Source organism: Herbidospora sp. NBRC 101105, from assembly GCF_030269205.1.
In the GTDB taxonomy this organism is placed as follows: domain Bacteria; phylum Actinomycetota; class Actinomycetes; order Streptosporangiales; family Streptosporangiaceae; genus Herbidospora; species Herbidospora solisilvae.
This window is the reverse complement of record NZ_BSSX01000002.1, coordinates 397615-455285: the sequence shown is the minus strand read 5'-3', so window position 1 is coordinate 455285 and position 57671 is coordinate 397615. Positions and strand designations below refer to the sequence as shown.

The window sequence follows — 57671 nt, the reverse complement described above, 5'->3', positions numbered from 1 at the left end:
AGGAGAACAACCCGAGGGTCCGGCCGCCGGCCGCCTCGACCAGCTCGACCATCTCCTGGATGTAGGCCTCGGGCAGGCCGTCGCGGCCCGGCTGGGGGAGGTGCTTGGCGACGTAGAGGATGCCGGAGCGCCCGTGGTCGAACGGGGAGCCGACGTCGAGGCCGCTCCAGTCGTCGTTCTTGCCCAGGCCCCATTGGGCGGCCATGCCGTCGAAGGTGCCACCGAGCGCCAGGGTGGCGGAGGTCAGCACGACGGTCCGGTCGCCGAACAGCTTGTCGCGGAGCATGCCGCCCACCGACAGGGGCGCGACCCGCAGCGTCGGGGGGACCCGGCCGGAACCCTCCTCCAGCCACACCACCTCGGCCCGGTCGACCTCGGAGTCGCCGCCGAACGCGTCGAGCATGCGCTGCGCGGTGTCGTGGACCTCGTCGAGCGCCGTGAACGCCGCCTTCTTCGCCCCCGAGCCCTCGGGGTCGTCCTTGTCGGCGGTGCGGGAGCCGAGGGCGGTGATGCAGGCGAAGGCGGCGTCGCGCACGAGCGCCAGGGTCAGCCCGAGCGACTGGGGCAGGTCGTCGACGCGGCCGGCGGGGGCGGCGGCGAGGAGGGAGCCGAGGTCTTCGGCCGCCTCCTGGAGCCGGTCGGCGAGGCCCTGCTCGATCAGCCGGCCGGCGCGGCGGGCCGCCAGCCCCACCGTGGACTCGGACAACTCGTCGGTGACCACGGACGTGACCCGGTCGACCAGCTCGTGGGCCTCGTCGACGACCACGACCCGGTGTTCGGGCAGGACCTGGAAGTCCTCCATCGCGTCGATGGCCAGCAGCGCGTGGTTGGTCACCACCACGTCGGACATCCCGGCCCGTTCGCGGGCCAGCTCGGCGAAGCACTCGGACCCGCTGGGGCAGCGCTGGGCGCCCAGGCACTCGCGCGCCGACACCGAGAACTGGCGCCAGGCGATCTCGCTCACACCCGGGACGAGCTCGTCGCGGTCGCCGGTCTCGGTCTCCTCGGCCCATTCCTGGATGCGCTGGACCATGCGGCCCGTGGCGCTCACTTCGCGGGGGTCGAAAAGCTGATCCTGTTCGTCTTCGGGCATGCCGACGGTTGACTTGTATCGGCACAGATAGTTGCGACGGCCCTTAAGAATGGCGAATTCCGGTCGATGCGGGAGTTCTTTTTCGAGGGCGTCGGCGAGCCTCGGAAGATCGCGGTCGACGAGCTGGCGCTGCAGCGCGATGGTCGCCGTGGAGACGACGACGGCGCTGTCGGAGATCGCCGCGTGCCGGATCGCGGGCACCAGATAGGCCAGCGACTTGCCGGTGCCGGTGCCCGCCTGAACTGCGAGATGGTCGCCCTTGTCGAGCGCCTTCTGGACCGCCGCGGCCATGGTGACCTGCCCGGGTCTCTCGGCGCCGCCGAGCTCCCTGACGGCGATCGTGAGCAGCTCTTCTACAGTTGGCAGGTCGGATTTCGGCACCCCGAAAGGCTAGCGCCCGCCACCGACAACGGCGTGCTGTTATCGGACCGTGACCGCCGGACCACATCCCGGAGTTCGGGGGTGCGAAGGGGAGTTCCCGTGGCACACTGGCCACACGGGGCGCTGGGTCAAAGACGATCTACCTCGGGCGGAAACGGGGTGACCCGACCAATCCGAGACGGGCGTTTCTGTAGGGTTTCTTGAGGTCGAGTGGACGGATAAGGGCAGGTAAAGGCACTATGTCTGTCATGTCGGAAGTCGTCCCGCTGCCATCCTTCGGCGAGGTTTTCTTTGACGCCCGAGGTCAGGACCGCGTTCTGCGGGTGACCTGGCACGAGGGCACCCTCGTTCTCAGTCTGTGGCGGGGCGAGATGTGCACCGCCAGTTTCCGCATGCCCATGGACGACGTCGGCCGCCTCCTGGAGACCCTCCAGATCGGCTACGCCGAGGCCACCGGGCAGACGGCGCCGGGCCCCGACCAGCCCGGCACGGGCCCCTTTCCGGCGCCCGACCTGGCCGACTACCCGGGTGAATATCCCGGCACGGGGCAATACTCGCGCCCGCCGGCCCCCGAGCAGCAGCAGCCCCAGCAGCCCATGGCGCCGCAGCAGCCGCCGTTCCCGCCCTTCCCGCAGGAACAGCAGCCCATGCCGGTCGGCTACGACCCGAACCCCTACCCCGAGGCCACCCCCGCCTACGGCCAGCCCGCCCCGGCCCCGGCCGCGCTCGGCCCCAACGACGTGCTGGTCGCCCGGGGCGCCCCCACGCGCGACCGCCTCGTCGCCGTCGACCAGCAGGCCCCGCCGCGTGAGCGGCCGCGCCGCCAGGCCCCGCAGCCCGACTTCCCGCCGTTCGACGGACAGGTCCCGGCCGAGCCGGTCTACCAGTTCCCCTCGCCCATCCCGGGACGCCCGGCCTACCAGTTCGACGCCGAGCCCGACGCCGAGGCGGCCCAGCACCAGCAGCAGCCCTTCCCCGGCGACGTCTACCAGGCCGACGCGACGGTCTACCAGACCGGCAGCTACCAGCCCCCGCAGGCCCAGCAGCCGCCGATGCCGCCGCAGATGCCCCAGCCGCAGATGCCCCCGCAGCAGATGCCGCCCCAGCAGCCCTACCAGCAGTTCCCGCCGGAGCAGCGCCCCCACCTGGTGCAGGCGGCCCCGCCGTTCCCGCCGGAGCCGTACGCCCCCGACCCCCAGGCCTACCCGCCGGGCTACGCCCAGGGGGCGGTCTACTCCACCGACCCGTCGTTCCAGGTCCCGCCGGGGCAGCAGCAGTATCCGCCGCAGCAGTACGCCGACCCCCGCTACCAGCAGCAGCAGCCGCCGCCGCAGCAGGGCGTCGACCCGAACGACCCGCTGGGCCTCGGCCCGGTCTCGCGGCCCTATGTCGAGGGGCAGCCGCCCATGTACTCCACGGGCGAGCGGGTCCGTCCCGAGGGCGCCGACGAGAGGCGTGACTGGAGCTAGTCGTTGAGGGACATACGATGACCGCTTGATGGAAGCGATCACAATTCTCCAGTTGCTGGCCCTCCCCGCCGGTGCGCTCGCGGTCTCCGCGCTGGCCCGGCGGATGGACTGGAATGTCCCTCTGCTTCTCGTACTCGCCGGGTTGATCGCGTCGATCCTCCCGTTCGTGCCGGAATACGAACTGAGCTCGGAGATCGTGCTCTTCGTGTTCCTGCCGCCGCTGCTCTACTCGGCCGCCCTCGACAGCTCCTACCTGCGGCTGCGCGACGTGAAGCGGCCGGTCATGCTGCTGTCGATCGGGCTGGTGCTGTTCAGCACCGCCGTGGTCGCCACGGTGACCTACCTGCTCGTGCCCGAGCTCACCATCCCGGCGGCGATCGCCTTCGGCGCGATCGTGGCGCCGCCCGACGCCGTCGCGGCCGTGGCCGTCGGACGCAAACTGGGCCTGCCGCGCCGGGTCATGACCGTCTTGATCGGCGAGAGCCTGTTCAACGACGCGACCGCGCTGACCGCCTACCGGGTCGCGGTCGGGGCCATCGCGGGCGGCAGCGTGAGCTTCCTGGCGGCGGGCGGGGAGTTCCTGTTCGCGGCGGGGGTCGGGCTGGCCATCGGGCTGGCCATCGCCTGGGTCGTCGGCCGCATCCTGACCCGCATCTCCGACGCCCTGGTGGCCAACTCGATCTCGCTGCTGGTGCCCTGGGGCGCCTACCTGGCGGCGGAGGTCGTGCACGCCTCGGGCGTGATCTCCGTGGTCGTGGTCGGCATCTACCTCGGCCACCAGATGAGCCGCACCTCCTACGGCACCCGCCTGTTGTCGGCCGCCGTGTGGCAGGTGATGGACTTCCTGCTGGAGGGCATCGTCTTCGCCCTGATCGGGCTCCAGCTGCTCCCGCTGATCGCCGGGCTGGAAGGTTACGAGCCCGCCACGGTCGGCATGTACGCCCTGGTGCTGTTCCTGGTGACGGTGCTGAGCCGGGTGGTCTGGATGGTGCCCAGCGCCTACCTGCCCAGGATCCTGTCCAAGAAGGTCCGGGCCAGGGAGCCCAAGGTGCCCTGGCAGAACGTGGCGACGCTGAGCTGGGCGGGAATGCGCGGCGTGGTGTCACTGGCGGCGGCGTTCGCGCTGCCCGCCGACGTGCCGCAGCGCGATCTGCTGCTGTTCCTGACCTTCGCCGTGGTGATCGGCACCCTGGTCGTCCAGGGGCTGTCGTTCCCGTGGCTGATCCGCAGGCTCGGCATCTCGAACGAGCGCGAGCGGTTCGAGGACGACCTGTCGGAGGCGGCCGCGCAGCAGGCCGCGGCGGCGGCGGCCACGAAACGGCTCGACGAGCTGGTGGCCGAAGGGGTGCTCGACATCCACGAGGAGGTCGTGCAGGGGCTTCGCGACCGCTCGGAGCGGGTGGCCCGGATGGCCTGGGAGCGGCTCGGCGGCGGCACCGGGCCCGAGGGCGAGGAGACGCCCGCGACCGTCTACCGGCGGTTGCGCCGGGAGATGCTCGCCGCCGAGCGGGCGGTCTTCATCAGGCTCCGCGACCAGCGCAGGATCGACGACGAGGTGCTGCGCCGGATCATGGCGGAACTCGACTTCGAAGAGGCCACCCTGGAGCGCGACTAACCCATCACGTTGTCGATGAAGCACCACTTCCACGCCTCACCCGGTTCGAACGACTGCATGACCGGGTGATCGGAGTTCTTGTAGTGGGCGGTGGCATGCCGGCGGGGCGAGGAGTCGCAGCAGCCGATATGCCCGCAGTCAAGACACTTACGCAGGTGGACCCACCGGGTGCCCTCGCGCAGGCACTCCTCGCACCCCTGCGGGGAGGTCGGCTTCGGGTCCCCGGCGACCTGCAGATGTTCGCACATTCCCATGCTTTTGATCGTACGACGCCGCGTCCGGCACAATCCGACCTGCCCCTTTGTGATGGGGCGCTTGGGGTAGGTTCGCGTGCATTAGGCTCCAGGCCATGCGACTCCTCCCTCTTGCCGCGGTCCCGCTTACGCTCGTGCTGCTCACCGGTTGCGGCGAGTTGAACGAGATCACCGGGGCGATCGACAAGACGCAGCAGTGTATCCAGGCCGCCGGAATCGTGACCGAGACCGTGCAGAAGGTGACCGGCCTCGCGAGCGACCCGCAGGCCGTCGAGACGGCTCTCGCCGACGGCGCGAACAAGCTGGAGAACCTGGCCAACGACGCGGCCAACACGACCCTCGCCGAGGCGGCCAACGACGTCGCCGCCAAGCTCAACTCCTTCGACATCCAGGATGCCAACGACGCCGTCGACGCCCTCCAGAAACTCGCCGCCGACTCCGTCCAGTGGGCCGAGACGCTCACCTCCGCCTGCGCCGGGGAGTAAGCAATTCCGGCAAGCCATGCCGGAATTGCGGTGAAATATCCTTTTCGGTATGGACGGTAAAGAACCGGACCCCCGGTTCACCCTGGCGAACGAACGCACCTATCTGACGTGGTTGAGCACCTCCCTCGCGCTGTGCGCCGGGGGAGTCGCCATGGCCGCCGTGCCGCCCGACCTCTTCGTCCCCTGGGTCCGCACCGCGCTCGCCGTCGTCCTCGTCCTGCTCTCGGCCCTGGCGGCGGCGTTCGCCTATCCGCGCTGGCGCAAGGTGCAGACGGCCCTGCGCCGCGCCGAACCCCTCCCGCCGCCGAGGCTGGCGCCCCTGTTCGGGTACGGCGTGGCGGGCGTCGCCGTGCTGGCGCTGGTGCTGATCCTTGTCGGCTGAGAGCTGGGACCCCGGCCTGCAGAGTGAACGCACCCGCCTGGCGTGGGTCCGCACCGCCACCGCGCTGGCGACCCTGGGGCTCGGCGGGGCGGGCGTGACGGCCCGGTCCTCGGGCCATCCCGTGGCGATCGTGTTCTTCGGGGTCGCGGCGCTGCTGGGGGCGGTCACGCTGCTCCGTACGGGACGGCGGTTCCGGCAGGTGCAGGAGGCGCTGCACCAGGAGCGCCCGTTCGAGCACGGCGGCGACGCGCTGACCCTGTGGTTCGGGGTGCTGGCGGCGGTGGTGGGAGGCTTGGTTTTCGTGGTCTTCTGACCCCTTTTGCCGGGTAGTGACCGTCGGCTCCATAGCCTGCTGGGTATGCGTGCCATCGCCACCAGCGGCGGGGGCCTCGTCGACGTCGAGGTGCCCGAGCCCACACTCCGCCCGCATGACCTGCTCGTTCGGGTCGAGGCCGTCTCGGTCAACCCGGCCGACGTGAAGATCGCCGCCGGCGCGGGGGACGAGCGGCGCATCCTGGGGTTCGACGCCGCCGGGACCGTCGTCCGGACCGGCCCGGAGGCCACCGGGTTCGAGCCCGGCGACGAGGTCTACTACGCGGGCGACGTCACCCGCCAGGGCGCCAACGCCGAGCTGCACGCCGTCGACGCGCGGATCGTCGGGCACCGGCCCCGGACCCTGTCCGTGGCGCAGTCGGCCGCCGTGCCGCTGACCACGATCACGGCCTGGGAGTCGCTCTTCACCCACCTCGGGGCGCACAAGGAGACCACGGGCACGCTGCTCGTCGTCGGGGCGCCCGGCGGGGTCGGCTCGATGCTCGTGCAGCTCGCCAAGCAGCTGACGTCACTGCGGGTGATCGGCACGGCCGCGCGCGGCGAGACCCACGACTGGGTGACCCGGCTGGGCGCGGACGCGACCGTCGACCGCCACACGCTCGTCGAATCGGTCAAGGCTCTGGCGCCCGACGGGGTCGAGGCGGTGTTCTCGCCGTTCTCCGAGGGCAACATCGAGGCCTACGCCGAGCTCGTCAAGCCGTTCGGGCACGTCGTGGCCATCGACGACCACCACCCCGACCTCTACCCGCTCAAGTCGAAGAGCATCGCCTGGCACTGGGAGTTCATGTTCACCCACGCCATGTACGAGACCCCCGACATGGGCTCCCAGGGACGTCTCCTGGACGAGGCCGCCGCCCACTTCGACGCGGGCCGCCTGCGCTCGACGCTGACCACCGAGATCGACGACTTCACCGCGGCCGGGCTGCGCCGGGCGCACGAACTGGTCGGCGCCGGGTCGTCGATCGGCAAGGTGGTCGTGCGGCGTTAGCCGGCCCGTGTCACTCGGCCGTGGCGGCGGCGATGGTCTCGGCGACCTCGACGGCGCGTTCGGCCTCCTCCTTGGCGAAGCGCTCGGCGTCGAGCCTCTCGGCGATCTCCTCGTCCTGGCGCATCAGGTCGTCGAGGTTCTGGCCCGCCATGTCGAGCACGCCCATGTCGACGTAGGCCTGCTGGAGCCGGGGGCTCCACAATCCGATGTCCTTCACGCACGGCACGATGCGGCTGAACAACAACGAGCGGAACAGCTGCAGGTAGCGCGACTGGTCGACCAGCTGGTGGGCCTCCTCGACCTCGGTCTTCGACAGGCCCAGGGCCTCCCACTGCTCCCGGCCGCGCAGCCGGTCGCGCATCAGCCAGCAGCCCTCGATCACGAAGTCCTCGCGCTCGCGGCGCTCGGCCTCGGACAGGCCGGCGTAGTAGTCGCGCAGCGCCATGCGGCCGAAGGCGACGTGGCGGGCCTCGTCCTGCATGACGTAGGCGAGGATCTGCTTGGGCAGGGGCTTGGTGGTGATGTCGCGCATGACGCCGAAGGCGGCCAGGGCCAGGCCCTCGATGAGGACCTGCATGCCCAGGTAGGGCATGTCCCAGCGGGAGTCGCTCAGGGTCGAGTCGAGCAGCGACTTCAGGTAGGGGTTGATCGGGTAGGCCAGGCCCACCTTCTCCTGGAGGAAACGGGCGTAGGTCTCGGCGTGGCGGGCCTCGTCCATGGTCTGGGTGGCCGCGTAGAACTTCGAGTCGAGGTCGGGCACCGACTCCACGATGCGCGCCGAGCAGATCATCGCGCCCTGCTCGCCGTGCAGGAACTGGGAGAACTGCCAGGCGGCCCCGTGGCGGCGGACCTCCTTGCGGGTCTGGTCGTCCATGCGGTGCCACAGCGGCGAGTCGTAGATCGCGATGGTCTCGTCGGGGATGCCGAGCACGTCGTAGGGGTCGACCTCCAGGCCCCAGTCGACACGCTTCACCGAGTCCCACTGCTTGTCCTTGCCCTTCTGGTAAAGGGCCAGCATGCGGTCGCGACCGTCGTCGTACTCCCAGGTGAACCGGGCCGATCCGGCCATCTGGACGTCCCAGGTCCGCATGTCCGCGGGGATGGTGTAGAGCTCGTGCGTGGACACGTGTGGGCCTCCCGTACGTACGCTGTACGTCTCGACAGTGACACGCAGCTTACCGCCGGTCAATACTGGTCGCGTGCCACCGTTGAACCGCACCCGGATCGTCGCCGCCGCCATCGACCTGATCGAGCGCGAGGGCGCCGACGCCGTCTCCATGCGGCGCATCGCCGCCGATCTGGAGGTCGGCGTGATGTCGCTCTACAACCACGTGCCGAACAAGTCGGCCCTGCTCGACGCGGTGTCCGAGACGATTCTGTCGGAGGTCGAGTTCACCGACGACCCCGCCGCGCCCTGGACCCACCGGGTCCGCATGCAGGCCCGCGCGTTCCGGCAGATCGCGCACAGCCATCCCCGCTCGACCATGGTCGTGGTGAGCCGCCAGCTCAAGTCGGCGGCGGGCATGCTGCCGGTGGAGCGCGCGTTGTCGACGCTGCGCGAGGCCGGGTTCGGCGAGCGCGAGGCCGTGCAGATCTTCCGGGTCTTCATCGCGTACGTCATCGGCTCCCTCCTGCGTGAGGTCGGGGTCACCCCCACCTTCGCCCCTGTCCACGGCGCAATCCGGGCCGACGACGTCGACGCTGAGCTGTTCCCCCAGATCAGCGCGCTGGCCCCGCACCTGTCGGCGTGCGACCACGAGGCCGAGTTCGACTTCGGGCTCGACCTGCTCATCGAGGCCATCGCCGGGCGGCTGGCCCAGCGCACCACCTGATCACTCGGCCCGCAGCGCCGCGCCCAGCACGCCCACGCCGCCGCCGTCAGGCGCGCAGCGCGGGCAGCCCGCCCTCGGCCACCCTGACCAGCCCGTTCAGGGCGCCTGGCGGTCCGGTCCCAGGATCTCGTCGGGACAGGCCGCGCCGCCGTGCCTCCAGGCGCGGCCACGCCGCGACGATCCCGTCCATGCGCGGCAGTCTGCGCCGTCACCGCGCTGCCCGGTACCTCAGTACCAGTTGTGGGCCAGGAAGTGTCCCCACGCCCCGCACGGCGAGCCGTACCGGCCCCGGATGTAGCCGATGCCCCAGCGGATCTGCGTCCGGGGGTTCACCCGCCAGTCCCAGCCGGCCCGGGCCATCTTGTCGCCGGGGTAGGCCTGCGGGATCCCGTAGGCGCCGGACCAGCGGTTGCGCGCCTTGTGGTTCCAGTTGCTCTCGCGTGTCCACAGGCTGTCGAGGCAGCGGAACTCCCGGCGCGCCCAGTCGCGGCGGATGATCAGGCGGTGGGCGTACATCTTGCTGCTCGCCTTGATCGTGGGTGCGGCCCGCCGTTTCCAGGTGTGGCCGTCATGCTCGGTCCCGCCGGCGGAGGCGGGGGTGGCCCCGGCGAGCGCGGCGAACGCGAGCATGGCCGCGACGGTGCCGCGACGTGCGCTGATGCTGTCCAAATCGGTCCTTGTCGTCGGGTCGCGTGCGGTCGTCAGGGGCGGAACCCCTGTGTCCGGCACGCCCATGGCTCGCGCGCACCGGTCCGCGCGGCCGAACCGGGACAACAGACCAACTCCCCGGAGGCACCGCGACGTTTGTTCACGGCAGATTCACGACACGAGCCACGACCGGCCTGCGGCCGTCCGCGTCTCGCTCTCTAGCGCGGATTGAAGTACGCCGGGCGACCACGCCGCCGCGTCTTCGGCCCCCCGAGGACGGTTGTTTGCCGACCCCGTGCCAAGCCCGGGTGATCACACGGCCCGGCGCTGGCCGGGCGGTCCTCGCAGCAGAGGTCCCGATGGCGGGGAAATGCCCCCCGCCTGGGGTTTCAGCTCGTCCCAACGGGGTGAGCGGGACGAAAGTGACGCTGGGTAGAGTCGCCCCATGACGAATCTCGACATCCCCGTGACCACCCTCGACGGCCGGGAGACGACGCTCGGCGACCTCCTCCAGGGGCGTTCGGCACTGGTCGTGAACGTGGCCTCCAAGTGCGGCCTGACCCCGCAGTACACCGGCCTGGTCCGCCTCCAGGACACCTTCGCGCCGCGCGGCTTCACCGTCATCGGCGTGCCGTGCAACCAGTTCATGGGCCAGGAGCCCGGCACCGCCGACGAGATCCAGGAGTTCTGCTCGGTCACCTACGGCGTCGACTTCCCGCTGCTGGAGAAGGCCGACGTGAACGGCGACGGACGCCACCCCCTCTACCGCGCGCTGGTCGGCGACGGCGAGGACATCAAGTGGAACTTCGAGAAGTTCACCGTCAACGCCGCCGGCGAGGTGACCGCCCGCTTCGCCCCGCAGATCGAGCCCGAGTCGGCCGAGGTCGTGGCGGCGATCGAGAAGAACCTGTAGCACCGGCGGCAAGTTTCGGTCATGCGGGCGCGTCGCTGGACGGGCCCGCGCGACCGCCCTCGTAGGAAGGGAGCACCGGCCCGATTCCGGCCGGGGTCCGCTGCTCTCCGGGGGAGGCCATGCTCGCCGTGCGTGCCCTCGCCTGCGTGGGGCTGATGTGGACCTGCCTGGCCGCCGCCGTGCCCATCGCGGGGCCGATCGCGGGGCCGGTCTCCCACGACGTGGCCGACGCCTTCGTCACCGGGGAGCAGGCCACCGTCGGGTTCTTCGACGGGTGGGATTCGCCCGCCGTCGACCCGCGCCGTCCGGTCACCGAGGACCTGCCGTTCACCGGGGCTCCGCTCGAGGCGCTGGCCGTGGCCGTGTCGGGGCTGGCGCTCACCGGGGTGCTGCTGGCCGTCGGGGCCCGCAGGCGCAGACGGGCCGGCGTCAGGCGCCTGACGTGAGGGTGCGGTGGGCGCGGGTCGGCTGGGCGCGCGTCGCCTGGAAGCGCAAGGGCTGGTTGCGGACCGTCGTCGCGGCCTCCGCGCTGACCGCGACCACGCTGGGCGTGGCCTGGCCCGTCTACCTGGGCGTCTCGGCCGCGCGGCATCTGTCCGACGCGCGAGACGCGTTCAAGGAACTGGCCGGGTCGACCCGGCTGATCCCGCCCGGCCCGGAGATCGCGGCCCGCATCGGCGAGGCCCGCGCCGGCGCCGAGGCCGCCATGCGCTACACCTCGGGCCGCGACTGGGCGCTGCTGGCCCGTCTCCCGTTCGCCGGTGCACCGGCCAGGACGGTCCGCGACTACGCGCGGGCCGCGCTCGACCTGGCCACCGGCCTGGAACTGCTGCTGCGCCAGAACCCGGCCGAGATCCCCCGGGCGGTCGGCCATCTGCAGGCCGCGCGGGCGGTGCTGCCCCAGGTCGAGGCGTTGCGGCGGCTCGACACGCTGGCCGCGCTGGCGGGGTTGCGCGGCCGGTTCCTGGTCGCCGTGCAGAGTCCCGACCGGGCGCGGGCGACCGGGGGAGTGGTGCGCGGGTTCGGGGTGGTGACGATCGCGCCGACCGGCTGGACCGTCGAACCGGTCCGCCGGGTGCCCGACGCGCCGGGCCCCGTCCTCGACCTCGGCCCCGGCTACGCCGCCCGCTACGGCGCCGACGCCACCCGCACCCTGTCGGCGTCGAACCGCTCACCGCACTTCCCGTACGCCGCCCGCGTCTGGGCCGCCCTCCACGGGCAGCCGGTCGACGGGGTGATCGGCGCCGACGCGGCCACGCTGGCGCGCTTGTCGGGCCTGGCCGGGCTGCCCGGCCTGATGAAGGTCATCGACCAGGGGCACATCCGGATCTGGTCGGCCGACCCCGAGGAGCAGCGGCTGCTGGAGCGCACCCCGCTGGCGGGTGTGCTGACGCCCGCGCCGGGGCCGTTCGCGCACGTGGTCGTCAACGACGCGGGCGGGGACGGGATCGGGCGCAACCTCGACCGTACCGTCGAATACCGCCTGTCCCCGGAGTGCGGGAGCACGGTGTCGGCGACGCTGCGCAACGGCGACCGCGACGGGAGGGTGTGGGTGTCGGTGTTCACCGCGGTCGGGTCGCGGCTGGAGAAGGCCTACCTCGACGGGAAGGTGGCCGAGCTGAAGCAGGAGACCGAGCACGGCCACCCGGTGTTCTCCACGACGCTCGACCTGCCCGCGGGGGAGACCCGGACCCTGGAGCTGCGGCTGGTGGAGCCCCCGTCATCGGCCGCGCCGGTCGTGCCGGAGCAGCCCATGGCCAAGCCGCAGCGGACCGTGGTCACCGCCGGGGAGCGCAGCTGCTCCTGACGATCAGCTCGGTCGGCAGCGACACCGTCCGGGGCCGCCGCCCGTGACGCAGGACCAGTTCGGCCGCGCGGTAGCCCACGTCGGAGGCGGGCTGCGCGATCACCGTCAGCGGGGGCGAGCACAGTTCGGCCCACGGCACGTCGTCGAACATGATGAGCGACAGGTCGCGCGGGATGCGCACATAGAGTTCGCGGGCGGCCAGCACGGCCGCCTCGCCGAGCATGTTGCCCCCGGCGATGACGGCCGTCAGGTCGGCCCGCCGCTGGAACAGCCCGGCCGCGGCGGCGTAGGCGGAGTCGCGGCTGGCCCGCGCGAACACCACGAGGTCCTCGTCGAGCAGGTCGCCCATGGCCTCGCGGAACGCGGCGACCCGGTGGGACATGCCCTGGCGGGCCAGGAAGCCGATCTTGCGGTGGCCGAGCCCGGTCAGGTACTCGATCGCGGTACGCAGCCCCGACCGGTCGTCGGTCAGCACGGCCGGCACCTCGTCGAGAGCGCGGGCGTGCTGGCCGGGCGACCACACGCGCCGGTCGGCGAACACGACGTTCAGCCCGGCGCGCACCGCGCTCGCCCACATCTCGCCGTCGCCGGTCGGCACCGCGATGATGCGGTCCATGCTCTGCTCCAGCAGCCCGCCGACCAGGTCGGCCTCCTGCTCGGCGTCGTCGCCGGTCACGCCGATGGTGACCGGCTCGCGGTAGGACCGGGCGCACGACAGCACCCCGTCGCAGAGCCGCGCGTAGAACCCGTCGGTGATGTCGGGCACGAGCAGGGCGACCCCGCCGCTGCGCTGCTGACGTAGATTGCGACCGAGGGCGCTCGGCCGGTAGTCGAGCTTGGTCGCCGCGTCGAGCACCCGCTCCCGGGTCTCCGCGCTCGCCGAGCCGCCCGACAACACCCGCGACACCGTGGCCACCCCGACTCCGGCCAGTTCGGCGACGTCTTTGATGGTGGTGCGGCGTGGTCCAGGAGTGCTCATGGAAACGATTCCATCATCATTCCATCATTACCGCCAGTCTCGGAACGATAACGCGACATGCGATGACAAGCCCAAACCGGGCGAGTCGCTTGACACGCATGTCCGGTTCGGGTGAGATGCATGAAAACGTATCCACTTTTCCCTCAATGGGAAGGCGGCGCCGGGGTCCGCGCGTGCCTTCCGGAGCGCGAAGGACTGGCATGGCATCTATCGTTCTGAACAACGTCGACAAGATCTACGCGGGCGGGGTCAAGGCCGTGAACGGCCTCAACCTGGAGATCAAGGACGGCGAGTTCATGGTTCTCGTCGGCCCCTCGGGCTGCGGCAAGTCGACCGCCCTGCGCATGATCGCCGGGCTTGAGGACATCAGCGGCGGCGAGATCGTCATCGGCGACCGGGTGGTCAACCACCTCCCGCCGAAGGACCGCGACATCGCCATGGTGTTCCAGAACTACGCCCTGTACCCCCACATGACGGTCGAGGAGAACCTCGCCTTCGGCCTCAAGCTCCGCAAGATGAGCAAGCCCGAGATCGCCAAGCGCGTGAACGAGGCCGCCAAGATGCTCGGCCTGGAGCAGTACCTCAAGCGCAAGCCGGCCGCCCTCTCCGGTGGTCAGCGCCAGCGTGTCGCGATGGGCCGCGCCATCGTGCGCGAGCCGCAGGCCTTCCTCATGGACGAGCCGCTGTCCAACCTCGACGCCAAGCTCCGCGTGTCGATGCGCGCCTCGCTGAACCAGCTCCACGAGCGCCTCGGCGTCACCACCGTCTACGTCACCCACGACCAGGTCGAGGCCATGACCCTCGGCGACCGCGTCTGCGTGCTCCGCGACGGCATCCTCCAGCAGGTCGACACCCCGCAGAACCTGTTCGACAAGCCGGTCAACCTCTTCGTCGCGGGCTTCATGGGCTCGCCGTCGATGAACTTCACCTACGCCGAGCTGGTCCGCGACGGCGCCGGCGCGGCCGTGGCCTTCGCCGGCTACCGCCTCCCGGTCCCCGACACCGCGTTCGCCGAGAAGGCCGGCCTCGAGCGCTACATCGGCAAGCGCATCATCCTGGGCATCCGCCCCTCCGACTTCGAGGACGCGGTCGCCGCCAACGGCGCCTCCGCCGGCTGGGCCCGCGTCCCGGTCAAGGCCAACGTGACCGAGGAGCTCGGCTCCGAGATCAACGTCCTGTTCACGATCGACGCCCCGCCGGTCGAGCACAAGGACACCGTCGCCGCCGCCAACGACGGTGACGAGGAAGAGGCCGCCGCCCTGCCGCTCACGGGCGACAAGTCGTTGTGGACCGCCCGCGTGAACGCCCGCAGCCACGTCCGCCCCGGCCAGAACATCGAACTGGTCGTGGACACGCACAACCTGCACTTCTTCGACGTCGACAGCGGCCTGTCCATCGGCCACCCGGCCAACGTCGGCCGCTGACGGCATCCCCTTCACGGCAGAGCCCGCCCCGCCGGCTTCCCCCCTCCGTTCGGCCGGGCGGGCTCTGTCCTTTCACTCGTCCGCGCAGGTCGCGTACGACCGGACGCTCCATTCCCGGCTGGTGCCGCTCAGCTCGTTCGCGTACGTGATGACCGTCCCGTCGGTCGGGATGAAGTAGGTGAGCACGGTCTCACCGGCGGCTCCGGGGATCGAGAAGCCCGCGCCCAGCGTCTGCGTCCCGGCGGGGCACTCCCGGATGGCGCCCTTGTCGTCCGAGTCCTCCTCGCTCTCCTCCGACAGGACCCGCAGCCCCGCCGGGGCGTCCTCGGCGCAGATCGCGAACACCCTCAGGTAGTAGTTGCCGGCATAGCCCCGGTGGTTCTCCTTCGTCTCCACGAAGACGTCGTCGAGGGTGGGGATGAGCGCGGTGACGCTCACGTTGCCCCGGGCGCCCTCCAGCTGGTAGCCCGAGCCGAGCAGCCAGTCGCCTTCGTGGCAGGCGAGCCCGAGCGTCTTCGGATTGGGGTGCGAGGCGGTCGTCTGGTAGCGGATGTAGGTGCTCGTACGGGGGTTGCCGCACACCGCCCACACCCGGATCGTCCACGCGGCGGTCGTGCCGGTCGGCGTCTCGACGCCGTAGGCGCTGACCGTGTAGGCGGTCGGGATGACCTCGTCGATGACGACCGAGCCGCCGCCACGGGTGATCTCGGCGCCGGTGCCGAGCACGCGGGTGCCGTCGGGGCAGCGCACCTCGGCGCCCTTGTCGTCGGAGTTGCTCTCGCTGACCTCGGCGACGATGACGTGCCCCGGGACGTCGGCCGACGACGGACCGGCCGAGGCCGTGACGAACCCGGCGGCCAGGGCGAGGGCGAGTAAGACGGTTCTGAATCGGGTGTTCAACGGTCTCTCCTTACGGGGAGCCGACACCGGTTCTCCGACGACCGGAGAGGGGCGCCCCCCTTCCCGCACTGTCGGCCCGCCGGCGTGCGGGCACCGCGCCGTTTTACCCGCTGGTTCCGCGTCGTCGTCCGTGGACGGTCAGCGGAAGCCGCCCGTCCGGGCCCGCTCCTCGGGGTAGGGCGAGCGGGGCCGTACCGGAGCGAAGTTCAGCACGCCGCCGACCAGCCGCGCGTCGACCCGCGTGAGCCGGGCCACCGCCTGGGCGAGCGACTCCCGGCGGGTGCGGCCCGCGCGGGTCACCAGCAGCACCCCGTCGCACGCCGTCGCCAGCACCACCGCGTCGCTGACCGGGAGCAGCGGGGGCGCGTCGACGACGACCAGGTCGTGGTCGGCGGCCAGGTCCGCGATCACCCGCCGCATCCCGGGCGAACCCGCGAGCTCGCCCGGGTCGGCCGGGATCGGGCCGCCGGGCAGCACGTCGAGGTCCGGCCGGCGCTGGAGGGCCTCCGCGAGGCGGGCGGATCCGGCCAGCACGTCGGTCAGGCCCATCGAGCGGGTCTCCAGCCCCAGGTGCCGCGCGACCGACGGACGCCGCAGGTCGGCGTCCACGAGGGCGACCCGTCGGCCCGTCCCGGCGACGGCGAGGGCCAGGTTGATCGCCAGGGTCGACTTGCCCTCACCGGGACCGCAGCTCGTGACGAGCAGCGAGCGCGGCCCGCCGTCCTCGCCCACGAACCGCAGGTTGGTCCGCAGGGCGCGGAAGGCCTCGGCCTGGCCGCCCGCGACGATCAGGGGGCGGCGCCGGTCCCGCCCGACGACCCCCAGCGTGGGCGCCCCGGTCGCCGCGGCGAGGTCGTCGCTGTCGGTGATCGTGGTGTCGAGGCGGGAGCGCAGCATCAGCAGGCCGTAGGCGAAGACCAGGCCCAGCAGGATCCCGGCCGCCACGTTGAGCGGGGGACGCGGCGAGACCGGGTTCGCCGGAGGGGTGGCCCGGTCGATCACGGTGACCCCGATCGCGGTGCGCCTCTCCAGGGTGTGGATCAGGCCGCTGAGCTCGCCGCCGATGCGGTTGGCGACGCGGGCCGCCCGGTCGGGGTCGCCGTCGGTGACGATGGCGCGCAGCAGCACCGTGCCGGGCACGACCTCCGACCGCACGTCGAGCGTGGCCGGGTCGAGCCGCTCGGCCGTCGCGACCTCCTGGAGCACGCGGCGGCTGGTGACCAGGCGGGCGTACGACTTCACCCGCTGCTGCGACAGCGGGTCGGCCGAGCCCCGCTGGTCGACCATCAGGGACACGGCCGCCGCGTACCTGACCGGCATCTGCCCGGTCACCAGCAGCGCGCACGCCGCGCCGCCGACGGCGGCCAGCAGGAGGATCCACCAGCCCCGGCGGACCAGCCGGAGATGTTCCGTCATACCGTCACCACCATCCGATGGACCGGTGCGGGCACGAGCGGGTCCGGCACGATCGCGGGGTTCACCGGACGCGGGCCTCGCTGATCGTGTCGAGCAGGATCTCGTCGAGGTCCCGCCGGGGCCGCCATCCGGTCAGCGCGCGCAGCCGCGACGCGTCGGCCACCCGGAAGCCGGGTTCGGGGGCGCCGCCGTGGAAGGTGATGCCCGACGGGCTCCCGGCCAGTTCGACGATCGCCTTGGCCAGCTCCAGCACGCTGACCCCGTCGTCGGCGCCCACGTCGAAGATGCCCCCGAGGGCGAACGGCTCGTCGAGCAGCAGCGTCAGGGCCTCGACGACGTCGCGGACGTGGGTCAGGCACCGCGTCTGCGACCCGTCGCCGGGCAGCACCAGGTCCGCGCCGGCCAGCGCCTGCCGGATCAGCCGGGGCACCAGGTGCTCGTCGCGCTGCCTCGGCCCGGCCACGTCGAACAGCCGGGCCACCACGACGAGCAGGTCCTTCTCCGTCCGGTACGTCTCCCCGCGCGGCGTCTCCCCGGCGGTGAAGGCCGCGGCGTGGTCGTCGGTGCCCACCAGCACCTTGCGGCCGTGCCGCCGGGCCGCGTCGAGCACCGTCTCGCCGCCGGCCAGGTGCACGACCGCGTCGCACCCGCCGACCAGGTCGCCGACCAGCGGGGCGTCCAGCGCCGAACCCTGGACGAACCGCAACGACGGATGGCCGCGCAGGTGCCGGAGGTTGGCGGGCGAGCCGGTGGACAGATCGTCCAGCACGGTGACCGTGTCGCCCCGGGCCAGCAGGGCCCCGGTCAGGTGCGAGCCGACGAAGCCGCCGCCCCCGGTGATCAGATGGTGCGCCACGGTGCTCCTCGCTCTCAGTGGGCGAGAGAGACGGTAGAGACGCCGTCGGCGCGGGCCGGCACAGCCACGCGCGGGCTTGCGCCGCCTTTTGCGGATTATTGGCGACCCGCGCACGTACTCGATGGAGACGCCGCGGGGTCCAGCGCCCTCCCCATAACGGGGCAAACCGGCCCACCATGGCAAACGAGCCGCTAATCCTTCGCAAGCGCATGACAGGCCCGCCGGTAAAAGCCCCATCAACGCCCCGCGCTGGACGAGACTGCCCGCCGGGCAGACATACCGCAACAGGTCGAAACGGGGGCCAGTGATGGGCGAGCGCATCAGGGTCATGCGGGTGATCACGGGACTGGACACGGGGTGGCCCGCGCTCCAGGCCGTCACGCTGCTCGACCACCTCGATCCCGGCCGGTTCGAGCAGCGTCTCTACACCACCACGATGCACGAGCGCGCGCGCACCATCCCCGACGACGGCCCGCGCGCGCTGGCCCGGCTGGTGGCCGAGATGCGCAGGTTCCGGCCGGACATCGTGCACACCCACACCGGCAGGGCGGGCGCGCTCGGCCGGACGGCCGCCACGATGGCCCGGGTCCCGGCGCGGGTGCACACCTTCGACGTCCACCCGCGCCGGACCGTGATCGAGCGGCGGCTGGCCCGGGTCAGCGAACGGCTGATCGCCGACTGCGCCCTGGTCCGCGACGACCTGCTCGCCGCCGGGATCGGCGTCCCGCGCCAGTACGCCGTCGTCCGGCCCGGCGTGCGGATGGCCGCCCGGCCGGACCGGGAGGTCGCGCGGGCCCGGCTGGGGCTGCCGGCCGACGTCCCGGTCGTGGCGTTCGTCGGGAAGGTCACCAAGAGCCGCAGGCCCGACCGGTTCCTGGACACCGTCGCGCTGGTGCTGCGCGGCCTGCCGATGACCAAGGTCCTCGTCTGCGGCGGCGGCGATCTGGCCGCCGACCTGCGGGCCAAGGCGGTCAGGTTCGGCGACGCCGTCGCCTGGCTCAGCCGCCGCACCGATCTGGAGATCATCCACGCCGCCGCCGACGTCATGCTGCTGACGAGCGACTACGAGGGCATCCCGCTGGACCTCCTCAAGGCGGCCGCGTCAGGGGTCCCGGCGGTCGCCACGCGGGTCGGCGGGGTGCCCGAGGTCGTCGAGGACCGGGTGACCGGGCTGCTCACCGACCCCGACCCGGGGCTGCTGGCCGCCTCGGTCGTGCGCATCCTGCGCGACCCGGGCTACGCGGGCCGCCTGGGCGACGCCGCCGCCCAGCGGGCCGGGCTCTACTTCGGGCAGTCGCGGTTCGTCGACGAGGTGTCGGCCCTCTACGTGCGGCTGCACGAGGAGGGCCGGGCCTGAGACCGCGCTATTTGAACCGGCGGCCGATCCGGGTCGAGATCCGGGCCGTGAGGTTCTGCGGCAGCAGCCGCCCCACGCCGACGACCAGCTTGTAGCGCAGGTCGGGCACGCTGACGACCTTGCCGAGGGCCAGGTCGCGCATCGCCGCCTTCACGACGGGGTCGGCCTCCAGCCAGAGGAACTCGGGGATGCTGCTGGTGTCCATCCCGGCCCGCTGGTGGAACTCGGTGTGCACGAAGCCGGGGCACAACGCCATCACCCGCACGCCGTCGCCGGAGGTCTCGGCGGCGACGGCGCCGCTGAAATTGACCACCCAGGCCTTGGACGCGCCGTAGGTGCCCCGGGTGAAGAACGCCGCCACCGAGGCCACGTTGATCACCCCGCCCCGGCCCTTCGCCCGCATGTGGGGCAGGGCGGCGTAGGTGAGCCGCAGCACCGCCTCGCAGTGCACCTTCATCATGGTGAGCTCGTCGTCGACCGGCGCGCTGAGGAACATCGCTCGGTTGCCGAACCCGGCGTTGTTGACCAGCAGGTCGACCCCCTCGCGCAGCCGCTCCTCGACGACCTTCAGGCCGTCGTCGGACGACAGGTCGGCGGGCAGCACCTCGGCGTGCACGCCGTAGCGGCGGCCGAGGAACGCGGCCTGCTCGGCCAGCCGGTCACGGTCGCGGGCGACCAGCACGAGAGAGAAGCCGTCGGCGGCCAGGCGGCGGGTGAACGCCGCGCCGATCCCGGCGGTCGCGCCGGTGACGAGTGCGGTGGGCATGGCCCGCAGCCTAGCCCCCTGCCGATCCGCCCGCCCCGGCTCGCCGGGCGCACGGCCATGCCGAGAATCCGGGACGCCATGATTCATCCCTTTCGATGGGACCGATATCGCCTTTCCCGGAATACATAAGCGGGCGATGTCGCAGGTCAGAGCCGTCCCGATTCGTCCGCACGGCTCAGGTCACATAAGCTTCGCCAGTTCGTGTATCAATGGTCGATCTGGGGGAAAGTGCCGCTTACGCCTGGCTTATGCCATGCGGCCTACGCTGCCGCGAAAAGTTGACGTTTGGAACCAGCGGTCCCCCGCCGCCCTTTGATCACGTCACAAGTGCAGCTAAGCTTCGGGCAAGATTTGGTCAAGTTTTCCAAGATGTAACAACAGTCCCGGTAAGGGGATACTTGGAAAACGGGCACTACTACCTCGTAGACCCGCAAAGCGGAGGTATGGCCCTGTGAAGAGATGGCGGGCGGGGTCCGGCGCGGCGGCGGCCTTCGGGGTCGCCGCGATGATCGCCGGATTGGCCGGATGCGGCGGCTCGCAATACACATTCGTCCGTGACTCGGGCGGCAGCACCTACTTCAAAGTCCCCGCCACCTGGCACAAGGTCGACCAGGAGGCGGTGGACGCCGCGCTCCTCGGGGATCCGTCCTCGGCGACCGCCCAGGTGCTGAAACAGAAGATCTGGACCGCGGCCTACGACGGCCACACGCAGCCGTCGATCGACCACATCATGACCGCCGGGCCCGGCGGCGCCGACGAGCCGTTCGCGTTCGCGATGGTGAACACCCTCTCCGAGGAGCAGCAGCAGGACGTCTCGCTGAACGCCCTGCGCAACGTGATGGGCTTCCCCGTCGCGGCCACCGCCGCCGAACGCGCCAAGAACGAGCAGGACGAGGAATACCCGTACAAGAACTTCGAGCTCACCCGTGACGAGGTGCTCGAGGGCGACAACGGCGCGAAGGGCGTGCGGGTGCAGTTCAGCCTCCGTTACAGGGGCGGCCCGCTGCAGACGTTCCAGCAGACGGGCTACCTGTCGGCCGACGGCGGCACCATGTCGACGTTCCTGATCCGCTGCTCCGCGACCTGCTTCCAGCAGCGCCAGGCCGAGCTCGACTCCATCGCGCAGTCGTTCAAGGTGAAGAACAACCTCGGGTAAGGAGCCCATATGAAGACGGCTTCCCCGCCGCAATACGAGGGACTCCGGCCACCCGGTTCGGGTCCCGACGACAGGGATCCGCGCACCCGCAAGAAGATGGCGTTCTGGGATCGCTCCAAGATCATCATTTTCCTCGTCGCGGCGTTCCTCATCCTCACCGTCAAGACGATGGGTGAGTTCGAAGGTGTCATGACCTTCTGGGACGCGGTGGTCTACCAGGCCGAGGCGACCGGCTGGATCCTCTGGCTGATCGGCATCGACCTGATCCGCCAGATCCACTTCCTGATCTCCGAACGCTCCGCCGGCTACCACCGCCTGTGGACCAAGGGCATCTTCGGCGGCTTCGACCGCTGGGTGCACCGCAGGTTCAGCGACTGGACCCGCTACCGGTTGTCCCGCGCGATCAAGGTCGTTTTCTGGATCACGCTCATCGCCTTCATCCTCGCCGAGGTCCTGCCAGGGGACGTGTCGCCCGTCATGGCGCTGTTCCAGGCCCCGGCGCTGCTGTGGCAGGCGATGCCGATGATCGCGCAGCTCGCCTTCGCGTTCTTCTTCATCGTGTTCCAGTTCATCGGCCTGTTCTGGTTCCTCTCCCGGGGCGGCGTCGAGACCTACTTCCCCGACGACATCAAGACGCGCTTCGACGACGTCTGGGGCCAGGACCACGTGGTCGAGCGGGTCAAGGAGAACATCGTCTTCCTGGAACGGCCCGATGAGATCGAGCAGCGCGGCGGCTACGTGCCCAGCGGCCTCCTCCTGTGGGGCCCGCCCGGCACCGGCAAGACCCTGATGGCCGAGGCCGTCGCGGGCGAGACCGGCAAGCCGTACGTCTTCGTCGACCCCGGCGCCTTCACGAACATGTTCATGGGCATCGGCATCCTCAAGGTGAAGTCGCTGTTCCGCAAGCTGCGCAAGCTGGCGCTGCGGTACGGCGGCGTCATCGTCTTCTTCGACGAGGCCGACTCACTCGGGCGGCGCGGTTCACTGGCCCAGCAGGGCCCGCAGACCGGCCGCGGCTTCAGCCCCGCCTTCGGCGACGCCTGCCACGGCTTCTCCTACCTGTCCGAAGGCGCGCAGAGCACGCTGTTCCACCAGTCGTTCGCCGCCTCCCGCGCGGTCGAGGCGCCCGACACGGGCCGCCGCAGCCGCTTCATGATGGGCGGCAACATGATGGGCGGCGGCGGTGACATGGGCACCCTGCAGGCCCTGCTCACCGAGCTGTCGGGCCTGAAGAAGCCACGCGGCATCGTCAACCGCCACGTCCGGCGACTGCTGGGCATGCGCCCGAAGCCGCCGCCCAAGTACCGCATCCTCGTCATGATGGCGACGAACATGCCCAACGCGCTCGACGAGGCGCTCCTGCGGCCCGGACGTATCGACCGGATCTACAAGGTGGGCTATCCGTCCAAGCCCGGACGCATCCGCACCTACCAGGGCTACTTCGGCAAGGTGCGGCACGAGCTGACCGACGAGCAGATCGACAAGCTCGCCACGATCACCCCCTACGCCACCGGCGCGACGATCAAGGACCTGGTGAACGAGTCCCTGATCACCGCGATCCGCGACGGCCGCGAGGTGATCACCTGGGCCGACGTCACCAAGGCCAAGCGGCTCAAGCAGCTCGGCCCGCCCGAGGACGTCGAGTACATCGAGCGCGAGCGCCACGCGGTGGCCGTCCACGAGGCCTGCCACGCGGTGGTCGCCTACCGCACCCGCCAGCACCTCGAGATCGACATCGCGACGATCGAGAAGGGCGCCGACTACCTGGGCATGGTCTCCAGTATCAAGCCGGAGGACCAGTTCACCCGGTGGAGGTCGGAGCACGAGTCCGACATCATGGTGTCGGTCGCCTCGCTGGCCGGTGAGCGCATGTTCTTCGGCGACGACAACTCCTCGGGCGTCTCGGGCGACCTGATGAGCGCGACCTACGTCGCGGGCCTCATGGAGACCCACTGGGGCATGGGCGCCGGCGTCTCCGCGCTGCCCGCGCTCCAGGAGCTCGGCCTCGGCATGGGCAGCCCCGACCAGCGGCGCAAGTCGCCGGGCGGGACGATCGGGTTCCTCGCGCCCAACCTGTCCGACCGGCAGAACGAGATCGAGCCCGGCGGCGCCTCGACCCGGATCGAGTTCCTGCTCACCCGGATGCTGGAGAAGACCGAGGAGCTGCTCAAGGAGAACCGCGCCGAGGTCCTGGCCGTCGCCCACGCGCTGGAGACGCACAAGACCCTCAACGGCGAAGACGTCATGGCCGTCATCGAGCGCACCAGCGGCCCGCTCGTCGACGGCAGCGTCTACGCCGACGAGGACTTCCAGCGTGAGCTGGAGGACTACCACGAGGCGGCCGTCACGGCCCACCGCGAGCACACCAAGGTCACGGTCCCGCTGCCGCAGCCGAGGGCGCGGCACCTGGCGCTGGAGCCGGCCGCGGTGATCGTGGCCAACGGCCACGGCATGCCTGCCTTCGCCCCGGCGACGACCGGCGAGATCGTCCCGGTCAACGGCAACGGGAACGGCGCGGTCGACTTCGTCCCGTGGGCGAACACGAACGGCAACGGCTCCCCGCTGCCCCCGCCGCCACCGCCGACCGAGGCGGCCAGGCCTGAGAGCTCGCGCTCGCGTGGTCTGCTCTGGGGCCTGTTCGGGGCGGCGCTCGCGCTGGCCGCGCTGGTGCTCGTGGTGATCGCCGCCTCCGGCGGGACCATGACCGGCGCGACCGAGGTGGTGCCGGGGCTGCCGACCGGCACGGTCATCGTGTTCTTCCTGATCCTGCTCGGGATCGTCGCCGTCCTGGCCATCGTGGTCGGGGTGATCCGGGCCCAGCAGGCCAACCGGCGGCGGGCCGAGGAGGCCAGGGACCGGGCGAACGAGCGCGCCCAGCTCCTCGCCGCCGCGATGGACCCCGAAGTCGCCATGAGGCTGCTCGGGTACGACGGCCGGGAGAAGTAGAAAACACAGAATTGAACCAAGCGCCCGCCGTCCTGAGCACTCGGGACGACGGACTTGACGGAAGATCGTGAGTCGGCCTTGCCTCCGTGGCGGGGCCGATTCACTTTTGTCGAATGAAGCAGCGCCTGACAGTTGTTCTCACACTGATCGTCCTGGTCCTGACCACGGGACTGACGAGCGCCGGAGCCGGGGCCGAACCCCCGCCCAACCGCCAGTACACCGTCGAGGGTGTGAGCACCCAGGAGCAGCGCACCGCCGTCGCACAGACGGGTGCCGCCATCGACGAGGTCGCCGCCGACCGGATCGTCGTCACCGCGACGAGCGAGGAGGTCGCGGCGATCCGGGCCCTCGGCCACACCGTCAAGGCCGCGCCGAACCGGCTCGCCCCGGCCGTGCCGCAGCCGCTCGACTTCCCGCCCGCCGACAGCGCCTACCACAACTTCGCCGAGCTGAACACGGTGGTGAACGCCGCCCTGTCGGCGCACCCGTCGATCATCCGCAAGGTCTCGATCGGCACGTCGTACCAGGGTCGGGAGCTGTTCGCGCTCAAGATCAGCGACAACGTCGCGACCGACGAGAACGAGCCCGAGGTGCTGTTCACCCACAGCCAGCACGCCCGCGAGCACCTCACCGTCGAGATGGCGGTCTACCTGCTGAACCTGCTCACCGACTCCTACGGCTCCGACTCCCGCATCACCGACATCGTGAACTCGCGGGAGATCTGGATCGTCCCCAACATGAACCCCGACGGCAGCGAGTACGACATCGCCACCGGCTCCTACCGGAGCTGGCGCAAGAACCGGCAGCCCAACAGCGGGTCGAGCGCGATCGGCACCGACCTGAACCGCAACTGGGCCTACAACTGGGGCTGCTGCGGCGGGTCGTCCGGCACCACGTCGTCGGACACCTATCGGGGCCCGTCGGCCGAGTCGGCGCCCGAGGTCAAGGCCGTGGCCGACTTCGTCCGCGGCCGGGTCGTGGGCGGCGTGCAGCAGATCAAGGCGCACATCGACTGGCACTCCTACGGCGAGCTGATCCTGTGGCCCTACGGCTACACCACCGCGAACACCGCCCCGGGCCTGACCCAGGACGACCGCGACGCGCACGCCGTGCTCGGCCAGCAGATGGCCGCCACCAACGGCTACACGCCCGAGCAGGCCAGCGACCTCTACATCACCGACGGCTCGATCGACGACTGGATGTGGGGGGCGTACAAGATCTTCTCCTACACCTTCGAGATGTACCCGGTGGCGTCCAACCCCGGCTTCTACCCGCCCGACGAGGCGATCGTGCCGCAGACCACCCGCAACCGCGAGGCCACGCTCCAGTTCCTGGAGGCGGCCGACTGCGTCTACAAGGTGATCGGCAAGCAGGCGCAGTACTGCGGCGGCGGCCCGCCGGCCGTCACCGTCTACAACGACGACTTCGAGACCGCCACCGGCTGGACCGCCAACCCGCTCGGCACCGACACCGCCACCCTGGGCCAGTTCACCCGGGCCAACCCCGAGGCGACCACCTCCAGCGGCGCCAAGCAGCTCGGCACCACCGTCAGCGGCTCGTTCGACCTGGTCACCGGTCCGCTCGCGGGAGCCGCCGCGGGCGACCACGACCTCGACGGCGGCGTCACCTCGATCCGCTCCCCGCAGATCACGCTGCCGGCCACCGGCACCCTGACGTTGTCGTTCTCGTGGTACTTGGCCCACGGCAGCAACTCCTCCAACACCGACTACCTGCGCGTCTCGGTCAACGGCACCCAGGTGTTCCAGCAGCTCGGCGCGGCCAGCAACCGCAACGGCGCGTGGGCGACGGCGTCGGTGAACCTGTCGGCGTTCGCGGGCCAGAACGTGCAGATCACGGTCAGCGCCGCCGACACCGGCACCGCCTCACTGGTCGAGGCCGCCGTGGATGATGTGAAGATCACTCAGCAGTAATGGACTACCTACCCTTACCGGTGTAAACGTGGCATGTGTGATTAACGACCGGTCGCGGGGCCCCGAACGGGAGCTCGCCGTCCTGCTCCGCACCGGACCGTTCGAACGCGCGCTCCGGGCCGCCATCGCGGCCCGGGGCCTGTCGCTGGAACGCCTGCACGTCCGCCTCGCCGAGCGGGGCGCCCACGTCAGCCTGGCCAGCCTCAGCAACTGGCAGCGCGGCCGCTCCCGTCCGGAGCGGTCGCGGTCGCTGGCGGCGGTGCGGGAGCTGGAGTCGATCCTCGGCCTGCCCGCCGACTCGCTCGTCGCGCTGCTCGGGCCGCGGCGGCCCCGGGGGAGATGGCTGGCGCACGATCCGGGCGCGATCCGGCAGCAGCTGCGCGACCTCGTCGAGTCGCTCGACGACGACGAACTGCCGACTGTACTCGCAGTCGTGCGTGCCCTCAGGGCATCAGACCGGAAATGATATACCGCCGGTTTTGACCGGAAATTTCCTGGAAGCTCAGCACAGGCGATTGATTCCGCCCTATCTGACCTGGCGTTTCGTCATGCCCTCATTCGGGCCTTTCGTATGCGTGCGCCACCCAGGAAAGGACCCCCGATGCACCGAATCCCCCGGGTCGCGGCGCTGCTTGCGGCCACCGCGCTCGCGGGCGCGTCGCTCGCCGCCCCCGCCCAGGCCCGCACGGCCATGGTCGTGGGGACGGACAACCCCGGCGCGATCCCCGGCAGCTACATCGTCGTGCTGAAGCCGACGGCGGACGTCCGCGCCCAGTCCCGCGACCTCGCCGCCGAGAACGGCGGCCAGGTGAAGAACGTGTACAACCGGGCCATCAAGGGCTTCTCCATCAACGCCACCGCGAAAGAGGCCCGCGCCCTCGCCGCCGACCCCGACGTCGCCTACGTCGAGCAGGACGCCGTGGTGACCGTCGACGCCGAGCAGGCCAACCCGCCGTCGTGGGGCCTGGACCGCATCGACCAGCGTGCCCTCCCGCTGAACTCCCGCTACACCTACACCGGGACGGGGGCGGGGGTGACGGCGTACATCATCGACACCGGCATCCTCACCACGCACCAGGACTTCGGCGGCCGGGCCGTCTCCGGCAAGGACTTCGTCTCGAACGACAACGACGCGACCGACTGCAACGGCCACGGCACCCACGTCGCCGGCACCGTCGGCGGCACCGCCTACGGCGTCGCCAAGCAGGTCAAACTGGTCGGCGTGCGGGTGCTCGACTGCGCCGGGCGCGGCAGCAACTCCGGCGTCATCGCCGGCATCGACTGGGTGACCGCCAACGCGGCCAAGCCCGCCGTCGCCAACATGTCACTGGGCGGCTCTGCCTCCACCGCCGTCGACACGGCGGTGAAGAACTCCATCAAGTCGGGCGTGACCTACGGCCTGGCGGCCGGCAACAGCAGCGTGAACGCCTGCTCGTCGTCGCCGTCACGGGTGCCCGAGGGCATCACCGTCGGAGCCACGGCCAAGAACGACGCCCGCGCGTCCTACTCCAACTACGGCGACTGCCTCGACGTCTTCGCCCCCGGCACCGACATCACCTCGGCCTGGTACACCTCCCCGACGGCCAAGAACACGATCAGCGGCACGAGCATGGCGACGCCCCACGTCGTGGGGGCGGCCGCGCTGATCCTCGCCGGTACGCCGACCGCGACGCCCGCGCAGATCAGGGACACCCTCGTGAAGAACGGCGTGACCGGCGTGGTGACCAACCCGGGCAGCGGCTCCCCGAACGTCCTGCTGAACACCTCGGGCGGAACGACCAACCCGTCCCCGTCGCCCTCCCCGTCGCCCTCCCCGTCGCCCTCCCCGTCGCCCTCCGCCACCCCGACGCCCACCCCGACGCCCACGTCGTCGCCCTCTCCGTCGGCCTCGGCCTCGCCTTCGCCGAGCCCCACCACCTCTCCGCGCCCGTCGGCGTCCCCGACCCCGACCGCGCCCGCGAAGAAGTGCGTGACCGCGACGAACAACGCGCACGTGTCGGCCGGCCGGGCCTACGTGGAGTTCTTCTTCCTCGTGTACGCCGAGGGCTCCAACGACTACCTCGGCCTCACCGGCAGCACCCAGCGCAGCCTCCAGGAGACCCGTTCGGGCTACTGGGACCTGGTCTCGCGCTGCGCGTGACCCCGATCTGAAAAGGTCCGGCTCCGGCGTGGGGGCCGGACCTTTTCATCGTCTGTGCCGATCCGCACCGGGACCATCGGCCGGATGTCGGCCTGGCCGCACGGTGGTGGCACGCCACTTGATGGCAGAGACGGCCACCCGGTCCGTGGGTGCGGTCCGTGGGTGCGGCCCGTGGGTGCGGCCCGTGGGCTCGGTCCGTGGACCCTCCGGTGGACCCGCCCGTGGAGCCGGGCGTTGCGCGCCGTCTCGTGAGCGGTGCCGTCGCGTGCCGATGTGTCGGCCGGACGTTCGTCGTTGCGGTGGTGTGCCGGAGCGGGTGGTTGCCGCCGGGTGCGGGGCCGGGCCGGACGGCGGGCGGTGCCGGGGTGGGCGGGAGCCGTAACGGATGGAAGTCTTTCAGATTCGGTATTCCAGGTCGGGGATGATCTCCGTGACGTCCATCTGGGCCTTCTGCAGGTGGCCCGAATAGTCCCAGTTCATCGCCTGCCAGCGGGTGAACTGGTCGAGCACCCACATGCCCGACTGGCGGCTCCCGTTGCCCGACTTGCCGTTCCCGCCGAACGGCAGGTGCGCCTCCGCGCCCGAGGTCGAGTTGTTGACGCTGACCATTCCGGCCGACACCCCCGCCCGGAAGCGGAACGCCGCCTGCGGGTCGCGGGTGTAGATCGACGACGACAGGCCGTAGCCCGGGAGGTTGGCCAGTTCGATGGCCTCGTCGAGGGTGGAGAAGGTCGTCACGCCGACGATCGGGCCGAACGTCTCCTCCAGGAACAGCCGGTCGGTCGGCCGCACGCCGTCGACGATCACCGGGTGGTAGAAGAGGCCCTCGTTCGGGTCGTCGCCGAGGAAGTGGCCGCACGGGTTCGCCTCGGTGATGCGCCCGACCGGGCCGGTGACCGTGTGGTGGTCGCCGATCCAGGTCAGGTACTCCTCGTAGCGGTCGGCGAACTTCTGGTCGAGCATCGGGCCCATCAGCACCTTCCGGGCCGGATCGCCGACGTGGGCCGACTGCGCGGCGGCGGTGAACCGGGCCACGAAGTCGTTGTGGATCGACTCGTGGACGATCACCGTGCCCAGCGAGGTGCAGCGCTGACCGGCGGTGCCGAACCCGGCGAACAGCGCGCCCTCGGTGGCGAGGGTCAGGTCGGCGTCGGGCATGACCACCATCGGGTTCTTGCCGCCCAGCTCCAGGCACGGCGACTGAAGATGCCGCCCGCACAACTCGCCGATCCTGCGCCCGACCTCGGAGGAGCCGGTGAAGCCGACCTTGTGGACGGTCCCCTCGGTGAGCGCGCTCTCCAGCCCGGCGAACGTCTGCTCACCGTCGGCGAACACGACGTTGAACACCCCGTCGGGCAACCCGGCGGCCGAGAAGATCCGGTGCAGCGCGGCGGCGGAGGCGGCGGCGTACTCGGCCGGCTTCCACACCACCGCGTTCCCGCACAGCAGGGCCGGCACCAGATACCACGACGGCACCGCCACCGGGAAGTTCCCCGCCGTGATCACCGCCGCGACCCCGACCGGGGTCCGGAACGTGAACAGGTTCTTGTCCGGCATCTCCGACGGCACGGTCTGCCCGTAGAGACGCCGCCCCTCGCCGATGAAGAAGTCGCAGGTGTCGACGATCTCCCGCACCTCGCCCAGCGCCTCGGCGTAGGGTTTGCCGATCTCCTCGCTGACCAGCCGCGCCAGCGCCTCGGCGTTGGCCTCCACGAGCCGCCCGATCGAGGCGATCACCCGTCCGCGCACCGGCGCCGGCACCGCCGCCCAGTCGCGCTGCGCGGAGGCGGCGCTCCGGCACGCCGCCGCGAACGTCGCCGCGTCGGTCAGGGCGACCTCGGCGACGACCTCCTTCAGCCGGGCCGGGTTCCGGGACAGATAGGGCGTGCCGGACGGCTCGTCCTTCCCTCCGATGACGGAAACGATCTGCCGGGTCATCGTGCGACCTCCTCGTCGTGCGCGTGCTGTTCACCCTATTCCGGGCGGCAGGATGGGCGGGTGTACGTCATCCCCGAGGTCGTCCCCGCCGGTTCCATGCGCGATCGCCCCCAGCCGTCGCTGACCACCGGAGACCTGCTGCTGCGCCCCTTCCGCGAGTCCGGCGACGAGCCGATCGTCATGGCCGCCTTCGCCGACCCCGACATCCGCCTGTGGAACCTGGAACACGAGGCCGACACCGCCAGGGCCGCGACCGTCATCGCCCGCTGGCGGGCCCGCTGGACCCTGGAGACCGGCGCGTCGTGGGTGGTCGAACGCGACGGCCTCGTCGTGGGCCGGGTGGCCCTCCGCAGCGTCGACCTGGAACTGGGCCTGGGCGAGATCGCCTACTGGACCCTCCCCGAGGGCCGCGGCCGGGGCGGCACCACCGCGGCGGTGTCGGAGGTGACCCGCTGGGCCTTCGACGACCTGGGCCTCCACCGCCTCGAACTCCGCCACGCCATCGCCAACCCGGCGTCGTGCCGGGTGGCCGAACGGTCGGGATTCGCCCTGGAGGGCATCCTGCGCAGCTCACTGCTCCACGCGGACGGCTGGCACGACATGCACCTCCACGCCCGGATCACCACCAGGCCGTCCTGACGCGCCGGCGAGTGCCGGCGGCCCAAATTAGAGAATTGCTCCAACTCATCCACCATCCGGCCGCAAGCGGGCCTCCTGAAAATGATCTCGATCCCTCCTGAAAGGACGAGACATGCGTAGATGGAGTGTCCTGGTGTCGCTGGCGGCCGTGCTGCTGGCCGGCGCACCTCCCGCTCACGCGGAAACCCCGGTTCCGAACGTCACAGTGGCGGCCGGGGTGGCCCAGCCGCCCTCGCACACCGGCTCCTGCTACCCGGAGCCCGCGCGGATCACCCTCAGCGCCACCATCACGGTCGACGGCCCCCGCCTCGTCTCCTACCGGTGGGGCACCGGCCGCACTGAGTGGGTGGACTTCACCGAGGCCGGATCCAGGACCGTGACCACCACGAAAACGCACTACTGGGGGTTCGGGCCGAAATCCGAGACCATCCGTCTGACCGGCATCGGGGGGACGGCGACGATCGCGTACACCCTGGCCTGCGACGAGCCCGTCCCGCACACGCCGGAGATCCAGCCGGCGGCCACCTACCTCGGCCCGTGCGGTGCCAGTGTCGTGCACACGGCCACCGCGCAGATCACCTCACCGATCGCCCAGACCGTGCGCTACCGGTGGATCACCCTCGACGGCGCGGACCTGCGGGGCGCCGAGGGGGTGCACGAGGTGGTCTTCACCGAACCGGGCACCAGGACCGTGAGCACTCCCTTCCATCGACTGCCGGTCGCCAGTCCGTCGTGGAACGACTGGATCTCGTTGCGGATCGTCGGCCCCGAGACACACGCCGACCTGGCGTATTGGCGGGAGTACTCCACGAGGTGCGCGGGCGACCACCGCATCGGCGCCGACTTCGCCTCCCTGACCCGCACCGCCGGCACGTGCAGCCCTTGGACGCCGTTCAAATACCAACTGGAGGGCTACGTCGAGGGCAACACCTCCGGACAGCTCACCTATGCGTGGTCCCGCTTCACCGACGACGCCGTGTGGGTGCGTGAGCCGTGGAAGACCGTCATGATCACCTCCCAGACGGGCGGCCGCGCACCCGTGCACAAGGTGGTCGGTTCGACCATGGGCGACTCGGCCGATTGGCGTCTGGAGGTCGTCGGCGTCAACGGCGTCATCACGACGGTGAGCCGCGGCTACCGGACCTGCGTGGTCGACTGACGATCAGCGAAGCCGACCGGCGGCCAGGCTCAGGCGTGCTCTCCGGCCAGCTTGAAGTCGGTGAACTCGAAGCCGGGGGAGACGACGCAGCTGACCAGGACACCCTCGTCGCCCGCCGGCCGGGCCGCCTGCCAGACGCCCGGCGGGATCAGCACCTGGGGCCGGTGGCCCTGCTCGACGTCCGGGCCCAGGATGACGGTTTCGCCCGCTTCGGGGTGGTCGCCGTCGCCGCCGAAGGTGAGGGCCAGCGGGCCGCCGCGGTGCCAGAACCACAACTCGGCGGAGGCGACGACGTGCCAGGCCGACTCCTCGCCGGGTTCGAGGAGGAAGTAGATGGCGGTCGCGCTGTGCCTCGGGCCGTCGTAGCCGTCGGGGGAGAACATCACGGGTGACCGCCAGGTCTCCCTGAACCAGCCCCCTTCGGGGTGGGGCTCCAGCCCGAGTTCCTCAGCCAGCGGCGGCTTCTGCATGTCGGCTCCCTCCAGCGGCAGTTGCCCGCCGAGCGTATCGATCTTCCCCGTGGCCGGGGGCGCGGCGCCTCGGTGGCCGGGTGGTGCGACCACGCGCTGGACCTTCGCGGTTCAGCGGGCCCGCGCCCATGACGGCGGTGCGGTTCAGTCGGGGGGTGTCACGCCCTCCTGGTGGGCGATGGCTGCGGCCTGGGTGCGGGTGGCGGCGCCCAGTTTGGCCAGGATGTTGGACACGTGGACGCTCGCCGTCTTCTGGCTGATGAACAGGCGTTCGCCGATCTCGCGGTTGGAGCGGCCCGCCGCCACCTGGGCCAGGACCTCGCGTTCGCGGCCGGTCAGGCTGTCGAGCACGCTCGCCCGCACGGGCCCCGCCGAGCCGGGCAGGGTGAAGCGGGCCCGGCGGCCGAGCAGGTCGAGGGCGTGGCGCAGGGGGGCGGCGCCCAGATGGTCGGCCACCTCGACGGCCCGCTCCCACTCGGCGCGGGCCCGGTCGCGGTCGCCGCTCTCAAGGAGGGTCTCGGCCAGCCGCCAGCGGATGCGGGCCTGTTCGTAGGGGAAGCCGCCGTCGAACGCGGCCAGCGCCCGCTCCCACACCTCGGGCGTGGCGGTGCCCGACAGGCGGTGCCATTCGGCCTCGGCGCGGGCCGCCCACCCCTGGCCTTCGGGGCCGAGGGTGTTCCACGGGCCGGTGGGGCCGTGGGTGGCGGCGTAGCGGGCCCGCTCGACGAACTCGGTGCCGCGCGCCCGGTCGGGATCGCCGGGCGGCAGGTCGGCGAGGGCGGCCAGGCCGATCGCGGAGACGCGGATCAGGCCGGAGTCGTAGGGCTGCTGCACCGCCACGACCGCGTCGACGTGGCCGAGCGCCTCCTTCGGGTCGCCCCGCCACAGGGCGAGTTCGGCGGCCATGCCGCGGGTCATGTAGGTCACCAGGTCGTCGGCGCCCCAGAACGGCTCCAGCCAGCGCAGCCGCTCGGCCGCCACCGCGCGCCCCCGGCCGACCTCGACGAACAGCGCGAACGACGAGAGCAGCGCCTCGGGAGGGGTGCCGACCCGGACGCCGAACATGGCGGCCCTCTTCTCGGCGGCGTCCCAGTCGCCGGCCGCGTAGGAGATGAGGTAGCGCAGGAACCGCAGGTCGGTGCCGAACGTGCTCCACATCAGGCCGTTGTCGCGGGCCACCTGCAACCCCGTCTCGGCCGACTCCGCCGCCGCGTCGAGGTCGCCCCGCTCGTATTGCAGCCGGGCCAGGCTGAACAGGGCCCGCAGGTCCATCGACAACGAACCCGACGTCTTGGCCGCCGCCATCGACAGCAGTTCCTCGGCCATGTCGGGATCGCCGAGCGACTCCTGCTGGATGCCCAGCGACACCAGCGCCGCCGACTCGGCCTCGATCGAACCGGTGCGCCGGGCCACCTCCAGCGCGCGGGCGGCGGCCTCCTGCGCGTCGGTCACCCGCTCGACGATCCACAACGTGCGGGCGTGGGTGGCCAGGGCGCGGGCCAGCATCGGCGTCTCCGGGCCGTCGTCGACGGCGTTCACCGCCGCCTCGGCCGCCTCGGCCATGCCGTGGAAGTCGTCGCCGTCGGCCTGGTACCAGGCCAGCCGCTCGTTCGTCTCGGCCACCAGTTGCGGCTCGGTGACGAGCTGGCGCAGCCGCCGCAGATGGGCGATGGCCCGGTGGTTGTCGCCGCTGTCGGCCGCCGCCGCGGCGCTGTCGAGGATGAGCCGCGCCCGGGTCGTGCCGGTGAGCGCCTCGGCGCCGGGAACCTGCTCCCACACCTCCAGCGCCCGGTCGAAATGCCGGTTGGCCTCGGCCGGGGCGCCCATCTGGGTGGCCCGCACCCCCGCCTCCAGCGACGTGATCAGCGCGCCCCGCACGTCGTGGGCGGCCGAATAGTGGTGGGCCAGCTCGGCCGCCCGGCCCCCCGACTCGGCCAGCAGCGACGCGAACGTCATGTGCAGGCGGGTGCGCTCGCCCGGCAGCAGGTCGTCGTAGACGGCCTCCTGGAGGAGGGCGTGGCGGAAGTCGTAGCCGATGTGCTGGTCGACGGTCAGCAGCCCGCGCGAGACGATCTCGCGCAGCGCCTCTTCGAGCGGCCGGTCGGCCAGCCCGGCCGCCGCGCGCAGCATGTCGTGGTCGACCCGCCGCCCGGCCACGGCCGCCACCCGGAGCACCTGCTGGGCCGTGTCGGACAACCCCTCGACCCGGGCCATCAGCAGGTCGGCCAGCGTCGCGGGCAGCCGCTCGCCACTCGCGGCCGCCTGGAGCAGTTCCTCGGCGAAGAAGGGATTGCCCCCGGCCCGGCCGACCACCCCGCCGATCAGGCCCGCGTTCCCGCCGCCCAGGGCGGTCAGGTGGGTCGCCATCGCCTCGTCGTCGAGCGGCGGCAGCTCGACCGGCACGACCAGCGGCAGCCGCTGCAGCTCGGCGAGCACCGGGCGCAGCGGATGACGGCGGTGCAGGTCGTCGGTCCGGTAGGTGCCGACCAGGACCACCCGCTCGCGCTGGAGCATGCGCGTGAGGAAGACCAGCAGGTCACGCGTCGAATGATCGGCCCAGTGGAGGTCTTCGAACACCATGAGCACCGGCCGCTCGTCGGCCAGCTCGCCCAGCAGGCTCAACGTCGCCCCGAAGAGCCGCTGCTGCGCCAGCGCCCCCGTGAGCGCGTCGGACCCGTCGGGGTCGGCCCCCGGCAGCAGCCGTCGCAGCACCGGCCGCGACTCCAGGGCCGACCGGAGGTCGGCGCTGCGCAGCGCGTCGGCGAGCGGCAGATAGGGCAGCGCGTTGCCCAGCTCGGCGCACTGCCCGACCAGGACGGTGAAACCGCGCTCCCGCGCGATCTCGCACAATTCGCACACGATCCGCGTCTTCCCGATGCCGGCGTCGCCGCCGACGAGCGCCACCCCGGCCATCCGCCCGGTCGCGGCGTCGAGCACACGGGACAACCGGTCGAGCTGGGACCCCCGCCCGACAAGCCCGGTTTGTGTCTTTCGGCCCACCACGCTGCGAGTATGGCACGTCACCCCGACAGAACCCGGAGCCCTCTTCGCGATCTTGCGCGTTTTGTCGCCCGGCGCGGCTAGGGTGCGGCGCGTGACCGAACGTTGGAGTCGAGACCAGGTGCTGGCGCTCGCGCCCGACGCCGCCTCGCAGAAGGCGGCCAGCGGGGTGAGCGCGCCCAGGAAGTGGTCCGCCATGGGGGTGAACGGGTCGGCTTTGTGGGGCGAGTGCGCCGGGTCCGGGTCGAAGCCCTACCAGGCGTGCGTCGACCTGTCCGAGCCCGCCTACCGGTGCAGCTGCCCCAGCCGGAAGTTCCCCTGCAAACACGCCCTGGGCCTGCTCCTGCTGTGGTCGGCCGACGGGGTGCCGCCCGCCGCCGAGATGGCCCCCTGGGCGGCCGAGTGGTTCGCCCAGCGGGCCGCGCGGGCCGAGAAGGCCGCGGAGAAGAAGGCCGAGCCCTCGGCGGCCAAGCCCGACGATGGGCGGGCCCGGCAGCGTGAGGAGCGGGTCACGGCCGGGCTGGCCGAGCTCGAACGCTGGTTGTCCGACCAAGTCGCCGGGGGCCTGTCCGACGCGCGCCAGACGGGGCTGGCCGAGTGGAGCGACCTGGCCAAGCGGCTCGTCGACGCCCAGGCGCCCGGCCTGGCCGGCACCTTCTCTGGCCTCACCCGGGTCTTCCGCGACGAGAACTGGCCGGGCCGGCTGCTCGGCGAATACGCCATGGTCCACCTGCTGGCCGTGGCCCACCGCCGGGCCGCCGAGCTGCCCGGCGACCTGCGCGAGACGGTGCGCCAGCGGGTCGGCTACCAGGTCGCCAAGGAGACCGTGCTCGCCCTGCCGCCGATCCGCGACGAGTGGCAGGTCATCGCCCTGCGCGACGAGGAGCGCGACCGGTTGTTGTCGCGGCGGGTGTGGCTCCACGGCCGGGCGACCGGCCGGGTGGCCCTGGTGTTGTCGTTCGCGCCGCCCGGTCAGCCGCTCGACGCGTCCCTGGTGCTCGGCACGCGGGTCGACGCCGACGTCTCCTACTATCCGGGCGCGGCGCCGCTGCGCGCCCTGATCGCCGACCGCTACGGCGCCGCCGTGCCCGCCAGGGCGCCCGCCTCGGGGGTGAGCGTCGAGGGCGTGCCGCGGGTGATCGCCGACGTGCTGACCCGCGACCCGTGGACCGAGTCGTGGCCGCTGGTGATCACCGGCGCCCGGGTCGGGCGCGACGGCGGGGAGTGGCGACTTCTCGGCGACTCGGGCCAGGGCCTGCGGCTGCACCCGTCGGCGGGCGATCCGTGGAAGCTGGTCGCGGTCTCGGGCGGCCGTCCGGTGACGGTCGCCGTGGAATGGACTCCTGACGGCCTGCGTCCCCTCACCACGTGGGACGAGAACGACGAGGTGGTGGTCCTGTGAGGCTCGATCGGCGCACCGGGTGGAACGAGCTGGTCTCCACCGCCCTCGTCGGGACCGAACGCCGGGGCCTCGGCACCCCCTTCGACCTGCTGGAGCAGGCCGCCGCGCAGGTGGTCGCCCGCCGGGCGGGGGAGCAGCCGGGCGGCGCGGTCCCGCTGGCCGAGGCGCCCGCCGACGACGCGCCGCCGGTCTCCGCCCAGGCCGCCGACCGGCTGGCCCGGCTGCTGGGTGGTGAGTTCGCCCGGGTGCTGCCCGAATGGCTGGGGCTGGCCGCCCGCCGGTCGTCGCGCGTCCCGGCGCGGCTGCTGCCGCAGCTGCTCGCGGCCGGGGCGCGCGACCGGTCGATCCGGGCCGACCTCGCCGTCGTGGCGGGGGCCCGGGGGCGCTGGCTCGCCGGGCTCAACCCCGACTGGGGCTACCTCCTCCAAGAGAGCACGGGCGGGGCCCCGGCCCAGGCGGGTCTCGACCACGGCCCGTGGGAGTTCGGCACCCGCGGCGACCGGCAGGCGTTCCTGGCCGCGTTGCGCGCGGCCTCACCCGACGAGGCCAGAGACCTCCTGGAGGTCACCTGGCCGAAGGAGAACCCCGACGACCGGGCCGTCTTCGTGGCGGTCCTGGCCGACGGGCTGACCATGGCCGACGAGCCCTTCCTGGAGAAGGCGCTCGACGACCGCCGCCGCGAGGTCCGGCAGGCCGCCGCTGACCTGCTGACCAAGCTGCCCGACTCGCGGCTCGGGCAGCGCATGGCCGTGCGGGCCGCGGCGCTGCTCACCCGCGACGGCGCCCGGCTCACCGCGGTCGCGCCGACCGAGTGCGACTCCGTCATGGAGCGCGACGGCGTCCGGTCCCGGCCGCCGGCGGGCACCGGGCCGCGCAGCTGGTGGCTGCAGCAGGTCGTCGCGCACACCCCGCTCCGGTTCTGGCCCGGCCACCTCGGCGCCGGACCCGCCGAGCTGGTCCGCATGACGATCGGCGACTGGGCCCGGGAGATCCACATGGGCTGGATCCGGGCCGCGATCCTCCAGGACGACCCCGTCTGGGCCCGTGCTCTGTTCGACGTCGAACCGCTGACCGACCTGCTGGCCGTGCTGCCGCCCGACGAACGGTCGTGGCGGGCGGCCGAGATCGTCCGGGCCGGCAACGTCGACGGGCAGCTCATCATGATGCTCGGCGGGGTGCCCGGACCGTGGAGCGGCCCGCTCGCGGCGGCCGTGCTCCAGCGGGTCGCCGACATCGCCTCCAGCCAGCCGTGGAACGCGGGCGAGCTGGCCCGGCTGGCGGGCGAACGGCTCGACCCGACCGGCACCTACGACCTCGACCAGCTGCCCGACATCGGCGAACTGCGGACCGCCGCCGCCCTGCTCCGCTTCCGTTCCGACATGATCAAGGAGTTCTCGTGACGACCCCCACCGTCCTGCGGCCCCACGCGGAAGACCAGTACGCCGACGAACTGGCCGTCCTGGCCAAGCACGACGACCGGCCCCGCCCGCCGGGCTGGCGGTTGTCGCCGTGGGCGGTGACCACCTACATCCTGGGCGACGCGAGCCACCCCGGCGGGCTGATCACCCCCAAGTACATCGGCCCGCGCCGCATCGTCGAGGTCGCCGTCGCCACCCTGGCCACCGACCGGGCGCTGCTGCTGCTCGGCGTGCCCGGCACCGCCAAGACGTGGTTGTCGGAACACCTGGCCGCCGCCGTCTCCGGCGACTCGACCCTGCTGGTCCAGGGCACCGCCGGAACCGCCGAAGAGGCCGTCCGCTACGGCTGGAACTACGCCCGCCTGCTCGCCGAGGGCCCCTCACGCGAGGCGCTGACCCCGAGCCCCGTGATGCGGGCCATGTCCGAGGGCCGGCTGGCCCGGGTCGAGGAGCTGACCCGCATGCCCTCCGACGTGCAGGACGCGCTGATCACCGTGTTGTCGGAGAAGACGCTGCCGATCCCCGAGCTCAACGAGGAGGTCCAGGCGGCCAAGGGCTTCAACGTGATCGCCACCGCCAACGACCGCGACCGCGGCGTCAACGAGTTGTCGAGCGCGCTGCGCCGCCGGTTCAACACGGTGGTGCTGCCCGTCCCGGCCTCGGCCGAGGAGGAGGTGGAGATCGTCTCCCGGCGGGTCGCCCAGCTCGGCCGGTCGCTCGAACTGCCGGAGACCCCGGCGGGCCTGGAGGAGATCCGGCGGGTCGTCACGGTCTTCCGCGAGTTGCGCTCGGGGGTGACCTCCGACGGCCGCACCAAGGTCAAGTCGCCCAGCGGCACCCTGTCGACCGCCGAGGCGATCTCGGTCCTGACCAGCGGGATCGCCCTGGCCGCCCACTTCGGCGACGGCGTGCTGCGGCCCTCCGACGTCGCGGCCGGGATCGTCGGGGCGGTCGTCCAGGATCCGGTGTCCGACCGGGTGGTCTGGCACGAATACCTGGAGACGGTCGTCCGGGAACGCGAGGAGTGGCGTGACTTCTACCGCGCCTGCCGGGACGCCGGCTGAGCGATGACCATCACCCTGCTGGGCGTCCGCCACCACGGCCCCGGTTCCGCGCGCGCCGTGGTGGCCGAACTCGCCCGCCTGAAACCCGACATCGTGCTGATCGAGGGCCCGCCGGAGGCCGACGGCCTCGTCGGCCTGGCCGCCGATCCCGGCATGGAACCGCCGGTGGCGCTGCTGGCCCACGTGCCGGGCGACCCGACCAAGGCGGCCTTCTGGCCGTTCGCGGCGTTCTCCCCGGAGTGGCAGGCCCTCAAATACGCGGCGGAAGCAGGCATCCCGGCCCGCTTCTGCGACCTCCCGGCCGCGCATTCGCTGGCGGAGAAGGAAACCGGCGACGCGGGGCCGGACGATCCCGGCGCGGAAGGCGCATCCGGCCGCGATCCCGCCCCCGACCTCACGCCGGCTCAGGTCGTCCGCGTCGACCCCATCGCCTCGCTCGCCGCCGCCGCCGGTTACGACGACCCCGAGCGCTGGTGGGAGGACGCCGTCGAGCACCGGGGCGACACCCCCTTCGAGGTCATCGCCGAGGCCATGGCCGCCGTCCGCGAGGGTTACACCCCCGACGAGCGGGAGGCCCGGCGGGAGGCCTACATGCGCCGGACCGTCCGGGTCGCGATGAAGGAGGGCTTCGAGAACATCGCGGTCGTGTGCGGCGCGTGGCACGTCCCCGCCCTGACCGTGATCGGCCCGGCGGCCGCCGACGACCGGATCCTCAAGGGCCTGCCGAAGGTCAAGGCCGAGATGACGTGGGTGCCGTGGACCCACGGCCGGCTCGCCCACTGGAGCGGCTACGGCGCTGGCGTCACCTCGCCGGGCTGGTACGCCCACCTGTTCGCCACCCCCGACCGCCCGGTCGAGCGGTGGCTGGCCGCCGCCGCCGGAGTGCTGCGCGACGAGGGGCTGCCGGTCTCGTCCGCCCACGTCATCGAGTCGGTGCGGCTGGCGCAGAGCCTGGCGGTCATCCGGAATCGGCCCCTGGCCGGGTTGGCCGAGGTCACCGAGGCGGCGCGGGCCGTCCTGTGCGAGGGCGACGAGCTGCCCGTCGAGCTGATCCAGCGGCGCATGGTCGTGGGGGAGCGGCTCGGCCACGTCCCCGACTCGACGCCGATGGTCCCGCTCCAGCGCCACCTGCGCGAGGAGCAGCGGCGGCTCAGGCTCAAGCCCGAGGCGCTCGACCGCGAACTCGAACTCGACCTGCGCAAGCCGCTCGACCTCGACCGCAGCCGCCTGCTGCACCGGCTCCGGCTGCTCAACGTCCCGTGGGGCGAGCCCCGCCAGACGCGCGGCAAGGGCACCTTCAAGGAGGCCTGGGCGCTCCAGTGGCGGCCCGAGTTCGACATCTCGCTGATCGAGGCCGCGCCGCTCGGGGTGACCGTCCCGGCTGCCGCGACCGCGAAGATCGCCGAAGTGGCCGCCCGTGAGGGCGCGGCGCTGGCCGACCTCACCGGTCTGGTCGAGCGGGCGCTGCTCGCCGACCTGCCGGGGTCGCTGCCGGCCGTGCTGGCCGCGATCGGCGACCGGGCCGCCGTCGACACCGACATCCGCCACCTCATGGCCGCCCTGCCCGCGCTGGTCAGGGCCCAGCGCTACGGCGACGTCCGGGGCACCCCGGCCGAGGGGCTGGCCGTGATCGCCACGTCGCTGCTGGCCCGGATCTGCGCCGGGTTGTCGGCCGCCGTGTCGGGGCTCGACGACGACAACGCACGCGGCATGGTGGCCCACATCGACGCCGTGACCAGCGCGTCCGCGCTGCTTGACGAGGGCCGCGAGCGCTGGCTGGGGGCGCTGCGGGCGCTCGCCGACCGGACCGGCCTGCCCGGCGTCGTCGAGGGCCGGATCGTCCGGATCCTGTTCGACGCCGACCGGCTGGGCGACGCCGACGCGCGCATGTCGCGGGCCGTGTCGCTGGCCCATCCGCCCGCGCGGGCGGCGGCGTGGATCGAGGGGTTCCTGTCCGGCGGCGGGCTGCTGCTCATCCACGACCCCCGCCTGCTGGCCATGGTCGACGACTGGCTCGTGGGGCTGCGCGGCGACGCGTTCGTGGAGGTCCTGCCGCTGCTGCGGCGCACCTTCGGCTCTTTCGCGCCGCGCGAGCGGCGCTCCATCGCGAGCCGGGTCCGCTCGGGCTCGGCCACCGAGAAGGACATCGAATACGACGACGAGCGCGCCGCCCCGGCCGTGCGCACCGTCATGGGCATCCTGGGGAGCGGCTGATGGACGTGCACGACGACGAGCGGGCCCGCCGCTGGCGGCTGGTCCTGGGCGGCGAGGCCGCGAACGCGCCGGGCGGCGGCCTGGGCGACCTGTCGGGCGCCGACGCCGGCATGGACGCCGCCCTGGCCGCCCTCTACGACCTCGACGGCGACGGCGGGCCGGCCTCCCGCTCGGCGGGGCTGGGCGGTTCGGCGCCCCGGGTGTCCCGCTGGCTGGGCGACATCCGCACCTATTTCCCGTCGACGGTCGTCCAGGTCATGCAGAAGGACGCCATCGACCGCCTCGACCTGAGCCGTCTCCTGCTGGAGCCGGAGATGCTCGAGGCCGTGGAGCCCGACGTCCACCTGGTCGGCACCCTGCTGTCGCTGAACCGGGTGATGCCCGAGCAGGCCCGCGAGTCGGCCCGGGTGGTGGTCCGGAAGGTCGTCCACGAGCTGGAGCGGAAGCTTCAGCACCGCACCCGGGCGGCGGTGACCGGCGCGCTGAACCGGGCCGCCCGAACCAACCGCCCGAGGCGCCCGGCCGACATCGACTGGGACCGGACCATCCGGGCCAACCTCAAGAACTACCTTCCCGAGCGCAACACGGTCGTGCCGTCGCGCCTGGTCGGCTACGCCCGCAAGCAGCAGTCGGTGCAGCGCGAGGTCGTGCTCTGCATCGACCAGAGCGGCTCGATGGCCGCCTCGGTGGTCTATTCGAGCGTGTTCGGGGCCGTGCTGGCCTCGATGCGGTCGCTGAAGACGTCCCTGGTCGTCTTCGACACCGCCGTCGTCGACCTCACCGACCAGCTCCACGACCCGGTCGAGCTGCTGTTCGGCACCCAGCTCGGCGGCGGCACCGACATCAACCGCGCCATCGCCTACTCCCAGGGCCTCATCACCCGTCCCGCCAACTCGATCTTCATCCTGATCAGCGACCTCTACGAGGGCGGCGTCCGCGCCGAGATGCTGAAGCGCGTGGCGGCGATGACGGCGGCCGGCGTCCAGGTGATCGTCCTGCTGGCCCTGTCCGACGAGGGCGCCCCGTTCTACGACCACGAGAACGCCGCGGCCCTGGCGGCGATGGGCGTCCCGGCCTTCGCCTGCACCCCCGACGCCTTCCCCGACCTCATGGCGGCGGCGATCGAACGCCGCGACATCACCGCCTGGGCCGAACGCAACCTCGGCGAGGGCAGACAGACCAGCTGAAATCGGCGCGGGCCGATCCCGCCTTTTCCGTTACGGCTCCGCCCACCCCGGCCCCGCCCGCCGCCTCCGCACCCCGCCGCATCCGGCGCCGGCCACCCGCTCCCGCCTCGCGCCGCGACGGCGGACCCGAAGACCGACGACCACCGGACACGGAGGACGATCGACATGCGAAGCCCACGCGAGGGGCCCACCGGCGGGCCCCCGGGCATCGGACCAAGGTCCCACGCCCTCCTCGGGCCATGGCCCGATGCCCGCTACGCTCTCCTTTCGTAATGTCCGAAACATGGCTTCCCTCATGACATCCACCTCACCGCCGCCGGCGGTCTTCTCGTCGCGCTACCGCGCCCTGAGCACCGGTATCACCGCCCTCATGGTCCTGGTCGCGTTCGAATACCTGGCGGTCGCGACCGCCATGCCCGAGATCGGCAAGGAGCTGCAGGGCTTCGGCCTCTACAGCCTCGCCTTCAGCGGCGCGGTCGCCGCGGCCCTCGTCGGCACGGTCGCCGGCGGCCGGTGGGGCGACGTCTCCGGCCCCGACAAGCCGCTCTGGACCGGCCTCGGCATGTTCGTGACCGGCCTGGTGATCGCCGGGCTGGCCCCCACGATGGAGGTCTTCATCGCGGGGCGGCTGCTCCAGGGCCTGGGCGGCGGGTTGTTCAACGTGGCGATCTACGTCCTGGTGGCGCGGGTCTACCCGGGCGCGATGCACCCGAAGGTCTTCTCGCTGCTGGCCGCCGCCTGGGTGCTGCCGTCGGTGGTCGGGCCGGCCATCACCGGCACCGTCACCGAGACGTGGACCTGGCGGGCCGTCTTCCTGGGCGTCGCGGTGATCGCCCTCCCGGCCGCGGCGATCTTCTGGCGCGGGCTGGCCTCCCGGGAGCCCTACGCCGACGACGAGGAGCGGGCCGACACCGGACCCTTCGCCGCGCGGCTCGCCTGGGGCGGCGGCGCGGCCGTGGGCGCGGCGGTCCTGCAATATGGGTCGGGCGAGTCCAACTACGTGCTGATGGCGGCCGGCCTGGCGGTGCTGCTGGTCGCGCTGCCGATGCTGGTCCCGGGCGGGACCCTGCGGGCGGCCCGCGGCCTGCCGACCGTGGTCGCGCTGCGCGGGCTGAGCATGGCCGCGTTCTTCGCCGCCGAGGTGCTCGTGCCGCTGATGCTGGTCAGGGAGCGTGGCCTGACGCTGACCGAGGCGGGCATCGCGCTCACCGGCGGCGCGCTGGCCTGGTCGGCCGGGTCGTGGCTGCAGGGCAAGTACCCGGGCGGGCGCGTGCTGCGGCTCTGGGGCGGCCACCTGCTGGTCGTCGCCGGGATCTCGGTGACCGCGCTGGCGATCCTGCCCGCCGTCCCGATCTGGGTCGCGTTCATCGGCTGGGTGGTCTGCGGGCTCGGCATCGGGATGATCTACCCGACGCTGTCGGTGCTGGTCCTGGAGTTGTCCAAGCCCGGCGAGGAGGGCAAGAACAGCGCCTCGCTCAGCGTCGGCGAGTCGGGCGTGACCGTGGTCGCGGTGGCCGTCACGGGGGCGATCCTCACCTCGACCGGGGCATATGCTGTCTGCTTCGCCCTGCTCGTGGCGATGGCGCTGGCGGGGGCGTTGCTGTCCCGGCGTGTCACCATGGAGGTCTGAGAGCGAGACGCCTCAAGAACAGGAGGGGGAGCCGTCCGTGCCGCGTGTCCGTGAGGTCGATGTGTTCCGGCTGGTCCTGCCCTACGGCAGGCGACCGGAGAGCATCCTGGTCAAGCTCACCGACCATGGCGGGATGGCCGGGTGGGGCGAGGTCGTCCACCCCGATCCCAAGGTGTGGGGCACGCTTGAGGAGACCCTCGCCCAGATCCTCATCGGGGTCGACTGGGAGACCCCCCACGACCTGCCCGAGCTGGGCACCGCGGCCGACATGGCCTGCTGGGACCTGGCGACCAGGATGACGGGCGTGCCGCTGGCCCACGCGCTCGGCGGCACCCGCACCTCCCTCATGGCCACCGTCCGGCTGCCCGCCGTACGGTCGCTGCAGTCGGCGGTCGACGGCGTCAACCGGTTCGTCGGAGCCGGATACGCCCACGTCACCGTGGAGATCCACCCGGGGTGGGACGTCGAGCCGCTGCGCGCGATCCGGGCCGCCTACCCGGCGCTGGCGATCACGGTCGACGCGCGGCGGGCCTACACGGAGATCGGCCAGCTCGAATCCCTGGCCGGCTACGACCTGTCGGGCATCGAGCGGCCCTGCGACGACCTCGATCTGAGCGCCGAGCTCCAGTCGCGGCTGAGCATCCCGGTCGTCGTCGAGGCCCGCTCGCTGGCCGAGCTCGACGAGGCCGTCGCCGCGCGGGCCGGGCGGGCCCTCATGCTCCGGCCGTCGTTGTTCGGCTCGCTGGCCGCCGTGAAGACCGCCCACGACCGCGCCCGCCGGGCCGGCTGGGACATCACCTGCGCCGACGGCCGGGGCACCGGCCTCGCCCGCGCGGCCACCGTCGCCGTGGCCGCCCTGCCGGGCTGCACCCTCCCGAGCGACGTGACCGAACCGCCGAGGAACGCCCAGATCGTCGAGCCGCCGGTCGGCGCGTCGGGGGGAGTGGTGGCCATCCCGCTGACCCAGCCGGGGCTCGGCCACACGGTCGACGAGGAGCGGGTCAGGCGGATGGCCCGCGACAGCTTCGCCCTGCGTTAGGACTCGACGGGCACGCAGCCCTCGGCCAGCTTCGGCGCCTTCGGCGCACTGCTCGACGCACCGCCCCCGCCCGTCAGGGCCCGCGCGGCGGTGTTCCTGATCAGGGTCCAGTCGGGCGCCGCGGTGCTGATCATCGGCGGGACGAACTGGACGCTCGTCACCCCCGCCCGCTTGACCTTGGCCGCGAGCGGCACCAGGTGTTCCAGCATCGGGCTCGGGATGTCGGTCTCCAGCAGCCCCTCGGTCGCCGCGGCGATCTCGGTGAAGCGGGTCAGCACGGTCGCCGGGTCGGCCTGGTCGAGGAGCGCCGCGAAGACGCACTTCTGCCGCTTCATCCGCGCGTAGTCGTCGGAGAAGGTCCGCGACCGGGCGAACCACAACGCCTGCTCGCCGGTCAGCCTGCGGGTGCCGGCGGGGATGAGGCCCTCGTTGCGGCGGCCGTACACGACGTCGCGGTCGACGGTGAGGTGCAGGCCGCCGATCGCGTCGACGATCTTGGCGAAGCCGCCGATGTTGACCAGCGTGTACCAGTCGACGCGCAGCCCCAGGATCTCCCCGACGGCCTCCTTCAGGGCCGTCGCGCCCATGCCGGTGCGCCCGCCGAAGACCTCGGGGTGCTGGTCGGCGTACTCCCAGACCGAGAACAGCAGGTCCTCGCGCGCCCCGTCGGGGCCGCTCGGCAGCCGGAAGCCGAAGGGGAACTGGTTGTACATCGGGCTGCCCTCGGGGAACCGGACCCCTTCGAGGTTGCGCGGCAGCCCGAACATGACGGTGCGCCCGGTGCGCACGTCGACGCTGGCCAGGTTGATGCTGTCGGTCCGCACGCCGACCCGGTTCCCGGCCAGGTCACCGCCGAGCAGCAGGATGTTGACCCGGTCGCGCCCGCCGAACGGCTCGCCCGCGGGCATCTCGGCCGACCCCTTGAACAGGCCGTCGATCGTGCGCTGCGAGACCGCCGCGTAGTGGGCGGTCAGCCCGAACGGCAGCGCCGACCCGACCGCCAGCACGCCGGTCAGCACCCCCGAGACCAGCTGGCCCGGCATCGACAACCGCCCGGGCCGCAGGACGACGTAGGAGTGCACCACGAGCACGAACCACGCGACGCCGAGCGTGCCCGACATGACCGCCAGCAGCCCGAGACGGCCGATCAGCCGCCCGGCCAGGTCGGCCCCCGCGAGCGCCGCCACCGTGATGACCACCGCGACGCCCGACAGATAGACCGCCAGCACCGAGGCGCCGGTACGCCGCCAGCCCGCCCGAAGGTGCGCCACCCCCGGGAACAGCACCGACAACGCGACCCATCCGATCACCTGACCTGGTTTCCGCACGCCCATCCCCGAAGATGCTCGATTACGTGGTCACGGACCGTGTCGCCACGATTACATTGAACCGTCCGAGGGGGCCGAACGCCTTTACCTTCCAGACACCGGCGAGTTCGTGGCCGATTCACCCGGTTCGCGTACTCTGACCCCATGTCGGAGGACATCCTGGGCGCGGACTACGACGTCGTCACCATCCCCCTCCCGCCCGACGACGAGGGCGAGGTCGTCGCGACGCTGGTCCGCCGCGTCGTGCCGGGCGCCCGCCGCGCGGTCCTCTACCTGCACGGCTTCACCGACTACTTCTTCCAGGCCCACCTGGCCGACCACTACGTGCAGCAGGGCGTCTCGTTCTTCGCGCTCGACCTGCGCAAGTACGGGCGGTCGCTGCTGCCCTACCAGACGCGCGGATTCGTCCGGAGCGTCACCGAGTACTTCCCGGAAATCGACGCCGCCGTCCGGATCATCCGGGCCGACCACGACGAACTGGTCGTCAACGGCCACTCGACCGGCGGGCTGGTCGCCGCGTTGTGGGCCGACCGGGTGCGCGGCCGGGGGCTCGTGCAGGCGCTCATGCTGAACAGCCCGTTCCTCGACCTGAACGTCCCGGTGCTGGTCAAGGGGCTCGCCGACGCGCTGAAGGGGGTGTTCGCCCGGCTGCCCGCCCGCGCGGTGCTGCCGGTGGGCGTCTCGACGGTCTACGGCGACAGCATCCACCTGTCCCGCGAGGGCGAATGGGACTACGACCTGGAATGGAAGCCCCTGGGCGGCTTCCCCGTGCACGCCGCCTGGCTGGCCGCGATCCGCCGCGCCCACCACCGGCTGCAGGGCGGCCTCAGGGTCGACGTGCCGGTGCTGGTGCTCTGCTCCGACCAGAGCCTGCGGGTCAAGGACTTCGCGCCGGAGGTGCGCAACAGCGACACCGTGCTCGACGTGGAGCAGATCGCCCGGCACGCCACCCGCATCGGGCCCCGCGTGACGGTGGTCCGGGTGGCGGGCGGCGTGCACGACCTGGTCCTGTCGGCCGAACCGGTGCGCAAGCAGGTGTTCGACGAGATGGACCGCTGGCTGGCCTATGCACTACCAGGGGAAGCCGAACAACCCGTAGTAGGCGGCGGTGACGAGCATCAGGGCGGTGCCCCCCAGCACGCCGGTCAGTGACACCTGCTGCGACCGGCTCATCTCCCAGCCGTCGCGCAGCCCCACGAGCACGGCCCCGGTGGCGCCCACCACCTGCGCGAGCATCACCACCGCCAGCACCCGCACCACCAGCCAGCCCGCCTGCACGGCCGGCCAGGCACCGGCCTGGTTCACCGAGAACAACACGATCAGCATGATGAACGCCAGCACCGAGGCGAGCAGCGCCAGGCTGGTCCAGATCATCCGCCAGAGCCGCCGCCGGATCGGCGGCCAGACGTGGGTGTTGGTCTGGTGCCGCAGATCACGGCCGCGCAGCCGGATGAACATCTCGGTCACCGGCGCCGCGACGTAGCCGAACGCGGCCAGGGTCAGGGTGAGGCCGAGGAAGCTGCTGGCGCCGTACCAGGGGGCGGCGGGCACGTCGGTGGCCTCGTAGCGCTGGATCGGCTTGGCTCCGGCGATCTTGACCGGCGACTCGTGGGGCAGGCCGGTGATCCAGTTGGACAACGTCGGCAGGTAGTCGGGCACGAACGGCCCGCCGTGCTGCCGCATCGCGTGGTCGGCCCCGGCGAGGAACCGGATCGTGTAGTTGTCGGCGGGCTTGGCGTCGATCAGCGTCTGGGTGCTCTCGACGAACGGGATCGACGGGTCGCCGGTGCCGTAGAGGGCGAGGGTGGGCTGCCGCATGCCGTGGAGGGCGGGCGCGCTGTCGTACCGGAGGAAGTCGAAACCGACCCCGCCCATGGCCCGGGTGAGCAGGTCGCGCACGCCGGTCGGCGCGTGCAGCCGCAGGAGCTGCTCGTTGAGCGCCCACGCGACCTGCCGCATCGGCGAGACGTTGGGGGAGGAGACCAGCACCGTGTAGGCGATGGCGGAGCTCCTGGACGCCGCGATCGGGACCACCCAGCCGCCCTCGCTGACCCCCCACAGGCCGGTCCGCGCCGGGTCGGTGGACGGCCGCTGCCGCAGCAGGTCGATCATGGTCACCGCGTCGTCGGCGAGCAGGGCGAAGTCGCGGCTGCGGAAGGAGTAGCCGTGGGTGCGCTTGTCGTAGGCGAGCGTCACGATGCCGTGCTGGGCCAGCCACTCGGCCTGCGAGGAGAACTCGCCCCGGTCGCCGGAGCCCGAGCCCTGCACGAACACCATCGCCGGGAACGGGCCGGGGCCCTGGGGGGTGCGGATCGTGGTGACCAGGTTGTCGCCCCGGACCGGGACGGTGATCGTCTCGGTGGTGACCGGGTAGACCGTCGCCGGAGGGCGCGTCTCGGAGGCGGGCTGGGCCGGCAGGTCGCGGAAGGCGGCCGGCGGCTCCAGCGGCGGCGGATCGAACGCGGGCGGCGGCAGGAGGTAGCCGATCACTCCGAGCAGCGCCACGAGGACGCCGGCGAGAATCGTCAGCGTGCCCCGCCCAATGGTCATCAGGCCGCTCCCCGATGGGTGGTCCATATTCCGAGTCGTGCCTTCCTCCTTACGATGCCCCCTGGTCGCCAGGTTAAGTCATTACGTGATGCCGTTGTCTCAGGGGAGGCGCAATTTGTCGGTGAGACCTGTTAGCTTCGTGCGCCATGCGGCTGCTGCACACGTCCGACTGGCACCTGGGCCGGTCCTTCCACCGCGAGAGCCTGCTCCCGGCCCAGGCGGCGTTCGCCGACCACCTGGTCGAGACGGTCGCCGCGGAGCGGGTCGACGTCGTGCTGGTGGCCGGTGACGTCTACGACCGGGCGCTCCCGCCGGTCGACGCGGTGGCCCTGTTCGACGAGACGCTGCGCCGCTTACGCGGTCTCGGTGTCCACACCGTGATCATCAGCGGCAACCACGACTCGCCCGTCCGGCTCGGCTTCGGCGCCGGCCTGATGGACCGCATCCACCTGCGCACCGACCCCCACCGGGCGTGGTCCCCAATCGTCGTGAACGACGTCGCCTTCTACGGGATTCCCTACCTAGAGCCCGAGCTGGTCCGCACCCCCTGGAACCTCCCCGAGCGCACCCACACGGCCGCCATGACCCATGTCATGGACCGCGTCCGCCATGATGACGCCGCCCCGGCGAAGGTGGTGCTGGCCCACGCCTTCGTCACCGGCGGGGCGGCCAGCGACAGCGAGCGCGACATCACCGTCGGCGGGGTGGCCCACGTGCCGCTGCGGGTCTTCGACGGGGCCGGCTACGTCGCCCTCGGCCACCTCCACGGCCGCCAGACCATGAGCGAGACGGTCCGCTACTCCGGCTCCCCGATCGCCTACTCCTTCTCCGAGACCGACCACGTGAAGGGGTCGTGGCTGGTCGAGCTGGGCGGCCCGATCGAGTTCGTGCCCGCGCCGGTGCCCCGCCGGCTGGCCCGGCTGCGGGGGCGCATCGACGACCTGCTCGCGCTGCCGCCGTCCGGCGACTGGATCCAGGCGACGCTGACCGATCCCGTCCGCCCCAAGGCCGCGATGGAGCGGCTGCGGTCCCGGTTCCCCCACACCGTCGACCTCCGGTTCGCCCCCGACGACGTGCCCGAGGCGGCGCCCGCGCGCCCCCGGCTGGCCGGGCGGCCCGAGATCGACGTCGCGCTCGACTTCGTCCGCGAGGTCCGCGGTGAGGCGGCCGACCCCGACGAGCGGCGGATCCTCGAAGAGGCCGCGATGGCCTGCCGCATCAAGGAGACGACCGCCTGATGCGCCTCCACCGGCTGACGATCTCGGCCTTCGGGTCCTTCCCCGGCACGGAGGAGGTCGACTTCGACCGGCTCGGCGAGGCCGGGCTGTTCCTGATCCACGGCCCGACCGGGGCGGGCAAGACCACCATCCTCGACGCCGTCTGCTGCGCGTTGTTCGGCGTCGTCCCCGGCCAGCGCAACGACGCCCGGTCGCTGCGTTGCGACCACGCGCCCCCGGGCAAGGGGCCCCAGGTCGTGCTGGAGACCACGATCCGGGGCCGGACCCTGCGCATCACCCGCTCGCCCGCGTGGGCCCGCCCGAAGCTGCGGGGGCAGGGCACCACCCAGGAGCAGGCCAAGGTGATCGTCCAGGAGCTCCGCGACGGCGACTGGGCTGCGGTGACGACCCGGATCGACGAGGCGGGCGACTTCGTCGGCGGGCTGCTCGGCATGAACGCCGACCAGTTCGGCCAGGTGGTGATGTTGCCGCAGGGCGAGTTCGCCAAGTTCCTGCGCAGCTCCGGCGACGACCGGCGCAGGCTGCTGGAGCGCCTGTTCAGCGTGCGGGTGTTCACCGACATGGAGAAGTGGCTCGCCGACCACCGCCGGGAGACCGGCCGCGTCGCCGACCGGCTCGCCGAGGAGGTCCGCGCCCGCGCCGACCGCATGCGCGGCGCCGCCGGGGCCGGGCTGCTCGCGCTCGCCGGCGACTCCGACGACCCCCTCGAATGGTCGTCGGCCCTGCTCGCCGCCGCCTCGGCCGCCGTCGCCTCGGCCGAGGCGGCGGTCTCCGACGAGGCGCTCCGGCAGGCCCGCGACCGGCTGGCCGAAGGCCGCGACCTGGCCGACCGGCAGCGCCGCCACACGGCGGCCCGCATCCGCCACGACGAACTGGAGGCGCGCGCCGACGAACGCGCCGACCTGGAGACGATCCTGGCCGAGGCCGCGTCGGCGGCCCGCGTGGTCCCTCTGCTCGACCAGCTCAGGTCCCGCGAACAGACGGCGTCGGCGGCGTCGGCGGCCTTCGACGCGGCCACGTCCGGCCTCGCCGAGACCGACCACCGCCGGGCCGAACGCACCCGCCGCGACGAGCTGATCCGCCTGGAGGAGGCCCTCGCCGACGAGGCCCGCCTCCACGGCGTGGTCCGCGAACAGGAACACCTCAACGACGAGATCGCGACCCTGGAGAAGGGCCTGCGCGAGACGGCCGACCGCCTGGAGGCCGCCACCGCCGAACTCTCCGAGGCCGAGGAGCGCCGCGCCGCCGCCGCGGTCGCCGAAGCCGCCCTGCCCGGCGCCGAGGCCGCCCGCGACCGGGCGGCCGACCTGCTCGAAGCCGTTCGCCGCCGCGACACGATCACCGCTGACCTGTCCGGCGCCGTGGCAGCCCGCGCGGCGGCCGGCCACCCGGGCCTGGCCGAGCCGGAGCTCACCGCCCTCGAACGCGACCGCCGCGACGAACTCGCCCGCCTCGACGCCCTCGACGGCGAGGAGTCGCGCCTGACCGCGCTCAGAGCCGACCGCGAGGCCGCCGAAACCGAAGCCGCCCGCCTGGCGGGCGTCGAGGCCGAACTCGCCGACCGTCTGACCACCCTGCCCGGCCTCCTGGCCGAGGCCGCCGCCCGCCTGGCCACCTGCCGCGAACAGGCCGCCGCCCTGCCCGCGGCCCGATCCCGCCTGGTCGCCGCCGAGGAGCGGCTCGAAGCGGTGATCCGCCGCGACGAGCTCGCCGTCGAACTGGCCGGGGCCGAAGACGCCCGCCGGATCGCCGTCGACGCCGCGCAGGCCGCCGTCGACCGCCTCCACGAGATCCGCCAGGCCCGGATCGACGGCATGGCCGCCGAACTGGCCGCCCGCCTGGCCGAGGGCGACCCGTGCGCGGTCTGCGGCTCTCCCGACCACCCCGCCCCGGCCGAGCCCCTGTCCGAGATGGCCACCGCCGACGACGAGGAGGCCGCCCAGGCCGAGGCCGACGCCGCCCAGTCGGCCCGAGAGGCGGCCGAGTCGACGGTCGCCGCCCTCGACGGCCGGCACGAACGCGCCGCCGACACCGCCGACGGCCTGTCCCAGGCCGAAGCCGAACAGGCCCGCGAGGAGGCCCGAACCGACCTCGCGGCCCTGGAGGCCGCCGCCGCCCGCGAACCCGCCCACCGCGACGAGGTCACCCGCCTGGAGACGGCCCTCGGCGACGTCCGCGAAGCGGAGGCCGAGACCGCCCTCGCCCTACGGGAACTCCAGACCAGGCAGCAGACCTCCCGCGCGGAGGAGGAACGCATCGAGGTCCGCCTGTCCGCCGCGCTCGACCCGGGCGAGACGGTCTCCTCCCGCCGCACCCGCCTGACGACCGAAGCGGCGGCGATCGGCGCGGCCTTGGCGGCAGAGGCGAGGACGACCGCTCTGACGGGCCTTCTCGCGGATGCGCGCCACCAGGTAGTGGCCATGACCAGGGGCACCGGCCTGGAGTTCCCCGATCTGGGCGGGGCTGGTACGGGCGGTTCCGATGGTGGTGGCTCGGGCTTCGCGGGTGTGGATCAGGTGGGTGAAAACACGGGCGAGGCCGATGGTGGCGGCTCGGGCTTCGCGGGTGGGAATCAGGTTGGTGAAGCCGCCGATCGTGGTCTCGACACGGGCGAGGCCGACGGTGGCGGCTCGGGCTTCGCGGCCGCCGATCGGTTCGGCGGCGGCGCGGTCCTGAGCGTGGATGCGAAGCGGCTGACGCCTGACCCGGCGGTCTGGCCCGATGTGCCGGCCGCGCACGCCCTGCTCGCCAAGGCGCGGCAGGCCGTCGAGGAGCTCACCGGCGTTCTCGACGGCCGTCTCGCCGCCCGCCAGGCCGTCGAGCACCTGACCCGGGAGGTCGGTGACCTGAAGGTCAGGGAGGGCGCCGACACCAGAATGCTCCTGGAGAGCCGGGCCGCCCGGGGCCGGTTCGCCTACGAGGAGTCCGAGCTCAGGGCCCGCCTCGACCGCCTGCGCGGCGACGACGCCTCCATCCACGACCGGGTCGAACGCCTCCGCGCCGAGACCGAGGCCCACCGCCACGCGGCCGAGGTGTCCGAAGCCCTCCAGGAGGCCAGAAGAGAACTCGCCGCCGCCGCGGACGCCGCGCTGGCCGCCGCCGTCGAGGCGGGGTTCACCGGCCTCGACGACCTGGCCGCCGCCCGCCGCACCCCGGCCGAGATCGACGAGATGGGCCGCCGCCTGCGCGAACTGGGCGACGAACTGGCCGCCGTGGTCCGCACCCTCGCCGACCCCGAACTGAAGGCCGCCGCCGCCCAGCCGCCGCCCGACCTGCCCGCCCTCCAGCAGGCCCACGACGAGGCCGACGCGGCCCGGTCGGTCCAGGTCTCCGCGCGTGACAGCGCCGTCGCCCGGCTCGCCCAGCTCACCGCGCTGGCGGCCGAACTCGCCGAGGCGCAGGCCCGCCGCGCCCCCGCCGAGCGCCGCCACCGGCTGGCCCGCCGGATGGCCGAACTCGCCAACGGCATCTCCTCCGACAACCAATGGGACATGCCCCTGTCGTCCTACGTCCTGGGCGAGCGCCTGCGCCAGGTCGCCGACGCCGCCAACGAGCGCCTCACCCACATGTCCGACGGCCGCTACCTGCTGCAGTACGACGTGAAGAAGACGGCCGGGCACCGCGGCCGCTCGGGCGGCGGGCTGGGCCTGCGCGTGCTCGACGCGTGGACCGGCGTCGACCGCGACCCGGCCACCCTCTCGGGCGGCGAGAGCTTCATCACGTCACTGGCGCTCGCGCTGGGCCTGGCCGACGTGGTCGCGGCCGAGGCGGGCGGCGCCGAGATCGGCACCCTCTTCGTCGACGAGGGCTTCGGCACCCTCGACGAGGAGACCCTCGACGACGTCCTCGACATCCTCGACTCCCTGCGCGAGGGCGGGCGCGCGGTCGGCGTGGTCAGCCACGTCGCCGAACTGCGGGTCAGGATCCCGGCCCAGCTCCGCGTCCACAAGGGCAGGGCGGGCTCGACCCTGCGCTGAGCCCCCGCGCCGAGTCAGGAGAGCAGTTTGTGCGCGGCGTGCTCGATCTCCTGCTCGCTCAGCAACACCTGGTCGGCGGCCGCTCCCAGGGGCACGAAGCTGTCCTGTGACGTCACCCGCGCGATGCGTCCGGTGAAGCCGTTGTCGACGAGCGCCGTCACAATGGCCTCCGACACGCCGCCGGTCCGGCGGGTCTCGTCGGCGATCAGCACGTTGCCCGTCAGCTCGGCCGAGCGCATCAGGTCGTCGATCGGCAGCGGGGAGAGCCAGCGCAGGTCGAGGACGCGGCAGCTCATCTCCTCCTGGGTCAGCCGGACCGCGGCCCGCAGGCTCATCCGCAGGCCGTTGCCGAAGGTCACGATCGTCAGGTCGCGGCCGTCGCCGTAGGAACGGGCGCGGCCCACCGGGACGTGGGTCTCGGCCCACCGCGACGGCGGGGCGTAGGGGGCGGTCCAGCCGTTGTCGCCGTCGTCGAACAGGTCGCGGGTGTGGTAGAGCGCGATCGGTTCGAGGAACACGCAGACCGTGCCCTGGGCGCGGGCGGTGGCCAGGCAGGTGCGCAGCATCGCGGCGGCGTCGTCGGGGCGGGCCGGGGCGGCGATCACCAGGCCGGGGATGTCGCGGAGGGCGGCGACGGAGTTGTCGTTGTGGAAGTGGCCGCCGAAGCCCTTCTGGTAGGAGAGGCCGGGGACGCGGACGACCAGCGGGTTCCGGTAGGCGCCCTGGGAGAAGAAGCTCAGCGACGACGCCTCGCCGCGGATCTGGTCGAGCGCGTTGTGGAGGTAGGCCAGGTACTGGATCTCCGGGACCGGGGTCAGGCCCGAGACGCCGGAGCCGAGGGCCAGGCCGAGGATCGCCTGTTCGTCGAGGAGGGTGTCGAAGACGCGCTCGGTGCCGAACTGGCGGACCAGCCCGCGGGTGACGCCGTAGACGCCGCCCTTGCGGGCGACGTCCTCGCCGAAGACGATCAGGCCGGGGTCGTCGAGCATCTGGTCGGCGAGGGTCCGGTTGATCGCCTGGGCCAGGGTGAGGCGTCCCTCGTCCTCGGGGAGGGTGCGGAAGACGCTCTCCCGTTTCTTGGGTGGCCGGGCCGACTCCGTCGCGACGCGCTGCGGATCGCGGGGGGAGATGGGGGCCATGACGTCGCGGGCGCTGGTCAGCTTCGGGCGGCGGGCGGCCTCCATGGCGAGCTTGAGCACGTGGTCGCGCTCGGCCTCGTACTGGGAGAGCAGGCCGTCGGGGGTCTCCAGGCCGGCCTCGACCAGGAGTCTCGCGGTCGCCACCAGCGGGTCGTGGGCCAGGTCGGCGGCGATCTCGCGGCGGGTGCGGTAGCCGATCTCGACGTCGGAGCCCGCGTGGCCCATCAGGCGGACCGTCCTCAGGTGGAGATAGGCGGGCGTCCGGTTCTCCCGGGCGTGGGCGGCGGCGCGCAGCGCCACTTCATAAGTCTCGGCGATGTCGGAGCCGTCGGCGGCGAAGTACTCGATCAAGGGCTGGCACGAGGCCTCGACCCAGCCGGGAGGGGTCCGGACGCTGATGCCGATGCCGTTGTCCTCGCAGACGAACAGGATCGGCAGCGACAACCCCCGATAGGCGCCGTAGGCGGCCGTGTTGAAGCCCGACAGGGCGCTCGCGTGGTTGACCGACGCGTCGCCGAAGCTGCAGACCGCGATGGCGTCGGGGGCCCACGGGCCCGGCGCGCCGAGTTGCCGGCCGCGTTCGATGGCGAACGCCACGCCGACCGCGCGCGGCAGGTGGCTGGCGATCGTGGAGGTCTGCGGGATCACCGCCAGCGACGGGTGGCCGAAGACCTTGTGCCGTCCGCCCGCGATCGGCTCCTCGGCCGAGGCGGCCACGCCGAGCAGGATGTCGCGCAGGCCCTCGTTGGCCACCCGGCCCGCCTGGGAGGACCGGGCCAGGTAGAAGGCCCCCGACCGGTAGTGGAGCAGCGCCGGGTCGGTGGCCCGCAGCGCCAGGGCGACGGCCGCGTTGCCCTCGTGGCCGGCCGAGCCGATCGTGTAGTAGCCCAGGTCGTTCTCCCGCATCCAGCGTGCGGCCACATCGCAGAGGCGGCTGGCGAGCTGGGCCTCGTACACCTTCCTGGCCTGCCTGCCGGTCAGTGGTGAACCGGGACGGATCGCACGATCCGGGTCTCCCTTCTCAGCCGGGGGGCGAAGCGCCCCGACGACCTCGGCGAAATGCGTCTCAACAGTGTCCCGCGCCACATGCCCGATTATGTCGTCACCTCGTGCGTGCCGTCCCGCCCCTTGCGCAGTCCGGCCCGATTTGACAAGTTTTCATCACAACATGTCAGGCGATCAAACCATTCCGCCGCAAAAGCCGTCTACTAGAAAGGCAAATGCGCGGCACCCTCATGTCGCGTTCGACACACACGGGGAAGGAAAAAACCCGCATGTTGAAACGCCTCAGCGCCGTGATTCTCGCGGCGGCCGTGGCCTCGGTGGGATTAGCCACCGGCGGCGCGGCGAACGCCTCCACGGCGGAGAAGCCGACCGTGTCCGACCTCACGATCAACCCCAGTCCCGTGGTCGTGACCAGCCGTGACAAGGTCACCGCGACGTTCTCCTTCGTCGTGGGCAAGGAGGCGGACAAGGTCGAGGCGACGATCGCGCCCCGGCGCGGCGACGCCAAGTCGCTGACCCTGACCGCTCCCACGGGAACCCCGGACGGCAAGTACACCGGGACCTTCTCGTTCGGTCGCGGCGAGCCCGCCGGCGAGTGGAGGCTCTCCGTCAAGGCGAGCAACGAGACCGGGACCACCGAAGCCGCCAAGGACTTCAGGGTGTTCCAGGTCTGGTCGACCGACATCGTCAGGTTCGGCGCCGGCCCCGAGCCGGCGAAGTTCGGCTCCACGCTGACCGTGTCGGGCCGGCTGGTCATCCACGGCTCCAAGGGCTTCGACGGCCTGAAGAACCAGCGGGTCAAGATCCTGTTCAAGGAGAAGGGCTCGTGGCGCTGGAAGACCGTCGCCTGGGACCGCACCAACTGGCGCGGTGACTTCGCGGTCCGCGTCAAGGCCCTGAAGTCGGGCTGGTGGAAGGCCGAGTACGACGGCGTCAAGGGGTTCACCCACGGTTCGAGCAGCGACAGCGACCAGGTCACCGTCTTCCGCCCGAGGCCGCCGAAGCCCGACGCCGCCAGCCGCGTCGTCGACTTCAACGCCTCCCCCGAACCGGTGAAGAAGGGCAAGAAGCTCTCCCTCGTCGGTGAGCTGCAGACCTGGGACCACGGTCGCTGGGACGGCTACGAGGGCAAGGTCAGCGTCTGGTTCAAGGCCAAGTTCGGCAAGTGGACCTACGTCAAGACCGCGTGGACCGACGGCTCGG

The 57671-nt window shown here is 72.3% G+C and carries 46 protein-coding genes (2 of these 46 only partly in view); 30 read left to right on the top strand and 16 right to left on the bottom strand.

The window, feature by feature from the left end:
* Positions 1 to 1474 carry the 5' portion of an ATP-dependent DNA helicase gene (locus QSK34_RS10925; protein ID WP_285582797.1) on the bottom strand. It extends 491 nt beyond the left edge of the window, so the window shows 1474 of its 1965 coding nt (coding positions 1-1474); the start codon lies at positions 1472 to 1474; the stop codon falls past the left edge of the window.
* A 248-nt stretch (positions 1475 to 1722) separates the two neighbouring features.
* Here QSK34_RS10925 and QSK34_RS10920 point away from each other — a divergent pair, with 248 nt between their 5' ends.
* Positions 1723 to 2943 (top strand): hypothetical protein, encoded by a 1221-nt coding sequence (locus tag QSK34_RS10920; RefSeq protein WP_285582795.1) that lies wholly within the window; start codon positions 1723 to 1725, stop codon positions 2941 to 2943.
* A 28-nt stretch (positions 2944 to 2971) separates the two neighbouring features.
* Positions 2972 to 4558 carry a Na+/H+ antiporter gene (locus QSK34_RS10915; RefSeq protein ID WP_285582793.1) on the top strand — a complete coding sequence of 529 codons (1587 nt, stop codon included), beginning with the start codon at positions 2972 to 2974 and terminating at the stop codon, positions 4556 to 4558.
* Here QSK34_RS10915 and QSK34_RS10910 read toward each other — a convergent pair.
* On the bottom strand, positions 4555 to 4812 hold the full coding sequence (locus tag QSK34_RS10910; protein WP_062333808.1) for a ubiquitin carboxyl-terminal hydrolase 14: 258 nt from the start codon (positions 4810 to 4812) through the stop codon (positions 4555 to 4557). The two genes, QSK34_RS10915 and QSK34_RS10910, sit on opposite strands and share 4 nt — an antisense overlap.
* A 95-nt stretch (positions 4813 to 4907) precedes the next feature.
* Between QSK34_RS10910 and QSK34_RS10905 the strand changes: the two genes are divergently transcribed.
* Genes QSK34_RS10905 through QSK34_RS10890 form a run of 4 tightly spaced genes read left to right on the top strand, consistent with a single transcriptional unit; the run spans position 4908 to position 7000 of the window.
* Positions 4908 to 5297, top strand: a complete 390-nt coding sequence (locus tag QSK34_RS10905; RefSeq protein WP_285582789.1) for a DUF8711 family protein — start codon at positions 4908 to 4910, stop codon at positions 5295 to 5297.
* A gap of 49 nt (positions 5298 to 5346) precedes the next feature.
* Positions 5347 to 5679, top strand: a complete 333-nt coding sequence (locus QSK34_RS10900; RefSeq protein WP_161479161.1) for a YidH family protein — start codon at positions 5347 to 5349, stop codon at positions 5677 to 5679.
* Positions 5669 to 5992 carry a DUF202 domain-containing protein gene (locus QSK34_RS10895; protein ID WP_161479162.1) on the top strand — a complete coding sequence of 108 codons (324 nt, stop codon included), beginning with the start codon at positions 5669 to 5671 and terminating at the stop codon, positions 5990 to 5992. The genes QSK34_RS10900 and QSK34_RS10895 overlap by 11 nt, the downstream gene beginning before the upstream one ends.
* A 45-nt stretch (positions 5993 to 6037) precedes the next feature.
* Complete coding sequence (locus QSK34_RS10890) at positions 6038 to 7000, top strand: zinc-binding alcohol dehydrogenase family protein (RefSeq protein WP_285582785.1); 963 nt, start codon at positions 6038 to 6040, stop codon at positions 6998 to 7000.
* Between the two features lie 10 nt (positions 7001 to 7010).
* Here QSK34_RS10890 and QSK34_RS10885 read toward each other — a convergent pair whose 3' ends face one another.
* Positions 7011 to 8126, bottom strand: coding sequence for a ferritin-like domain-containing protein (locus tag QSK34_RS10885; RefSeq protein ID WP_161479164.1), 1116 nt, complete (start codon positions 8124 to 8126; stop codon positions 7011 to 7013).
* Positions 8127 to 8199: 73 nt separating this feature from the next.
* Between QSK34_RS10885 and QSK34_RS10880 the strand changes: the two genes are divergently transcribed.
* Positions 8200 to 8832, top strand: a complete 633-nt coding sequence (locus QSK34_RS10880) for a TetR/AcrR family transcriptional regulator C-terminal domain-containing protein (RefSeq protein WP_285582783.1) — start codon at positions 8200 to 8202, stop codon at positions 8830 to 8832.
* A gap of 46 nt (positions 8833 to 8878) precedes the next feature.
* Here QSK34_RS10880 and QSK34_RS10875 read toward each other — a convergent pair whose 3' ends face one another.
* Together QSK34_RS10875 and QSK34_RS37750 are read right to left on the bottom strand one after the other, a co-directional pair.
* Positions 8879 to 9022, bottom strand: a complete 144-nt coding sequence (locus tag QSK34_RS10875; protein WP_285582781.1) for a hypothetical protein — start codon at positions 9020 to 9022, stop codon at positions 8879 to 8881.
* 38 nt (positions 9023 to 9060) lie between these two features.
* Complete coding sequence (locus QSK34_RS37750; protein WP_353051378.1) at positions 9061 to 9501, bottom strand: aggregation-promoting factor C-terminal-like domain-containing protein; 441 nt, start codon at positions 9499 to 9501, stop codon at positions 9061 to 9063.
* Between the two features lie 424 nt (positions 9502 to 9925).
* Here QSK34_RS37750 and QSK34_RS10865 point away from each other — a divergent pair, with 424 nt between their 5' ends.
* The 3 genes from QSK34_RS10865 (at position 9926) to QSK34_RS10855 (ending at position 12200) form a co-directional block, all read left to right on the top strand.
* The gene (locus tag QSK34_RS10865) at positions 9926 to 10393 is read left to right on the top strand and encodes a glutathione peroxidase (RefSeq protein WP_161479167.1); all 468 of its coding nucleotides are present in this window, start codon (positions 9926 to 9928) and stop codon (positions 10391 to 10393) included.
* A gap of 119 nt (positions 10394 to 10512) precedes the next feature.
* Positions 10513 to 10839, top strand: a complete 327-nt coding sequence (locus QSK34_RS10860; protein ID WP_285582779.1) for a hypothetical protein — start codon at positions 10513 to 10515, stop codon at positions 10837 to 10839.
* Positions 10836 to 12200: a DUF4012 domain-containing protein gene (locus QSK34_RS10855; protein ID WP_285582777.1), complete on the top strand. Its 1365-nt coding sequence runs from the start codon at positions 10836 to 10838 to the stop codon at positions 12198 to 12200. Before QSK34_RS10860 ends, QSK34_RS10855 begins: the two co-directional genes overlap by 4 nt.
* Here the strand turns inward: QSK34_RS10855 and QSK34_RS10850 are convergent.
* Positions 12172 to 13179 (bottom strand): LacI family DNA-binding transcriptional regulator, encoded by a 1008-nt coding sequence (locus tag QSK34_RS10850; protein WP_137251644.1) that lies wholly within the window; start codon positions 13177 to 13179, stop codon positions 12172 to 12174. The two genes, QSK34_RS10855 and QSK34_RS10850, sit on opposite strands and share 29 nt — an antisense overlap.
* A gap of 200 nt (positions 13180 to 13379) precedes the next feature.
* Between QSK34_RS10850 and QSK34_RS10845 the strand changes: the two genes are divergently transcribed.
* The gene (locus QSK34_RS10845) at positions 13380 to 14603 is read left to right on the top strand and encodes an ABC transporter ATP-binding protein (protein WP_030454235.1); all 1224 of its coding nucleotides are present in this window, start codon (positions 13380 to 13382) and stop codon (positions 14601 to 14603) included.
* 72 nt (positions 14604 to 14675) lie between these two features.
* On the opposite strand, the gene QSK34_RS10840 is transcribed toward QSK34_RS10845, so the two are convergent.
* From QSK34_RS10840 to QSK34_RS10830, 3 genes are all read right to left on the bottom strand, one after another.
* The gene (locus QSK34_RS10840; RefSeq protein ID WP_285582772.1) at positions 14676 to 15503 is read right to left on the bottom strand and encodes a hypothetical protein; all 828 of its coding nucleotides are present in this window, start codon (positions 15501 to 15503) and stop codon (positions 14676 to 14678) included.
* Between the two features lie 138 nt (positions 15504 to 15641).
* Positions 15642 to 16919, bottom strand: coding sequence for a tyrosine-protein kinase domain-containing protein (locus tag QSK34_RS10835; RefSeq protein ID WP_285582770.1), 1278 nt, complete (start codon positions 16917 to 16919; stop codon positions 15642 to 15644).
* 61 nt (positions 16920 to 16980) lie between these two features.
* Positions 16981 to 17775, bottom strand: coding sequence for an NAD-dependent epimerase/dehydratase family protein (locus QSK34_RS10830; RefSeq protein ID WP_285582768.1), 795 nt, complete (start codon positions 17773 to 17775; stop codon positions 16981 to 16983).
* Positions 17776 to 18082: 307 nt separating this feature from the next.
* Between QSK34_RS10830 and QSK34_RS10825 the strand changes: the two genes are divergently transcribed.
* Positions 18083 to 19132 carry a glycosyltransferase gene (locus QSK34_RS10825; RefSeq protein WP_353051377.1) on the top strand — a complete coding sequence of 350 codons (1050 nt, stop codon included), beginning with the start codon at positions 18083 to 18085 and terminating at the stop codon, positions 19130 to 19132.
* 7 nt (positions 19133 to 19139) lie between these two features.
* On the opposite strand, the gene QSK34_RS10820 is transcribed toward QSK34_RS10825, so the two are convergent.
* Positions 19140 to 19898, bottom strand: coding sequence for an SDR family NAD(P)-dependent oxidoreductase (locus QSK34_RS10820; RefSeq protein ID WP_285582766.1), 759 nt, complete (start codon positions 19896 to 19898; stop codon positions 19140 to 19142).
* A 451-nt stretch (positions 19899 to 20349) separates the two neighbouring features.
* On the opposite strand from QSK34_RS10820, the gene QSK34_RS10815 reads away from it, so the two are divergent.
* The 5 genes from QSK34_RS10815 (at position 20350) to QSK34_RS10795 (ending at position 28071) form a co-directional block, all read left to right on the top strand.
* Complete coding sequence (locus QSK34_RS10815; RefSeq protein ID WP_285582764.1) at positions 20350 to 21054, top strand: hypothetical protein; 705 nt, start codon at positions 20350 to 20352, stop codon at positions 21052 to 21054.
* A 9-nt stretch (positions 21055 to 21063) separates the two neighbouring features.
* Positions 21064 to 24000: an AAA family ATPase gene (locus QSK34_RS10810; RefSeq protein ID WP_285582762.1), complete on the top strand. Its 2937-nt coding sequence runs from the start codon at positions 21064 to 21066 to the stop codon at positions 23998 to 24000.
* A 113-nt stretch (positions 24001 to 24113) separates the two neighbouring features.
* Positions 24114 to 25931 (top strand): M14 family metallopeptidase, encoded by a 1818-nt coding sequence (locus QSK34_RS10805; RefSeq protein ID WP_285582760.1) that lies wholly within the window; start codon positions 24114 to 24116, stop codon positions 25929 to 25931.
* A 37-nt stretch (positions 25932 to 25968) separates the two neighbouring features.
* Positions 25969 to 26397: a hypothetical protein gene (locus tag QSK34_RS10800; protein ID WP_063765620.1), complete on the top strand. Its 429-nt coding sequence runs from the start codon at positions 25969 to 25971 to the stop codon at positions 26395 to 26397.
* 135 nt (positions 26398 to 26532) lie between these two features.
* Positions 26533 to 28071, top strand: coding sequence for a S8 family peptidase (locus QSK34_RS10795; protein ID WP_285582757.1), 1539 nt, complete (start codon positions 26533 to 26535; stop codon positions 28069 to 28071).
* Between the two features lie 396 nt (positions 28072 to 28467).
* On the opposite strand, the gene QSK34_RS10790 is transcribed toward QSK34_RS10795, so the two are convergent.
* The gene (locus QSK34_RS10790) at positions 28468 to 30009 is read right to left on the bottom strand and encodes an aldehyde dehydrogenase family protein (RefSeq protein WP_285582755.1); all 1542 of its coding nucleotides are present in this window, start codon (positions 30007 to 30009) and stop codon (positions 28468 to 28470) included.
* Positions 30010 to 30069: 60 nt separating this feature from the next.
* Here QSK34_RS10790 and QSK34_RS10785 point away from each other — a divergent pair, with 60 nt between their 5' ends.
* Both QSK34_RS10785 and QSK34_RS10780 read left to right on the top strand, forming a co-directional pair.
* Positions 30070 to 30648 (top strand): GNAT family N-acetyltransferase, encoded by a 579-nt coding sequence (locus tag QSK34_RS10785; protein WP_202609768.1) that lies wholly within the window; start codon positions 30070 to 30072, stop codon positions 30646 to 30648.
* A 112-nt stretch (positions 30649 to 30760) separates the two neighbouring features.
* Entirely contained in the window at positions 30761 to 31807 is a 1047-nt protein-coding gene (locus QSK34_RS10780; protein WP_285582750.1) for a hypothetical protein, read from the top strand.
* Between the two features lie 29 nt (positions 31808 to 31836).
* Here the strand turns inward: QSK34_RS10780 and QSK34_RS10775 are convergent, their stop codons facing one another.
* Together QSK34_RS10775 and QSK34_RS10770 are read right to left on the bottom strand one after the other, a co-directional pair.
* Entirely contained in the window at positions 31837 to 32370 is a 534-nt protein-coding gene (locus QSK34_RS10775; RefSeq protein WP_285582748.1) for a cupin domain-containing protein, read from the bottom strand.
* A gap of 51 nt (positions 32371 to 32421) precedes the next feature.
* On the bottom strand, positions 32422 to 35280 hold the full coding sequence (locus QSK34_RS10770) for a helix-turn-helix transcriptional regulator (protein ID WP_285582746.1): 2859 nt from the start codon (positions 35278 to 35280) through the stop codon (positions 32422 to 32424).
* A 91-nt stretch (positions 35281 to 35371) separates the two neighbouring features.
* Between QSK34_RS10770 and QSK34_RS10765 the strand changes: the two genes are divergently transcribed.
* The 7 genes from QSK34_RS10765 to QSK34_RS10735 all read left to right on the top strand — a co-directional run bounded on the left by QSK34_RS10765 (position 35372) and on the right by QSK34_RS10735 (position 45231).
* Complete coding sequence (locus tag QSK34_RS10765) at positions 35372 to 36679, top strand: SWIM zinc finger family protein (RefSeq protein ID WP_285582744.1); 1308 nt, start codon at positions 35372 to 35374, stop codon at positions 36677 to 36679.
* Positions 36676 to 38079: a DUF5691 domain-containing protein gene (locus QSK34_RS10760; protein WP_285582742.1), complete on the top strand. Its 1404-nt coding sequence runs from the start codon at positions 36676 to 36678 to the stop codon at positions 38077 to 38079. The genes QSK34_RS10765 and QSK34_RS10760 overlap by 4 nt, the downstream gene beginning before the upstream one ends.
* Entirely contained in the window at positions 38076 to 39161 is a 1086-nt protein-coding gene (locus QSK34_RS10755; RefSeq protein ID WP_161479184.1) for an ATP-binding protein, read from the top strand. The genes QSK34_RS10760 and QSK34_RS10755 overlap by 4 nt, the downstream gene beginning before the upstream one ends.
* Before the next feature lie 3 nt (positions 39162 to 39164).
* Positions 39165 to 41375, top strand: coding sequence for a DUF5682 family protein (locus tag QSK34_RS10750; protein ID WP_285582739.1), 2211 nt, complete (start codon positions 39165 to 39167; stop codon positions 41373 to 41375).
* Positions 41375 to 42562, top strand: coding sequence for a VWA domain-containing protein (locus QSK34_RS10745; RefSeq protein WP_161479186.1), 1188 nt, complete (start codon positions 41375 to 41377; stop codon positions 42560 to 42562). The genes QSK34_RS10750 and QSK34_RS10745 overlap by 1 nt, the downstream gene beginning before the upstream one ends.
* A gap of 283 nt (positions 42563 to 42845) precedes the next feature.
* The gene (locus QSK34_RS10740; protein ID WP_285582737.1) at positions 42846 to 44192 is read left to right on the top strand and encodes an MFS transporter; all 1347 of its coding nucleotides are present in this window, start codon (positions 42846 to 42848) and stop codon (positions 44190 to 44192) included.
* A 37-nt stretch (positions 44193 to 44229) separates the two neighbouring features.
* Positions 44230 to 45231: an enolase C-terminal domain-like protein gene (locus QSK34_RS10735; protein WP_161479188.1), complete on the top strand. Its 1002-nt coding sequence runs from the start codon at positions 44230 to 44232 to the stop codon at positions 45229 to 45231.
* Here the strand turns inward: QSK34_RS10735 and QSK34_RS10730 are convergent.
* On the bottom strand, positions 45228 to 46541 hold the full coding sequence (locus QSK34_RS10730; protein WP_285582734.1) for an LCP family protein: 1314 nt from the start codon (positions 46539 to 46541) through the stop codon (positions 45228 to 45230). The genes QSK34_RS10735 and QSK34_RS10730 overlap by 4 nt on opposite strands.
* A 162-nt stretch (positions 46542 to 46703) precedes the next feature.
* Between QSK34_RS10730 and QSK34_RS10725 the strand changes: the two genes are divergently transcribed.
* Positions 46704 to 47711 carry an alpha/beta hydrolase gene (locus tag QSK34_RS10725; RefSeq protein WP_285582732.1) on the top strand — a complete coding sequence of 336 codons (1008 nt, stop codon included), beginning with the start codon at positions 46704 to 46706 and terminating at the stop codon, positions 47709 to 47711.
* Here QSK34_RS10725 and QSK34_RS10720 read toward each other — a convergent pair.
* Positions 47631 to 49109: an alpha/beta hydrolase family protein gene (locus QSK34_RS10720; RefSeq protein ID WP_285582730.1), complete on the bottom strand. Its 1479-nt coding sequence runs from the start codon at positions 49107 to 49109 to the stop codon at positions 47631 to 47633. The genes QSK34_RS10725 and QSK34_RS10720 overlap by 81 nt on opposite strands.
* A 146-nt stretch (positions 49110 to 49255) precedes the next feature.
* Here QSK34_RS10720 and QSK34_RS10715 point away from each other — a divergent pair, with 146 nt between their 5' ends.
* Together QSK34_RS10715 and QSK34_RS10710 are read left to right on the top strand one after the other, a co-directional pair.
* Positions 49256 to 50347, top strand: a complete 1092-nt coding sequence (locus QSK34_RS10715) for an exonuclease SbcCD subunit D (protein WP_285582727.1) — start codon at positions 49256 to 49258, stop codon at positions 50345 to 50347.
* Entirely contained in the window at positions 50347 to 54324 is a 3978-nt protein-coding gene (locus tag QSK34_RS10710) for an AAA family ATPase (protein WP_285582725.1), read from the top strand. Before QSK34_RS10715 ends, QSK34_RS10710 begins: the two co-directional genes overlap by 1 nt.
* A gap of 14 nt (positions 54325 to 54338) precedes the next feature.
* Here the strand turns inward: QSK34_RS10710 and QSK34_RS10705 are convergent, their stop codons facing one another.
* Positions 54339 to 56420 carry a thiamine pyrophosphate-dependent enzyme gene (locus tag QSK34_RS10705; RefSeq protein WP_285582723.1) on the bottom strand — a complete coding sequence of 694 codons (2082 nt, stop codon included), beginning with the start codon at positions 56418 to 56420 and terminating at the stop codon, positions 54339 to 54341.
* 317 nt (positions 56421 to 56737) lie between these two features.
* On the opposite strand from QSK34_RS10705, the gene QSK34_RS10700 reads away from it, so the two are divergent.
* Positions 56738 to 57671, top strand: partial view of a hypothetical protein gene (locus tag QSK34_RS10700; RefSeq protein WP_285582721.1) — the 5' portion only. It continues 116 nt past the right edge of the window; 934 of the gene's 1050 nt are visible here — the first part of the coding sequence; it begins with the start codon at positions 56738 to 56740; the stop codon falls past the right edge of the window.

What these genes read in the sequence shown, in the direction of transcription:
- QSK34_RS10905 (WP_285582789.1), top strand. Translation starts at nt 4,908, where the DNA reads ATGCGACTCCTCCCTCTTGCCGCGGTCCCGCTTACGCTCGTGCTGCTC.
- QSK34_RS10875 (WP_285582781.1), bottom strand. Translation starts at nt 9,022, where the DNA reads ATGGACGGGATCGTCGCGGCGTGGCCGCGCCTGGAGGCACGGCGGCGC.
- QSK34_RS10845 (WP_030454235.1), top strand. Translation starts at nt 13,380, where the DNA reads ATGGCATCTATCGTTCTGAACAACGTCGACAAGATCTACGCGGGCGGG.
- QSK34_RS10910 (WP_062333808.1), bottom strand. Translation starts at nt 4,812, where the DNA reads ATGGGAATGTGCGAACATCTGCAGGTCGCCGGGGACCCGAAGCCGACC.
- QSK34_RS10915 (WP_285582793.1), top strand. Translation starts at nt 2,972, where the DNA reads ATGGAAGCGATCACAATTCTCCAGTTGCTGGCCCTCCCCGCCGGTGCG.
- QSK34_RS10790 (WP_285582755.1), bottom strand. Translation starts at nt 30,009, where the DNA reads ATGACCCGGCAGATCGTTTCCGTCATCGGAGGGAAGGACGAGCCGTCC.
- QSK34_RS10720 (WP_285582730.1), bottom strand. Translation starts at nt 49,109, where the DNA reads ATGACCATTGGGCGGGGCACGCTGACGATTCTCGCCGGCGTCCTCGTG.
- QSK34_RS10745 (WP_161479186.1), top strand. Translation starts at nt 41,375, where the DNA reads ATGGACGTGCACGACGACGAGCGGGCCCGCCGCTGGCGGCTGGTCCTG.
- QSK34_RS10710 (WP_285582725.1), top strand. Translation starts at nt 50,347, where the DNA reads ATGCGCCTCCACCGGCTGACGATCTCGGCCTTCGGGTCCTTCCCCGGC.
- QSK34_RS10865 (WP_161479167.1), top strand. Translation starts at nt 9,926, where the DNA reads ATGACGAATCTCGACATCCCCGTGACCACCCTCGACGGCCGGGAGACG.
- QSK34_RS10860 (WP_285582779.1), top strand. Translation starts at nt 10,513, where the DNA reads ATGCTCGCCGTGCGTGCCCTCGCCTGCGTGGGGCTGATGTGGACCTGC.
- QSK34_RS10820 (WP_285582766.1), bottom strand. Translation starts at nt 19,898, where the DNA reads ATGCCCACCGCACTCGTCACCGGCGCGACCGCCGGGATCGGCGCGGCG.
- QSK34_RS10900 (WP_161479161.1), top strand. Translation starts at nt 5,347, where the DNA reads ATGGACGGTAAAGAACCGGACCCCCGGTTCACCCTGGCGAACGAACGC.
- QSK34_RS10825 (WP_353051377.1), top strand. Translation starts at nt 18,083, where the DNA reads ATGGGCGAGCGCATCAGGGTCATGCGGGTGATCACGGGACTGGACACG.
- QSK34_RS10805 (WP_285582760.1), top strand. Translation starts at nt 24,114, where the DNA reads ATGAAGCAGCGCCTGACAGTTGTTCTCACACTGATCGTCCTGGTCCTG.
- QSK34_RS10780 (WP_285582750.1), top strand. Translation starts at nt 30,761, where the DNA reads ATGCGTAGATGGAGTGTCCTGGTGTCGCTGGCGGCCGTGCTGCTGGCC.
- QSK34_RS10795 (WP_285582757.1), top strand. Translation starts at nt 26,533, where the DNA reads ATGCACCGAATCCCCCGGGTCGCGGCGCTGCTTGCGGCCACCGCGCTC.
- QSK34_RS10725 (WP_285582732.1), top strand. Translation starts at nt 46,704, where the DNA reads ATGTCGGAGGACATCCTGGGCGCGGACTACGACGTCGTCACCATCCCC.
- QSK34_RS10715 (WP_285582727.1), top strand. Translation starts at nt 49,256, where the DNA reads ATGCGGCTGCTGCACACGTCCGACTGGCACCTGGGCCGGTCCTTCCAC.
- QSK34_RS10810 (WP_285582762.1), top strand. Translation starts at nt 21,064, where the DNA reads ATGAAGACGGCTTCCCCGCCGCAATACGAGGGACTCCGGCCACCCGGT.
- QSK34_RS10850 (WP_137251644.1), bottom strand. Translation starts at nt 13,179, where the DNA reads ATGAGCACTCCTGGACCACGCCGCACCACCATCAAAGACGTCGCCGAA.
- QSK34_RS10890 (WP_285582785.1), top strand. Translation starts at nt 6,038, where the DNA reads ATGCGTGCCATCGCCACCAGCGGCGGGGGCCTCGTCGACGTCGAGGTG.
- QSK34_RS10750 (WP_285582739.1), top strand. Translation starts at nt 39,165, where the DNA reads ATGACCATCACCCTGCTGGGCGTCCGCCACCACGGCCCCGGTTCCGCG.
- QSK34_RS10740 (WP_285582737.1), top strand. Translation starts at nt 42,846, where the DNA reads ATGGCTTCCCTCATGACATCCACCTCACCGCCGCCGGCGGTCTTCTCG.
- QSK34_RS10920 (WP_285582795.1), top strand. Translation starts at nt 1,723, where the DNA reads ATGTCGGAAGTCGTCCCGCTGCCATCCTTCGGCGAGGTTTTCTTTGAC.
- QSK34_RS10835 (WP_285582770.1), bottom strand. Translation starts at nt 16,919, where the DNA reads ATGACGGAACATCTCCGGCTGGTCCGCCGGGGCTGGTGGATCCTCCTG.